Genomic DNA, 56470 nt, shown 5'->3' with positions numbered 1-56470 from the left:
TCACCATGGGGCTCGACCCCGGCTATCGCACCGGCGTCAAGGTTGCCGTCACCGATGCGACCGGCAAGGTCGTCGATACCGCCGTGATCTATCCGCACGAGCCGCAGCGGCAGTGGAACGAGTCGCTTGCGATCCTCGGCAAGCTTGCATTGAAGCATCGCGTCGAACTGATCGCGATCGGCAACGGCACCGCCTCGCGCGAGACCGACAAGCTCGCAGGCGATCTCGTCAAGGGGCTGGCCGAGCTGAAGATGACCAAGATCGTGGTGTCGGAAGCCGGCGCGTCGGTCTATTCGGCCTCGGCTTTCGCCTCGGAGGAATTGCCCGGTCTTGACGTCACCCTGCGCGGCGCGGTCTCGATCGCGCGGCGCCTGCAGGATCCGCTCGCCGAGCTCGTCAAGATCGAGCCCAAGGCGATCGGCGTCGGCCAGTATCAGCACGATCTCGGCCAGGCCAAGCTCGCAAAATCGCTCGATGCCGTGGTCGAGGACTGCGTGAACGCCGTCGGTGTCGACGTCAACACCGCGTCCGCACCGCTGCTTGCCCGCGTGTCGGGCGTCGGCTCAGGCCTGGCGCAGAGCATCGTGGCGCATCGTGACGCCAACGGCCCGTTCAAGTCGCGCAAGGCGCTCAAGGACGTGCCGCGGCTCGGGCCGAAGGCGTTCGAGCAGTGCGCCGGCTTCCTGCGCATTCTCGGCGGCGAGGACCCGCTCGACGCCTCCGGCGTGCATCCGGAAGCCTATCCGGTGGTGCGCCGGATCCTCAGCGCCACCAAGAGCGACATCAAGGCGCTGATCGGCAGCAGCGAGATCGTGCGCACCTTGAAGCCGAAGGATTTCGTCGACGAGACCTTTGGTCTGCCGACCGTCACCGACATCTTGAAGGAATTGGAGAAGCCCGGCCGCGATCCGCGTCCGGCGTTCAAGGCCGCCGTGTTCAAGGAGGGCGTCGAGGAGATCAAGCATCTCCAGAAGGGCATGATCCTCGAGGGCACCGTGACCAACGTCGCCGCCTTCGGCGCCTTCGTCGATATCGGCGTGCACCAGGACGGCCTCGTGCACATCTCCGCGATGTCCAAGACCTACATCAAGGACCCGCGCGAGGTGGTGAAGCCCGGCGACATCGTCAAGGTCAAGGTGCTGGACTTCGAGGTCGCGCGCAAGCGCATCTCGCTGACCTTGCGTCTCGACGACGAGGTCGGTGCCAAGAAGGACGCCCCCGGCATGCAGCGCGACAACAGCGCGCGCAACCCTTCCCGCATGACGTCGTCCGCCCCGCGAAAACAGGAATCCTCCGGCGGCGGCGCCCTCGCAGAAGCGCTGCGCCGCGCGGCGGAGAAGAACAACGGCAAGCGGGCGTGACATCTTGACCTCTCCCCGCCCTTTGCGGGGAGAGGTCGGAATTCGCGCGTAGCGCGGATTTCGGGTGAGGGGCGTGGCAACCTGCGCGCCGAATCGATGGTCCCCCCGGCTCCCACACACGCCCTCAATTCAAATCACATTCGCGGAAGCAGCCCCTCACCCCACCCTCTCCCCGTAAGAACGGGGAGAGGGAGTGATAGAGCGTCGCCTCCCTAACACTCGCGTCAGAATCTGGCGCGTTTGTAAGTTGAAGGCGCCGATCTCTTGCTCTCATCTGATCATCCTCGTGCGACGCGCTAACCGCCGCACTGCAAGGAGGATGCTTCGATGAACAACAGGCTTCTCAAAGGCCTCACCGCGGTGACGATCGCCGCGGCGATGGCGCTCGCTTCACCGGTGCTCGCCCGTGGCGGCGGCGGACATGGCGGCTTCGGCGGCGGCGGTCATTTCGGCGGCGGTGGACATTTCGGTGGCGGCATGCACGCAGGCGGCTTCGGCGGCATGCGCGCCGGCGGGATGGGCGGTGCGCGCTTCGCCCATGTCGGCGGTCCTGCCTTTGGCGGTGCACGCTTCGCCCATGCCGGCGGTCCCGCTTTTGGCGGCGCACGCTTCGCCCATGCGGCGATCGGGCCGCGTTTCGCCGGGGCCGGCTGGCACGGCCATCGCGGCTTCCACCATCATCACCATTTCCGTCGTTTCGCCGTCTTCGGCGCGCCCTTCATTTACGCCGGCTACAACGATGGCTGCTGGCGCAGGAGCTGGACGCCCTATGGATGGCAATGGGTCAATGTGTGCGGAGACTATTGGTAGTCGCATCGCCGTACCGCACCATTGTCGCGATCGCCACCGGGCGGTTCCGTCCAGCCCCGGAACGGGATAGTCTGGTGGCGATTGTCGCGCGGAGTTTTGCATGACCGGAGGTCACCGTCGCATCCTGGTCGTCGAGGACGATCCGGAAACAGCAGGCCAGCTCGTCGAGGAATTGACGACCTCCGGCTACGACGTCGATCTCGCAGCCAGCGGCCGTGAAGCTCTCAGCCACGGCGCCGCGCGCGACTATGCCGTGATCACGATCGACCGGATGCTGCCCGATATCGACGGCATCAGCGTGATGCGGCAATTGCGCGACGACGGCGTTGCCGCGCCGTTCCTGATCATCTCCGCGCTCGGCGAGGTCGATGATCGCGTGCGCGGCCTGCGCGCCGGCGGCGACGACTATCTCGTCAAGCCGTTCTCCTTCACCGAATTGCTGGCGCGGCTCGAGGCGCTGGGCCGCCGCAGCGAGACCATCGCCAAGGAGACGCTGCTGCGGGTCGGCGATCTCGCCATCGACCTGATCGCGCGCAACGCCAGCCGCCGCGGCCGCAAGATCCCGCTGCTGCCGCGCGAGTTCCAGCTGCTCGAATATCTCGTCCGCAACGAGGGGCGCGTCGTCTCCCGCGCGATGCTGCTCCAGCACGTCTGGGACCTGCATTTCGACCCCTCCACCAACATCATCGACGTCTATGTCGGGCGCGTCCGCCGCAAGGTCGACGATGCCCAGGCCTATCCGCTGATCCACACCATCCGCGGCATCGGATATTGCCTCCGTGCTCCTGGTTAAGACGCTCCGCTCCTCCACCTTCCGCCTGGCGCTGATCGCGATCGCGGCGTTCGGGCTGATCGTCGCGGCGATCATGGCCTATGTCTATTTCGGCACGCTGGCCTATGTGGAGAGCCGGGTCGGCGACGCCGGCGATCACCGCGGTTTCACCGCGATGATCGAGCTTGCAATGGCGGCGGTTGCCGTGCTGCTGCTGGTGCTCGCCGGGCTTGCCGCCGTGCTGGTGACGCGGCGCACGGTCGGGCGGATCGAGGAGATCAACGCCACCAGCCGCGCCATCATGCTCTCAGGCCTCGACCAGCGCATCCCCTTGCGCGGCAGTCATGACGAATGGGACCGCGTCGCCGAAAACCTCAACCAGATGCTCGACCGCATCGAGACGCTGATGGGTGAGGTCAAGCAGGTCAGCGACAACGTCGCCCATGATCTGCGCACGCCGCTGACGCGGATGCGCGGCCGGCTGGAGAAGGCCTATCACCACGAACGCAACAGCGAGGCGGATGCCGCGCTGATCGGCGACACCATCGCCGATCTCGACGCCGTGCTCGGCATGTTCGCCTCCATCACCCGGATCTCCGAGATCGAGACCCGCGCCCGCACCGGCGCCTTCCGCGCGCTCGACCTCGCCGAGATCGCCGGCGAGGTCGTCGAGCTCTACGACGCCGCCGCCGAGCAGGTCTCAACGCGCCTCAGCCTCGCCGGAGACCGCGAGGTGCCGATCACCGGCGATCGCGACCTGCTGTTCGATGCCATCGCCAATCTCGTCGACAATTCGATCAAGCACGGCTGCAAAGGCGGGCAGGTGACCGTGACGTGCCGCAGCGCCGATGGCGGTGCGGTGATCGCCATCGCCGACGATGGTCCGGGCATTCCCACTGAGGAGCGCGATCACGTCTTCAAGCGCTTCTACCGGCTCGAGCAGAGCCGCTACACGCCGGGCAACGGCCTTGGCCTCAGCCTCGTCGCCGCGGTCGCGCGCCTTCACGGCGCGGGCGTAGCGCTGCATGACAATGCGCCGGGCCTGACGGTCGAGCTCCGCTTCCCCGCGACATCATAGCTCAATCACGCCGCGGCGTGCCGCATGCGCCACCGCATCGGTGCGGCCGGTGGCGTCCAGCTTGTCGAGCAGCGAGCCGACATGGAATTTGACGGTGTGCACGGAGATGCCGAGCCGGCGGGCTATCATCTTGTTGGAGGCACCCTCGGCCATCAGCGCCAGCACGTCGAGCTCGCGCTGCGTCAGCGCGATGTCGGCGGGCATCACGCGCGGATCACGGGCGACAACGGTCGCCGTGGCAGCCTCGCCGGGCGCGGCAAGGCGAAGCCCGGCGACACTGCCGAGCAAGGCCGCCAGGCGATCGGCGAGGGCGGGATCGTCAATCTCCAGGGCAAGCACGATCTCCGGCGTCCGGTCCTCGCTCACGCCTCCGGCCTCTCGCCGACCGTGACCTTGAAGCTGATCGGCTCGCCGCCGCGGCGCGCCGCGACGTCGACCACCGCGCCGACGCTCGAAGGACCCAGCGTTCGCGACAGCGCGCGCACGCCTGACAGCTTCTGGTTGTTAACTGCCACAATGACGTCGCCCTGGCGGATGCCGGCCGCGGCCGAAGGGCCGGCCTTGTCGACATTCATCACCATGGCGCCGATGCCTTCGTCGAGCCGGACCGGCTGGAGCCCGAGGCCGAGATATCCGCGCGCGATGCGACCGCGCGTTTCAAGCTGGGCGGCGACGCGCTCGATCGTCGCCGTCGGGATCACCAGCACGCGCCGCGGCCCGAGCACGGCCATGCCAAAGGCTTCGCCCGATGCATCGAGCGCAAGGCCGCCCTGCTGGCTGCCGCGCAGGCGGACATCGAGCTCGATCCGCGCATCGATCTCGCCGCCGCGCAGAGAGCGCCAGCCACTGCCGGACGCCGATACCATCCCCAGCGCGGCACTCGGCGTCTCGCGGTTGGTGGCCACAACGATCGACAACGCGCCGAGGGGCGGGACCGTTGCTGCGAGCTTGACCGGCGTAGCAGCGGCCTCAGTGCGCAGCAGCGCGATGTCGGTGGTGTGGTCGCGGCCGGCGATCGTGGCAGCCACGCGGCTGCCGTCGGCAAGGCCGATCTCGACCTCGCCCTCGTCGGCCAGCGCCTCGTCGGCGGTGACGATCAGCCCCCCTTTCCAGACGAAGCCGGTCGCACGGGAGCGATGCGAGTGCACAGAGACGATTGCGGGCGCGGTGCGCGCCACCACATCCGCGAGGGCGGACGATAGTGAGGACAGGGGAGTTGGGTCAGTCATAGGCGGCTCCTATAAGCTGCCCTCAATCTGGGATGTCGCGGGGAATCGCGAAACTGGCCGGGTGGTCAGGACACCGCCTGTTACGGCCGACGAACATGTGATTGGGAGCCGCTCACGGGAACGTGTAGCAATCGGCCCGACATTGCGCCGCACGGCCTCAACCAGTTTCAGCGAGCCCTGACCGATGACCATCGACCTCACCCGCCGCACCCTGCTGCAACTCGCCGGCGCGACCTCGCTTGCCATGGCCGCCGCAGCTGCCGCACGGGCCGAGGGCACCCCGCAGGGCGGCGGGCCGACCTATGCCAGCCGAACGCCGATGCGGGTCGGCATGGTGACGCTGCGGGTGAAGAATCTCGACAAGGTCGCGGACTACTATCACGACGTGATCGGCCTCACGGTGATGGAGCGCTCGGCGACTGCGGCGAAGCTCGGTACGGCCGGCGTCACGCTGCTGGTGCTGGAGGCCCGCCCCAATGCGGAAATCGAGCCGCGCAATGCCGCCGGCCTTTACCACACCGCCTTCCTGATGCCGACCCGCAAGGACCTGGCGCGCTGGCTGGTGCACGCGGCCTCGCACCGCGTGAAGCTGTCGGGCTTTGCCGATCACCTCGTCAGCGAATCCGTCTATCTCGACGATCCCGAAGGCAACGGCATCGAGGTCTATGCCGACCGCGATCCCTCGCAATGGCAATGGAGCGAGGGCAGCGTGAAGATGGCGTCCGACGAACTCAACATCCCCGACCTGTTGTCGCTGACCAATACGCGCGTGCCTGATTACGCCAGGGCGCCGGACGGAATGCGCATCGGCCACATGCATCTGCGGGTCGGCGATCTCGCGCAGGCCGGAGGCTTCTATCATGGCGCGATTGGCCTCGATCCGACCCGCAGCCGCAGCGGCGCCGCGTTCCTGTCGTCGGGCCGCTATCATCATCACCTCGGCATCAACGTCTGGCAAAGCCAGGGCGCCGGCCAGCGCGACGACCAGATGACGGGTCTCGCCTGGTTCTCGCTGGTCATGGCCAAGCCGGAGCTGCTCGCCGCGCAGGAAGAGCGCCTGCGCAAAGGCGGTGCGAAGGTCACGGCGCTTGCCGACGGCGTGGAGGCGATTGATCCCTGGGGCACGCGGGTACGCTTGCTCAAGGTTTGATCGCGGGGGCGGGCATTGCTAAGACCCGTCGGGTGCCAGCTTCCGGAGCCCCCGACATGTCCGAATTCCACGGCGTCTTCCCCTATCTCGTCTCGCCCGTCGATGCCGACGGCACAGTGCGGACGAACGTGCTCGCAAAGCTCTGTGATGATCTGATCGGCGCCGGCGTGCACGGGCTGACGCCGCTGGGCTCGACCGGCGAGTTCGCCTATCTCAATGCCGCGCAGCGCACCGCGGTCGTGCAGACCACGATCGAAGCCGCGCAGGGCCGCGTGCCTGTTGTTGCGGGCGTCGCCTCGACCTCGACCGCGGATGCGGTGGCGCAAGCGAAAGCCTACCAGAAGCGTGGGGCCGACGGCATCCTCGCGATCCTGGAAGCGTATTTTCCGCTCACTGACGGCCAAATCGAATCCTACTTCCGGGCCATCGCTGACGCCGTCGACATTCCCGTCGTCATCTACACCAACCCGCAATTCCAGCGCTCCGACCTCACCCTCGACACCATCGCGCGCCTCGCCGAGCACCCGCGCATCGGCTACATCAAGGACGCCTCGACCAACACCGGCCGGCTGCTCTCGATCATGAACCGCTGCGGCGATGCCTTGCGGGTGTTCTCGGCCTCCGCCCACATCCCGGCCGCGGTGATGCTGATCGGCGGGCTTGGCTGGATGGCGGGACCGGCCTGCATCATCCCGCGCCAGAGTGTCGCGCTCTACGACCTCTGCAAGGCCGGCCGCTGGGACGATGCCATGGCGCTGCAGCGCAGGCTGTGGCGCATCAACGAAGCCTTCGCCCGCTTCAACCTCGCAGCCTGCATCAAGGCGGGGCTTTCGATCCAGGGCTACGACGTCGGCGACCCCGTCCCGCCGCAGGCGGCGCTGACGGCCGATGCGCGCAAGGTGGTGGAGGCGGCGCTGCGCGAGCTGACATAGCTCGTTGTCACGCGGCAATATGCCCCGGCGCTCGTGCGGGAGCCCCAAAAGTCCCAACCTGCGCAATCGAGAAACTTCCGAGCGTTTGCGACGTTGCCGCGTGAGCGATTTCTGTCCATGCAATGTGCATCTCAGAGCCCGCATTCAGCACAAGACACGGTGATCACCCATGAATCGTCGCTACGCGATTGCCGCGGCAGCCTTCGCCGCCCTGCTGCTCGCCGTCACGGCCGCGAAAATCCTGCATGTCCCGGTCTCCTATGCCCCATGGGCGGCGCCCTCCGCACGCGCCGTCGAGCAGCGCGGCCCGCTGTCCGATGGCGAAAAGGCGACCATCGACATCTTTGAACGCGTGTCGCCCTCGGTCGTTCAGGTGGCGGTGAAATCGGCGGCGAGTCCGCTCATGGGCGAGGAAGGCCAGGGCGGCGGCGCGTCCGGCACGGGATTCGTCTGGGACCGCGAGGGCCATCTCGTGACGAACAATCACGTCGTGGCCAATGGTGGCGAGATCGCGGTGCGCTTCGCCTCAGGTGAAGTCGCGCAGGTCGACCTCGTCGGCACGGCGCCCAATTACGACCTCGCGGTGCTGAGGATCCGCAGCGTGCGCGAGCTCCCGCAGCCGGTGGCGCTCGGCAGTTCGAACGACCTGAAGGTCGGCCAATCCGCCTTTGCGATCGGCAACCCCTTCGGGCTCGATCAATCGATGACCTCTGGCATCATCAGCGCGCTCAAGCGCCGGCTTCCAACCCATGGCGGCCGGGAGATCGCCAACGTCATCCAGACCGATGCTGCGATCAATCCGGGCAATTCAGGCGGGCCGCTGCTGGACTCCGCCGGCCGGCTGATCGGCGTGACTACGGCGATCATATCGCCGTCCGGGTCGAATGCCGGCATCGGCTTCGCCGTGCCGGTCGATGTCGTGAACCGGATTGTCCCCGAGCTCATCCGCAACGGCCGCGTGCCGACGCCCGGCATCGGCATCGTCGCCGCCGGCGAGGATGTGTCGACGCGGCTTGGCGTCGAAGGCGTCATCGTGGTGCGGACGGCCCCCGGCAGCCCCGCCGAGCGGGCGGGGATTCGCGGCGTCAACTTTTCGACGGGAGCGGTCGGAGACATCATCACCGCGGTGGAAGGGAAGCCGGTGCGGCGCCTCTCCGATTTGACCGATGCGCTCGAGCAGGCCGGAGCGGGCAAGACCGTTCGCCTCACGGTCAAACGCGGCTCGGACAGCCGCGACGTCAATGTAGGCATCATCGATATCGAGCGTTCCTGACGGCGAATTCCGCGCCCGCAAGGGGGGCAGACGCGCATTGCAGATGTGTCGCGGCTCGGTTGTCTGGCGCGCAAAATCGGTTAAAACCGCCGCGGTCGTTTTTGCGGATTTCGAGGACCCCACGGAATGAACATTCTTCCCGGCAATTTGCGTTTCGGAGCGGGGCAGCCCGTCAAGCGTTTGGAAGACCAGCGGCTGCTGACCGGGAAGGGGCAATTCATCGACGACAAGCCAGGCGACGGCGCCCTGTGGTTGTACGTGCTGCGCTCGCCGCATGCCCATGCGACGATCGTCTCGATCGACACCAGCGCGGCTGCCGCGATGCCGGGCGTTGCCGCGATCTACACCGGCGCCGACCTCGTCAAGGACGATGTCGGCAGCATCCCGACGCTGAGCATCTTCAAGCGCCCCGACGGCAAGCCGATGACGGTGCCGCCGCGCCGGCTGCTCGCCCATGAGGTCGTCCGCTACGCCGGCGAGGCCGTGGCTGCCGTTGTGGCGTCGTCCCGCGTCGAGGCGCAGAGCGCAGCCGAGGCGATCGTGGTCGAGTATGACGTGCAGCCTGCGGTGGTCGACCCTGTCGAGGCCGTCAAGCCCGGCGCGCCCGTGGTGTGGCCGGAGGCGCCGGACAACATCGTCGGCGCGATGGCTTACGGCGATGCCGCCAAGGTGGACGAAGCCTTCGCCAAGGCCGCGCACACCGTCGAGCTCGATCTCGTCAGCCAGCGCCTCGTGCCGTCGGCGATGGAGCCGCGCTCGACCATTGCCGAGATCGACAAGAAGACCGGCCGTCTGCTGCTGCATGTGCAGTCGCAGACCCCGGCCTCGACCCGCGACGTGCTCGCCGAGGCCGTGCTGAAGCGTCCCAAGGACAGTGTGCGTGTGCTGGTCGGCGATATCGGCGGCGGCTTTGGCCAGAAGACCAACCTCTATCCAGAGGACGGCATCGTCGCTTATGCCGCGACCAAGCTGAGCAAGAAGATCCGCTGGCGCGGCGATCGCACCGACGAATTCGTCGGTGGCACCCACGGCCGCGATCTCACCTCGACTGCCTCCTTTGCGCTGGACGAGAAGGGCAAGGTGCTGGCCTATCGCGTCAAGTCGATCGGCTGCACCGGCGCTTACTCCTCGGGTGCGGCGAACATCATTCCGCTGGTGCTCGGGCCGTTCGTGCAGACCGGCGTCTACGACCTGCCGCTGGTGCATTTCGAGGTGAAGTCAGTGATGACCCACACCGCGCCCGTCGGTGCCTATCGCGGCGCCGGCCGGCCCGAAGCGGTTTTCATCGTCGAGCGCCTGTTCGACGCCGCCGCGCGAAAGATCGGCATCGATCCGCGCGCGATCCGCAAAGCCAACTACATCAAGCCGGCGCAGCTGCCTTATACCAATGCGGCGGGCCAGGTTTACGATTCCGGCGCCTTCGCGCACATGCTCGACCGCGCCGTGAAGCTGGCCGATTGGGACGGCTTTGCCGCGCGCAAGAAGGCGGCGAAGAAGAAGGGCCTGCTCTACGGCCGCGGGCTCACCTCCTACATCGAATGGACCGGCGGCCGCGCTCATACCGAGAAGGTCAGCCTGCACGCGACCTCTCAAGGGCGCGTCGTGCTGCATTCCGGCACCATGGCGATGGGGCAGGGGCTGCAGACCACCTACACCCAGATGATCTCCGACACGCTCGGCATTGCCATGGACAAGATCGATGTCGTGCAAGGCGACACCGATCTCGCGATGGGCTTTGGCAGCGTCGGCTCGCGCTCGCTGTTCGTCGGCGGCACGGCGGTCGCGGTCTCCTCCAACGATCTGATCCAGAAGGCGCGCGAGAAGGCGGCGAACGTGCTGGAGACCTCGGTCGGGGACATCGAATATCAGGGCGGCATGCTGACCGTGGTCGGCACCGACCGCCGTATCAGCCTGTTCGACATCGCCGAAAAGGAGAGCGGCGCCAAGCTCAGCGTCGATTCCGAGGGCGAGGTCGATGGTCCGAGCTGGCCGAACGGCACGCATATCTGCGAGGTCGAGATCGATCCCGAAACCGGCGTCTCCAAGGTCGTGCGCTACACCACGGTCGACGATGTCGGGGTCGCCGTGAACCCGATGCTGGTGACGGGGCAGATCCATGGCGGCGTCGCGCAGGGCATCGGTCAGGCGCTGTATGAAGGCGTCTCGTATGATGCGGACGGCCAGCTCCTCACCGCGAGCTACCAGGACTATTGCATCCCGCGCGCCGACGACGTGCCGCCGATCGTGGTGACGCTGGATGATTCCGCGCCCTGCCGCACCAATCCGCTCGGGGCCAAGGGCTGCGGCGAGTCCGGCGCCATCGGCGGCCCGCCCTGCGTCACCAACGGCGTGATGGACGCGCTCGCCGAGCTCGGCGTCACCCAGCTGAATACGCCGCTGACGCCGCAGAAGATCTGGCAGGCGATCCGGGAGGCGAAGGCGGCGGGTTAGCGTCGAGTTATTGCGCTAGCTGCTGCCACACACTCCACTGTCGTCCCGGACAAGCGCGCCCAAGCGCGCGCCGATCCGGGACCCATCACCACAGGGAGGAGTTTGGCGCAAAACTGGTAATTCCGAGTCCCCGCAACCACATCTCCCTGTGGTTATGGGTCCCCGCCTTCGCGGGGACGACAGCGGAGGATGCCGCGCCAACTCGAGCTGAGCCCTAGACCTCAAATCCCCAGCATCATCTTCGCAATAATGTCGCGCTGGATCTCCGAGGTGCCGCCGAAGATGGTGTAGGCGCGGCCGTTGAGATATTCCGGCACCATTGTCAGCATCTCCTCCGGCGTCGGCGGCTCGTGGTTGAGCTTGTAGAGCGGGCGCATCGGCTCGACGGCGAGGGCGTCGTGGCCGATGACGTCGACGCCGAGCCGCGTCACGGCCTGGCGGATTTCGCTGTTGCGCAGCTTCAGGATCGACGACACCGCGCCGGGGTTTTGTCCGGTCTGCAGCGCGGAGAGCACGCGCAGCTCGGTCATTTCAAGCGCGTCGATATCGACTTCCACCTCCGAGATGCGCGCGGCGATATCGGGACTGTCGATGGCGCGGCCGGTCAGGTCGGACTCGGCGAGGTCGGCGATCGCCTTCAAGCCCTCGCGCAGCTTGGCCGAGGCAATGCCCGAGCCGCGCTCGAACTCGAGCAGATATTTGCCGTAGGTCCAACCCTTGCCTTCCTCGCCGACCCGGTTGGCCACGGGCACGCGGACGTCGTCGAAGAACACCTGGTTGACCTCGTGGTCGCCGCCGATGGTGAGGATGGGACGCGTGGTGATGCCAGGCGTCTTCATGTCGATCAGGATGAAGCTGATGCCGTCCTGCTGCCGCGGCCCGTCGCTGGTGCGCACCAGCGCGAACATGCGATTGGCGTGATGCGCATGCGTGGTCCAGATTTTTGTGCCGTTGATGATGTAGTCGTCGCCGTCGCGCACCGCGCGCGTCTTCAGCGAAGAGAGGTCGGAGCCGGAGCCCGGCTCGGAATAGCCCTGGCACCAATAATCCTCCCCGGAGAGAATCCGCGGCAGGTAGAAGTTCTTCTGCTCGGGCGAGCCGAAGCCGATGATGACGGGGCCAACCATCTTCACGCCCATGACATTCACATTGGGCACGCCGGCCCGCGCGGACTCCGTCTCGAAGATCCAGCGCTGCGCCGGCGTCCAGGCCGGTCCGCCATGTTCGACCGGCCAGCCCGGCGCGCCCCAGCCCTGCCTGTGTAGCGCGCGCTGCCAGGCCATGCCGATATCAGGGTCGGAGAACACCGAGGGCGTCAGCGCGGTCGCGCGCTTCATCTCCTCGGTGAGATTCTTGGCAATGAAGCTGCGTACCTCGTCCTGGAAGGCGCGCTCTTCGGCATTGAACGACAGGTCCATGAGGCTCTCCCGGTATCAGGCCTTGCGGCCAAGTTCGGCGTGACGGGCATAGTGGTGCGCGCTGCCGCCGAACAGCGTGTCGAAGGCGACGAGGCGCTTGAAATAGGCGCCGACCTCGAGCTCCTCGGTGACGCCCATGCCGCCGTGGAGCTGGATCGACTGCTCGCCGACGAAGCGCGCGCATTTGCCGATCTTGGCTTTGGCGCCGGACGCGGCCCGTGCCCGCTCGACTGGCGCGGCATCTGCCTTGAGCGCAGCGCGCAGTGCCATCGAGCGCGCCTCGTCGACCTGCATCGCCATGTCGGCGAGGCGATGGCGGATCACCTGGTTGGCCGACAGCGGCCGTCCGAACTGCTTTCGGATCTTGGTGTATTCGAGCGTGGTGTCCAGCAGCGTCTGCATGATGCCGACGGCTTCTGCGCCGAGCGCGGCCATGGCGCGATCGACCGCCCATTCGATCGCCGGCAGTGCGTCGCTGCCGTCGCCGAGCAGGGCGTCCTCGGGCAGATGCACGTCGCATAGCTCGAGGTTGCAGGCGCGCCCGCCGCCGAGGCGCGGAAAGTCGCTGACGACGAGGCCAGGCGTCGTCGCGGGGACGAGGAACAGGCCGGTCCGTCCCGAAGGCCTCTGATGATCATGAATGTGCGCGGAGACGATGATCTCATCGGCGGCATGGCCGTCGAGCACGGCGATCTTGCTGCCGGCAAGGCGCCAGCCCTGTGCGGTCCGGTCGGCGGCGGTTGCGACCTTGGCGAGATCGAACCTCGCCGTGCGCTCGGAATGCGCAAACGCAAGCTTCAAGGATCCATCCGCGATCTTCGGCAGGCTCTCCTGCTTCTGCTCATTGGTGCCGCATCTGGCGATCAGTGCGGCTCCCAGCACCACGGTCGCGACATAGGGCTCCGATACCAGCCCACGGCCGAACGCCTCCATCAGGATGCCGATCTCGACCGCGCCGCCGCCGAGCCCGCCGAACTCTTCTGCGATCGGCAGAGCCAGCCAGCCGAGCTCGGCGAACTGCTTCCACACCGCCGGGCTAAAGCCGAGCGGATCGTTCGCCATCTTGCGGCGGTGATCGGCATCGTAGCTTCCGGCCACGAAGCGCTCCGCGCTCTCGCGCAGCAGCCTTTGTTCGTCGCTGAGATTGAGATCCATCGCAATTACTCCGCGGCCGCCGGCGGCTTGCGCACGGAGGGATGCAGGCCCGAGGGATCGACGATCATGCCGAACTCCTGAAGGTTGTGGGCATGGCAGAGCTGATGCAGCGCAAAAGCCTGGTCGATTGCGGCAGGCTGGCCCATCACGTCGACCGAGCGGTTCACCGCTTCCTTGGTCATCTTCAGCGCGAAGGCCGGCTTTGCCGCAATCCTGCGCGCCAGCTCCAGCGTGCGCGCAGAAAGCTCCGCGCGCGGCACCACTTGGTTGACCATGCCGAGCTGATGCGCCACTTCGGCGCTCCAATTGTCGGCAGTGAACAGGAACTCCTTGGCCTTGCGCGCGCCGAGCTCCCAGGGATGCACGAACCATTCGACGCCGCAGACGCCCATGGTCACCACGGGATCGCAGAACTGCGCATCGTCGCTGGCGACGATGAGGTCGCAGGCCCAGGCCAGCATCAGCCCGCCGGCGATACACTTGCCGTGCACCTCGGCAATGGTCGGTTTTGCGAGATTGCGCCAGCGCCGGGTGATCTGGAGATAGATTTCCTGCTCGCGCGCGAAGCGGCCATGGGCATTCGGCTCGGCAAAGCCGCCCCAATTTCCGATCGGTGGAAAATCGACGCCGGCGGCATTCTTGCCGCCGGGACGCAGGTCATGGCCGGAGGAGAAGTGCGGACCGTTGCCGGCGAGGATGATCACCTTGACCGAATCGTCCTGCACCGCCGCGTCGAAGGCGGCATTGAGGTCGTAGGTCATTTGCAGGTTCTGCGCGTTGCGCGCCTCGGGCCGGTTCATCACGATCCGGGTGATCGCCGGATCCGGCCTCTCCACGAGGATGGTCTCGAACGAGGTCATCGCGTTTCCCCCGGTGTTCTGTCTTATTGTTTCGTCGAGTTGACTATGTCGGTCAGGGATAGGCAAGAGGCTTGCGTCAGTCGGCTGAGGTGCGCTCATCCGGCGCAGTCATTCCGGGATGGTCCGAAGGACCAGACCTGGAATCTCGAGATTTTCAGGTGCGCAAGGGCGCACCATAGCTCGCTTCGCGCCCCGGAATGAACCCGAAAAGCTGGTACCGCGTTATCGCTATCTGATATTGAGTTACAGGATTCCACCGGGAGAAATTTAATGCGCAAGATCCTGACCGTGCTGGCGGCGCTGGCCTCGCTGAGTCTCACCAATTGCGGCTACAACGCGATCCAGAGCGAGGACGAGCAGATCAAGTCCAACTGGTCCGAGGTCGTGAACCAGTATCAGCGCCGCGCCGATCTCGTGCCCAATCTCGTCAACTCGGTGAAGGGCTTCGCCCAGCAGGAGAAGGATGTGCTGCTGGGCGTCACCAATGCGCGCGCCAAGGTCGGCAGCATCCAGGCGACGCCCGAGGTGCTGAACGATCCAGCCGCCTTCCAGAAGTTCCAGGCCGCGCAGGGCGAGCTCTCCAGCGCGCTGTCGCGGCTGCTGGTCGTCACCGAGAACTACCCGCAGCTCAAGTCGGACGCACTGTTCAAGGATTTGATGTCGCAGCTCGAGGGCACCGAGAACCGCATCACCGTGGCGCGCAACCGCTACATCAAGGCGGTGCAGGATTATAACGTTACCATCCGCTCGTTCCCGAGCAACCTCACCGCGATGATGTTCGGCTACAAGGAGAAGCCGAACTTCTCGGTCGCAAACGAGAAGGAAATCTCGACCGCGCCGAAGGTGGACTTCAACCCGGCGCCGGCACCGTCGAAGTAAGCGCGCGCGATTCTGCGAATGGTCTTCACTCCACCCACCACTGTCATTCCCCGCGAAAGCGGGGAATCCAGTACGCCGCGGCCTCTCCGTAGGCCTCTGGCGTCTCTGGAATACTGGATCGCCCGGTCCCGGCTACGCCAAGGGCTTCGCCGGGCACAGCGGTATTGGGCCGGCGAAGCGTCAGCGAAGACGGCAAGCCGGGCGATGACACTGAGGGTGTGGCGCGCGGCTTTCGTTGCGGCGCTCGTCCTCGCCTTCGCGCTCCCCGCCTCAGCCGACGTCGCCATCCCCGAGCTCACCGGCCGCGTGGTCGACCAGACCGGGACGCTGTCCAGCAGCAACGTCGCCGCGTTGTCGCAAAGGTTGCGCGACTTCGAGACGCGCAAGGGCAGCCAGATCGCCGTCCTGATCGTGCCGACCACGCAGCCGGAGACGATCGAGCAATTCTCGATCCGCGTTGCGGAGGCCTGGAAGATCGGTCGCAAGAAGGTCGACGACGGCGCGATCCTCGTCGTCGCCAAGAATGACCGGCATTTGCGCATCGAGGTCGGCTATGGCCTCGAAGGCGCGCTCACCGACGTCACCTCGCGGCGGATCATCGATGAGATCATTACACCGAAATTCCGGGCAGGCGATTTCGGCGGCGGCATCTCGGATGGCGTCGATCGCATGATCCGGGTCATCGACGGCGAGCCGCTGCCGGTTCCGTCACCCACGGTGAGCTTCGGTCATCTGGACGACCTCGCGCCGGTATTCATCGTGACGCTGTTCGCCTCGATCGGGGTGGGCGGGTTCTTCCGGGCCATGCTGGGGCGGCTGCTCGGATCCCTGGTGACCGGCGGCATCATCGCAGGGCTGACCTGGCTCATTCTCGGCTCCTTCGCGCTCGCCATCGCTGTCGGAGTCCTCGGCTTCATCATCGGGTTCGTGGCCGATCTGTTTTCGGCGATCATGCCGGCCACTGGCCGTTCTCGCGGCGGCTCGTGGTCGAGCGGCTCTTCGTCGGGTGGCTGGAGCAGCGGGTCGTCTTCCAGTGACAGCGGCAGCTTCAGCGGCGGTGGCGGCAGTTTCGGCGGCGGCGGCGCCTCGGGGAGCTGGTAGCGGTCATGAGCATCAAGCGCATTGCCAGACATCTCGTGCAGCATCATTGGCACGCAAAGCAGATCTTTCCGCCGGCCGTGCTCGCCCGCATCGAGCAGGCGATCAAGCAGGGCGAGACCACCCATTCCGGTCAGGTCCGCTTCGTGGTCGAAGGCGCACTCGACGGCGCGCCGCTGTTCCGCAACCAGCCGGCCCGCGAGCGCGCGCTCGACGTGTTCGCGCATCAGCGCATCTGGGACACCGCGCATAACAACGGTGTCCTGATCTATCTCCTGCTCGCCGACCGTGACGTCGAGATCGTGGCCGACCGCGGCATCCACGCGAAGGTTGGTGCCGAAGGATGGGAAAGCATCTGCCGCGCGATGGAGGCCGAGTTCGGCTCCGGCCAGTTCGAGCGCGGCGTCATCGCCGGCATCACGGCGGTGTCGCGCGAACTGGCGCGGCATTTTCCGCCCGGCGCATCGCATGCGAACGAGCTGCCGGATGCGCCGGTCGTGATGTGACGAGGAGCTAAGTCAACTCTCGCACCGTCACCCTGAGGTGCTCGCCTCTTCGGCGAGCCTCGAAGGGCGACGGCCCGGCTGCTGCAGCTCGGCCGTTCATCCTTCGAGGCTCCACTTGCGATGCATCGCATCGCAAGCCTCGCACCTCAGGATGACGGTAGCGACAGAGGCGCTCATTCCGCAGCCGTTCATCTTCACCCGATTACGAATTGTTTGACGCCCGCCACACCGGTTCCACTTTCCCGGCCAAATTCGGCCCCGGATAACTTCCTAAAATTTCGGTAAGCGGGTCCGCAGGTAAGGATTTCGCAAGCAATGAAAGTTACCAAAAGGTCAACCCAGACTGGAGTATTTGAGCCGTGAGCGAACCAATGCCCGAGCAGGCTGCCCAGGACACCGGCGTCGTCGAGGCTGCTGCGACCGCGCCGCAGGCCGTCGAGGCCGCTGGGATCGAGGCTCCCTCGATTGCCCCGGACCATGAGGCGCCGCCCAAACCTGATCCGGTCAAGCCCGATCCGATCAAGGTCGAGCCGCCAAAGATCGAGGCATCCCGGATCGAGGTGCCGAAGCTCGAAGCCAAAGCCGAAGCCAAGCCTGAGCCGAAGCCCGGCAAGCTCATCGTCATGGCGCCGTCGGAACGCTCCTGGGACCGTGAGGATTTTGCCCCGCATGTGAAGGCGGAAGAGCCGCGTGAGACCGGCAGCAAGCGCCGCCTGTCGGCGATGGCCGCGGTGGTGGCGATCGCGGCGAGCGTCGGCGCCATCAGCGGCGCGCTCGCGACCGCGGGCATGATGCATTTCGCCGCCCCGGCCCAGGCGCCGGTGCAGGTCGCCGACACCAGCGCGCTCGATGCGTCGGTCGCCCGGATCGATGCCGACCTCGTCGCGCTCAAGGCCAATGTCGAGCACAGCTCGAAAACCGGTGTCACCCAGTTCAACCGCGCCAACGACCGCCTCGACAAGCTCGAGAAGGCGCAGGCCGAGCCGATGGCCAAAATCGCAAAGCTGTCCGAGACCGTCGACAAGCTCCGCGCCGCGCCGCCCGCCGCCCCTGCGCAGGCCGCAGCAGCGGTGCCGAAGGAGACCACCGGCTCGATCGCGCCGACCCAGGTTGCGACCGCCGCCGCCGCACCGGCCCCAGTGGCTGCCGCGCCCAAGACCGAGGTCGGCCGCCTGCCGACGGTCGAAGGCTGGCGGCTGCGCAACGCCGCCAATGGCGGTGCGCTGATCGAGGGCCGCGACGGGCTTTACGAGGTCTATCCCGGCGATCCCATTCCCGGCCTCGGCCGCGTCGATGCGATCCGCCGCCAGGACGGCCGCTGGGTGGTCGTCACCAGCAAGGGCCTGATCGTCGCGCGCTGAGCGGCCCAGATACGACTTTCGAAAGGCGCTTCACCACCATGTGAAGCGCCTTTTTGCTTGAATAGGCGGACCGCCGCGGTGTTACCTCAGGCATGAGCCGCGCGTTGCGAATTCTCCTTGCTGCCGCCGTCTTGTTTGGCGGTACCGCCGCGCTATCGGCCGCGGAGACCGCGCCGCTGACGCGCGGCACCGCCATCACCGATCCCGATCTCCTGCGCAGGCTCGATGAGGGTGACGCTCTCACGCTCCAGCGCCTGTTGGCGCCGGAGCGCAAGGCGGATGCGCCGCTGACGACCGACCGGCTGTTTTCAGAGCTGTCCCAGCTCAAGGACATTCCGTCGGCGATCGATGCGGAGGTCGACCGCTACGTCAAAGGGCAAAAGGCGGCCTATCCGAGCGAGACCATCGGCGTCGGCGAGGGCTTTGACGTGCAGCTGTTCGATCGGGCCGTGCTGAATTCTCGCGACACGCGCTTCGTGCTGGCCGGCATCGTCAACCGCATGGACCGCGCCTACGCCTCGGAGGAGTCCTGCGGCGAGATCCGGCTGCTCTATCGGCTGGCGCGTTTCGACGGCACTACCGCGACGCGGCTGCCGATGACGCTCAATCTGGTGATGAAGGCACGGGATGCGCGCCAGACGGACGCGAACGGCAAGCCGATCAGCTGCGCTGAACTCGCGCGGCGCTGGCTCGACAACGGCAATTGGCAGGAGCTGATCGGCAGCCGGGACGACGCCATGCTCGATCGCATCGAGACCAACATCCAGCTCTCGGTCGCGGCGAAGTCGGCGCTGCATGATTTCCGCTCCGACTATCTGCTCAAGGTGTTCAAGTACAATTCCGCCACGAAGGCCTTCGAGGAATCGACGCTGGAGAACCAGATCGACCGCGACCGGATCATGGCGGACGACGCGCTTCGGCGCGACTTCAAGGATTGGCTGCTCGCACCCGAGCATCTTCGCGAGTTCGATCGCGGCACCGTGCTGATCCCCGAGAAATTCCTGGCCAGGAGTGCGGTGGTGCCGACGCCGGCCGGCCTCGATGCATCAGTGCTGCAGCCGGAGTTCGGCATGATGCAGGCTGAAGGGGAGGGCAAAGCGGTCTTCACCGACAACGACGTGGTCGGTGCGCTGAAGCAGGCGGCCGCGCGCGGCGACCTGCAGAACATCCGCTCGGTCGCGGGCTTCCAGCGCCGTCTCAACGACGTCACCTGCTCGGGCTGCCACCAGACCCGCGGCATCGGCGGCTTTCACTTTCCGGGCGTCGATTGGCTGGCGGACAAGCCGTCGAATTCCGCCATCGTGCCGGCCTCGCCACACTTTCTCGGTGACCAGCCTCGCCGCCGCGACATCCTGACCGTATTCGCCGCGGGCAAACGCCCTGATTTCTCACGCGGATTTGCCAGCCGGCCGCAGACCCGCGGCAGCCGGGAGCTCGCCGGGAGCGAGTATCAGGACGGCTGGGGCGCGCATTGTTCCCTGCAGGAGGCGGGATCGGGAACGCGGGATGAGAGTTTTACGTCATGGAGCTGTGCTAACGGTCTCACCTGTCAGGCTGCCGCGGCCTCGCGCCGCATCGGCATGTGCTTCATCAAGACGCGTTAGCGCATGATCCGGAAAAGTGTGTAGCGGTTTTCCGACAAGATCATGCGCAAAACGACAAAGCGATTTGGATGATTCATGACGAATACTGGCGACGCCAACAAGGAGCGCAATCGCGAGATTGCGCGCAATGAGGAAGTCAAGCAGGTCACCGGCAGCGCCCGCGTCAGCATCTGGGCGATCGCGATGGCCGTGATCGTCGGCGGCATCCTGTTCACGCTCGGCTGGCTGTCGTTGAGGTAGTTTCCCTTCGCCTCTCCCCGCGTGCGGGGAGAGGGGAAAGAAGGAGTCTTCACTTCGCGTAATTCGTCATCCGCTTGCCCGGCAGCAGCTCATACGCCGGCTTCCAGCCAGGTAGCGCGGCCATGCGGCCGAGCCAGGCGTGGATGGCCGGATGGCTCGCCGCGAAATCGAAGCCGTGCTCGTCGCTCGGATAATGCAGATAGGCCATCATCGAGATATCAGCGACCGTCGGCTTTGCGCCGATCGCGAATTCGTTGTGCTGGAGATGTCCGTCGAGGATGCCAAGGAAGTCCTCGAGCCGGCGGCGAAAGTGCTTCAGCACCTGCGGATCGTTCTTCTCGGTGAAGGCGCGCATGAAGCGATAGGTCGCCATGTAGCCGGTGAGCTTGTGGTTGTCCCAGAACAGCCAGCGCAGCAGCTCGAACTTCTCGTCCTCCGTGTCGGCACCGAAACGCCCATATTGCTCGCCGAGCTTCAAGAGCAGCGGCGCGGTCTGCGTCATCTTCACGCCGTCGACTTCGAGCACCGGAATCTCGCCCATCTCGTTGACGGCCTTGCGCCATTCCGCCGTGCGCGTGACGCCGCCGCCGAAATCGGTCCAGACCGGCTCGAACCTCTCGCCGCAAAGCGTCAGCATCAGCGCAAGCTTGTAGCTGTTGCCGGATTCGGGGAAGTAGTGCAGGCGGTAGCTGGGCATGGGACCTCGCGGCGTTGTTTTGCCGGTAGCTTATAGCGAGATCGCCCGGCATCGCCATTGCGAGCGTAGCGAAGCAATCCAGCAATGCATCTTGCTCAGTGTCGTCCCGGGTTCGCGCTATGCGCGCCCCAGGACGACAGCGGAGTATGTAGCGCCAGCGCGCTCCTATCCCACCGCCCCCGATCCGCGCAGCTGCTTGATCGCCGCTTCGTCGTATCCCGCCTCGCGCAAAATCTCGTCACTGTGCTCGCCGACGGCGGGCGGCTTGCGCGGCTGGACCTTCTTGGTGCCGTCGATCCAGATCGGGCTGGAGATGGTGAGCATGGTGTCGTTCTCGAACGGCACCAGCACCTCGTTGTCGAGCATCTGCTTGTCGTTGGGGATGTCATCAAGAATGGCGACGACGCCGAACACGAGGCCATTGCCGTCGAGAATCTTGCGCCATTCGGCAAGATCCCTGGTCGCGAAGGTCTCGTCGAGGATCTTGATCAGCTCCACCGAGCGGGCGTGACGGTCGGGTTTGGTGGCGAAGCGCGGATCGGTGATGAGGTCCTCGCGTCCCAGGCACTTCGCCAGTGTCGGAAACTGCTTCTCCTCGCTCAGCAGCGACAGGATCAGCCAGCGGCCGTCCCTGCATTGATAGTGGTTGGCGACCGCGTTCAGCGCGCGCTCACGCGGACGCCGCTCGCCGAACTTGGCGCCGCAGAGTTTTGCCTGCGCCAGCACGCTCGCGGCCCACACGCCGTTCGCCATCAGATTGGAGGCGACGTGCGAGCCCTTGCCGGTCTTCTCGCGCTGATAGAGCGCAGTGACGATGGCGCCGTAGAACGCCATGGCGCAGGGGTGGTCGCCCATGCCGGCGACCGAGCGGGCCGGCGTGGTGTCGGTGTCGGCACGAACCAGGTCCATCAGGCCGGAGCGCGCCCAATAGGCGTTGCTGTCGAAGCCGGGCTTGTTGGCCTCCTCGCCCTTCTCGCCATAGCCGGTGAAGGAGGCGTAGATCAGCCGGTCGTTGAGATGGGCCAGGTGATCGTGGGTGATGCCGAGCTTGGCGCGCACCGGCGGCGGCATGTTGGTGATGAAGACGTCGGCCTCTGCGACCAGCTTGTAGAGCACGGCCTGCGCTTCCGGCTTGGCGAGGTCGAGTGCGATGCTCTTCTTGTTGCGGGCCTCCAGCAGCCAGGCGAAATTGTGCTCGCCGGTGGGATAGCCAGGCAGGTTCGGCAGATTGCGGTAGGGATCGCCGGCGCCGGGCGGCTCGATCTTGATGACATCGGCGCCGAAATCCGACAGCACGGTCGCGGCCGCGGGCGCTGCGATAAAGCTCGCGCAGTCCAAAACCTTCAGGCCCGCAAAAATGCCTTTTTCCATCGCGGCGTTGCTCCCTCGCTCTTGTCGTTTCCCGCGCGCTGGAATTGGCGCGGGCAGGTGATGGAGCAATTAGACTGATGTTTTGCCGGGATGCAACGGCGCCCGGCGCAGGGCCCATTGCGGCGGTCGGCGTGCGTCCGGTGGGCGCTAATTCCATCCCCGTCACCCTGAGGTGGCCGCTTCTTCAGCGGCCCTCGAAGGGCGACGGCCCGGCTGTATCGGGGCCGTTCATCCTTCGAGGCTCCCGGCGCGATGCCTGGCATCGCGCCACTTGCGCTTCAGGATGACGGAACTGCTATTGCGATACTGTGAGATCCGAATCCGGACTTGCCGCTCACTCCTCCCCCGCAAGCAACGCCGCGTTGCCGCCCGCCGCGGCCGTGTTGATCGTCACGGTCTGCTCGGTCGCGAAGCGGGCGAGGTAGTGCGGGCCGCCGGCCTTGGGGCCGGTTCCGGACAGGCCGTTGCCGCCGAACGGCTGCACTCCGACGACGGCGCCGATCATGTTGCGGTTGACGTAGATGTTGCCGACCTGCACGCGGTCGATGATGGCTTCGATGGTGTCGTCGATGCGGGAATGGACGCCGAGGGTGAGCCCGTAACCGGAGCGCTCGATCGCGTGCAGCACGCGTTCGAGGTTTTCGGCGCGGTACCGCACGACGTGGAGGATCGGGCCGAACACCTCCTCGGTGAGCTGGCCGGCGTCCCTGAGCTCGAAGATGTGCGGTGCCACGAAGCAGCCTCGCGGCGCCATGCCTGCAAAATGCAGCTTCGCCTCACTCTTCATCCGCGCGATATGCGCGTCCAGCCGCTGCTTGGCCTCCGCGTCGATCACCGGACCGACATGGGTCGCGGCGTCACGGGGATCGCCGATTTTCAACTCGCGCGCGGCGCCCGCGATCATCTCGATCATGCGGCCGGCGACGTCCTCCTGCACGAACAAGAGCCGCAGCGCCGAGCAACGCTGGCCGGCGGAGCGGAACGCCGAGGTGACGACGTCGTCGGCGACCTGCTCGGGCAGCGCGGTTGCATCCGCGATCATGGCATTGATGCCGCCGGTCTCCGCGATCAGCGGCACGATCGGCCCATCCTTGGCGGCGAGCGTCCGGTTGATGCTGCGGGCGACCTCGGTCGAGCCGGTGAAGACGACACCGGCAATATCAACGTGCGCGGTCAAGGCTGCACCGATCTTGCCGTCGCCGACAACGAGATGCAGCGCATCTTTCGGGATGCCAGCTTCGTGCAGCAGGGCGACAGCTTCGCGCGCGATGCGCGGGGTCTGCTCGGCGGGCTTTGCCACCACGCTGTTGCCGGCCATCAGCGCCGCCGTGACCTGGCCGAGGAAGATCGCCAGCGGAAAATTCCACGGCGAGATCGCGACGAAGACGCCGCGGCCGCGCATCGCGAGCGCGTTGCTCTCACCGGTCGGGCCCGGCATCGCGGCATCACCGCCAAACAGCTTGCGGCCTTGCGCAGCGTAATAGCGGCAGAAATCGGCGGCCTCGCGCAGCTCCGACAGCGAATCGTCGAGCGTCTTGCCGCCCTCGCTTTGCAGCAGCGCGATGAAGCGGGCGCTGCGGCTCTCCAGGAGATGCGCGGCTTGCTCCAGCGCCGCCGCGCGCGTGGCCGCCGGCGTCCGGCTCCAGGCGGCGAAGCCAGCGCGTACCGCGGCCACCGCCGCATTCGCCTGATCCGGAGTGGCGTCCGCAATCGGCTCGAGATCGGTCGCCTCGGCTTTGACGTCAGCGAGCAAATGATCGAGCGCGACGCGCGCACCGAATTCGACGCCGCGCGAATTGCGCCGCTCCGGCGCGAAAAGATCGGCCGGCAACGGGATTTTCGGATGCGCTGCCGCTTGCGGTCGGACGATGGCATCGGCCGGACGCTGCAATAGCGCCGTAACAGGCACGCGATAATCCGCGGCCTGCGCCACGAACGACGAGTTGGCGCCGTTCTCCAGCAGACGCCGCACCAGATAGGCGAGCAGGTCGCGATGGCTGCCGACCGGCGCGTAGGTGCGGTAAGCGATTTCGGGGTGATCCTTGGCAAGCTGCTCGTACAGCGCTTCGCCCATGCCGTGCAGGCGCTGGAATTCGAACCCGCCGCTCTTTCCGGCGAGTTCCAGCACGGTCGCGACTGTCAGCGCATTGTGGGTAGCGAATTGCGGGAAGATGCGCGGCCGCAAGCTCAAAAGCTTCGTCGCGCAGGCGACGTAGTTCAGATCCGTCATCGCCTTGCGCGTGAACACGGGATACCCGTCGAGCCCGCGTTCCTGCGCGCGCTTGATCTCGGTGTCCCAATAGGCGCCCTTGACCAGCCGCACCATCAGCCTGCGGTCATGCGCGCGGGCGAGCGCGTCGACATAGTCGATCACCGCGCTGGCGCGCTTCTGATAGGCTTGGATTGCGAGGCCAAATCCGTCCCAGCCGGCCAGCGAGGGATCGGCGAGCGTTGCCGCGATCACGTCGAGCGACAGCTCCAGCCGGTCGGCCTCCTCGGCATCGACGGTGAAGTTGAGGTCATGTGCCTTGGCGCGCTGCGCGAGATCGAGCAGCAGCGGCACCAGTTCGGCCATCACGCGCTCGTGGCTGATCGCCTCGAAGCGCGGATGCAGTGCCGAGAGCTTGACCGAGATGCCGGGCCTGTCGGGCAGGGGATGGGGACCCGCAGCCTTGCCGATCGTCTCGATCGCACTCGCATAGGCATCGAAGTAACGCTTGGCATCCGCCGCCGTGCGCGCGCCTTCGCCGAGCATGTCGAAGGAATAGCGCGGCTTCTGGCCGGAGCGCGGCTTGCCCCGCTCCAGCGCCTGCTCGATGGTCTCGCCCAGCACGAAATGATTGCCCATCAGCCGCATCGCCTGGCGCGTGGCGGTGCGCACCGCAGGCGCCCCCAGCCGCTTGACGAGGCGGCCGATGGTGCCGTCGGGCGTCTCGCCGGGCTGGATCACCCGCGCCGACAGGCCGAGCGCCCAGGCCGAGGCGTTGACCAGGAACGCGGTGGACTTGGTCTCGTGGTGGATGAAGTCGCCCTCGCCGAGCTTGTCCTCGATGAACTGGTCGGCAGTGCGCGCATCCGGCACGCGCAGCAGTGCCTCCGCCAGCACCATCAGCGCGAGCCCTTCCTTGGTCGAGAGCGCAAACTCCCGCAGCATGTCCTCGACCCCACCGAGCCGGTCGTCGCGCTTGCGGATCGCCTCGATCAGCCGCGTCGCAGTGCGGTCGATCCGGGCTTCCTGTGGCGGGGACAGATGCGACGCCGGCAACAGCCGCGCGGCGATCTCGGCATCATCGGGCGCGTAGGCGGCGGTGAAGGGCGGTGGGATGTTCGGCATGGCGTGTCCTGTGGCTCAATCCAGGATAAGGCTCGCATGACCGTAGTTCGATAGACAATCTAGCCGATTTGCCTTAGAAAATGAAGAGTAGAAGCGATCTGACCTGATAAACTATGGAACTCGATCGAATCGACCGGAAGATCCTCTCGATTTTGCAGGAGGATGGGCGCATCGCCAATGTCGAGCTTGCCGAGCGCATCGGGCTGTCGCCGACCTCGATCGGCGAGCGGCTGAAGCGCTTGCAGCGCGAGGGCTTTGTCGAAGGCTATGGCGCGCGGCTCAACCCGCACCGGCTCGGCCTCGGTTTGTTGGTGTTCGTCGAGGTGCTGCTCGACAAGACCACGCCGGACAATTTCGAACGTTTTGCGCGCGCGGTGAAACTCGCGCCCGAGGTGCTGGAGTGTCACATGGTTGCCGGGGGCTTCGACTATCTTGTGAAGGCGCGGCTGGCCGACATGGCGGCGTATCGACGCTTCCTCGGCGAGACCCTGCTGTCGATGCCGGGCGTGCGCGAGACGCGGACCTATGCGGTGATGGAGGAGATCAAGCGCGACGCACCGTTACCGGTGGGCTGACGAAGTGCCGTCGCGATTGTCATTGCTGAGGCGTTGAACGAGGATCCTCGCGGGAAATAGCTCTCCGTGTGCAGTCGCAACGCCTGTCGTCGAATGCACTGGCCGTCTTCTAAAATTTTCTTGGCCCGGCTCCCGGAAGGGTCCGGGAGGCAGCAAAAGCTGGCGGGCTTATACTTTGAGGTTCTCTGCGGAGGTCTTGCCCCGGTTTGCGATCTCTTCGTATTCCACCGTCTGTCCTTCGTTCAGGGACGACAGACCGGCTTTCTGCACTGCCGAGATATGCACGAACACATCCTTGCCGCCCGACGCAGGCTGGATAAATCCATAACCCTTCGTCGGGTTGAACCACTTGACCGTACCTTTAGCCATCACGACTTCTCCGCGGGTCTTCCTCCGAGATCTCGAACCGCCAGTCCCCGCCAACCGGCCGGTTCGGTCCTAACAGGATACGCGGAATGTGGCCGGCTTGGTAGCTCAAACCACATCGGCCTTTTGCCGAATTCCGCTCAACTTCGCGGCGTTTTTGCCGGTTTTGCCCGTTTCGCGGTCAAATGGCCGGAGCGCGGCGGATGTACTGTAGACAGAAGGAGCGAGCAGCCACTCTTCCTTACCCTCCCCCTCCAGGGGAGGGTAAAGAGAAAGCGCTCCGGTCCTTCAATACGTCGCGGCCAGGTAATCGACGATCTTGCCGACATCGGCATCGTCGATCGGCGCGCCATAGACCTTGATCATCTTGGTCACCTCGGCCTGCCAGAAGCCTTTCTTGTCCTTCATCGGCGGCTGCGTCTTGATGTAGTCGGCCGAGTGGCAGGCGCTGCAATTGCCCTGGACCACTTCGAGATTGGGCCCGGGCTTGAATGCGGCGACCTCGTCCGGAAGCTGGTAGTTGACGGGGGCCGCGGTCACGGCGCCGAGACCGGTGGCGAGGGCGAGCGTGATGGCGAGGAGAACGGTACGCTGCATGGTCATTCTCCCTCAGGCCACGGTGACGCGGACGGTTTCGACGACGTTGCGTAGATAACCCGCCGGGTTCCAGCGCGGCGTATCCGGCTGCGTCTCGCCGCCATTGCCGGTGGCACGCACCGTGAGCTCAACGCTGCCTGCTGCGAGCTTCACCGGCAGCTTCCATTCACGGAACGAATATTTGCCGAGATCCTTGCCGAGCTTGGCGCTCGTCCAGGTCTTGCCGCCGTCGATGGAGACCTGGACCTCCTTGATGCCCTTGCCGCCGTCGAAGGCGATGCCGCGCAGGGTCGTAGCTCCGGCCTTCAACCTGGCGCCATCAGGCACGCTGGTGATGAATGAGCGGATGGTGAAGCGGTTGATCGGGATCGTCGCCTTCGGCGTAGTGCCGGGCTCGATCGCGTTATCAGGCGTATCAGGAATGCGATAGGCCGACTTCATCCAGAAGCCGTCATAGACGTTGTCGATGACGGTGATCTCGTTGAGGTGCTTGACCCAATAGGTGCCGTAATAGCCGGGCACGATCAGGCGCAGCGGGAAGCCGTTGAGGAACGGCAAATCTTCGCCGTTCATGCCATAGGCCAGCATCACCTCGCCGTCTCTGGCGTGATCGATGTCGAGTGCCTTGACGAAGTCAGGCGTCTTGTCGCTGACCGGCCCGTCCATGCCGTTGAAGGTGACCTGCTTGGCGCCGCTCTGCACACCGGCCATCTCCAGCACCGCTTTCAGCGGCACGCCGCGCCAGCGCGCATTGCCCATCGCTCCGTTGGCGAGCTGGCCGCCGGCAACGCGCGGCTCGAAGAAGCCGCGGCTATTGCCGGAGCACTGGTTGACGGCGACGATCTCGGTCGCCTTCATCTTCCTGATGTCTTTCAGCGAAAGTTTCAGCGGCTTGTCGACCTTGCCCTTGACCTCGAGCGTGAACTTGTCGGGGTCGAGATTGTAGGGCAGGTCCGAGAGGTGATAGCGCACGAAGAACGCATTGTTTGGCGTGATCGGGCCGTCGTTGAAGATCGCGAACGGCGTCTCGAGCTGCGGCGGCCGGCTGGTGAGCCCAATCATCGCTCGCTTCTGCGGATATTTCACCAGCGGCCGTTCGCCATTGGCGAAGGGCAGGGTCACGGTATCGAGTGCCAGTGCCCTGGTGGAATTCAGTGTGGCGGCGAGTGTGGCAAGCCCCGCTCCTTTGAGCAGGTCGCGTCGATCGAACATCTGGTCCCCTCCCGGAGCTTTTCGTTGGCTTGTGGTCATCACCGCGAGCCGCGCTCATCTGTCGCAACGATTTGAACGAAGTCAATTCGTGCTTTCGCAGCAGGCCCATGCCGCTGCGTTGCAGCACGCCGGTGTTACGTGGACGATTTTGGTTGTCTCAATGTCGCCGCGCGCTCGCTGCACCTCTCCCGCTTGCGGGAGAGGTCGCGACCCGGGCGATGCGAAGCATCGTCGCGCGCGCGGGTGAGGGCTTTCTCCTGTAGGGGAGTGTCCCATTGCGGAGACACCCTCTCCCCAACCCTCCCTCGCAAGCGGGGGAGGGAGCTCACCGCCTGCGTCGCTCACAAATCACGCTGCGACGCGCTCGCTGCGATCGACCAGCGCCGCCAGCTCCCGCGCATCCGCGACGACCCGCACCGCCATCGGCTCGTCGCGGCCGCGGATCGCGACCTCCTGTTGCGGCAGCGTATCGTCGGTGAGGCCCGCCGTGCTGCGGATTTCGTCCGAGACGATCGCCTCGCAGGCCAGCGTCTTGGTCATGTCCTGCAGGCGGGCGGCGACGTTGACGGCATCGCCCAGCGCCGTGAAGACGATGTGATCGCGATAGCCGATGTCGCCGATGATGACCTCGCCGCCGTGAATGCCGATGCCGAAGCGGATCGGCTGGCGCAGATCATGGCTCAACAGCTGGTTCAGTTCGTCGATATGCGTGGCGATGCCGCTGGCAGCCTTCAGCGCCTGCCGGCAGGCGGTTTGCGGATCGGCCGTGAGCCCGAACAGCGCCAGCATGCCGTCGCCGACGAACTGGTTCGGCTGGCCGCCATTCTCGATCACGGCCTGCGACACCGCGCCGAGGAAGCGGTTGACGATGAAGACGGTGTCGAACGGCAGCCGCTTCTCGGCGAGCTGGGTCGAGCCGCGCATGTCCACGAACAGGCTGACGAGATAGCGCTCCTGGCCGACCCTCGCCGGCGCCGAGGCCTGCGCGTTGGCCGACGACGTTTGCGGGGTGAACAGCTGGAAGAAGGAGAGATCCGACGTCGGCCGCAGCTGGCAGGCCAGCCTGATCGAGGGGTCGTTGGTGCCGACGCGGGTCAGCACGAAGGCCTCGCGCTGCGACGGCTCGGGCAGGACGCCATGATCGCCGATGACACGGATGCGGCAGGTCGAGCAGCGGGCGCGGCCGCCGCAGACGCTGGCATGCGGCAGATTATGGCGCAGGCTCGCTTCCAGCACGGAGAGGCCCTTGGGAACCCGCACCGTCCTGCCGTTGCCGTAGGACAGCGCGATCATGCCGCCGCGCCGCTCGCGCCAGGCCCGCACGCCGCGTGCCGCCAGCGCCAGGCCAAGCAGCCCAAAATAGGTGATGGTGAAGGCGCCGGTGATGCGATCGAGCGTGTTGCCTTCCGCGACCGTGCCGACCTGGCGTCGGGTGAGATTATGCGTGCGCCATTCCCCGTCATCGGCCTCGATCGCGACGCTGCGGCCGCCCTGGTAGATGCCGAGGAGCGACAGCGTCGGGACCAGCACCGCGGCGGCAAGCAGATAGGGCGCGGCGCGCGTGAAGAACGGCTTGAGGCGGAGCCAGAAATAAATTCCGATGCAGCCGTGCACCCAGGCAATGAGCAGCAGGATCGTCATCTGCCAGAGCCGGCCGGGCGCTGCGACGAAGAACAGATAGAGCTCCTGCGGATAGAGCTTCTGGTGATCGTACAGCGTATAGCCGAGCCGCACCCCGACCACGTGCGCCATGACCAGTGCGGGGATGCTGAGGCCCAGCACGAGCTGCAGCGGCTCGACCGTCCGCCAGCGGAACTGCCGGCGCTGGTACAGCGCATAGATGCCGAGCCCCATATGCGTGAGCGCGGCGCCGTAGAACACGATCGAGACGGGGAGAAACTGCCAGAAGGCGGTGTGGTAGTAGACCCCAGCCTCCATGGCCTCGACCGAGATATTGCCGAGCGCGTGGTTGAGGAAATGGCTGATCACATAACAGAACAGGATCACGCCGCAGACGAGCCGCACCTGCCGCACGCTGGTCCCGCGGACGAGTTCGGAGATGGATGCAGCAGCGGTGGCCATGATTCGGTTGTATCAGTTCACCAAGGAGAACAGCCAGCGTAGCGTTTAATTCCCGATGTGGACAGGTTGCGGGATCACATGCGCGGTAAGGTTACGAAATCGTAGGGTGGGCAAAGGCGCGCCCTTGCGCGCCGTGCCCACCGTTTTTCTATCATATCCTGATGGTGGGCACGCTTCGCTTTGCGCACCCTAAGGCGTCCGCGTTGAGGCTGGATCGCCGCTTGCCCATCCCCCCCGCATTGACTCCCCCTCCCAGGTTGGCGAAAAGCGCGGCCGTGACGACAGCCCCTGACATCACCATGCCCTCCGGCGGCGCCTCGCGTCGTACCCTCGTCATGGCCGTAGCAATCATCGCCGCGATGACGCTGCTGCGCATCGTCTACGCCTCCGCGATCGAGCTGCGCACCGACGAGGCCTATTACTGGACCTGGTCGAAGGAGGGGGCGCTGAGCTTCCTCGATCACCCCCCGGGCATCGCCTGGCTGATCCGTTTCGGAACCACGATCTTCGGCGACACCGCGCTCGGCGTCCGCTTCGGCGGCATCGTCGCGATGCTCGTCACGCAGCTCCTGCTCGCCGACATTGTCCGCCGCCTCACCCATGATGTGCGCGCCGTATTGTTCGCGGTGCTGATGCCGGAAGCCGCGCTCTATTACGGCCTGCTGATGGCCAAGGTCGCGCCCGATGTCGCCATGATCCCGTTCGCGGTGGCGATGATGTGGTCGCTGGTGCGGCTGACGCAAAGCGGCGACGGACGCTGGTGGCTCGCGTCCGGTCTGTTCGCCGGCCTCTCGATGCTGTCGAAATTCACTGCGATCATGTTCGCTCCGGCGGTTGCCGCCTTCCTGCTGGTACCGGATTGGCGCTGGCGCTGGCTGCGCAGCCCCTATCCTTATTTCGCGGTGCTGGTCGCAATCGCCGTGTTCTCGCCGGTGCTGATCTGGAACGCGCAGCACGACTGGGCCTCGTTTCGTTTCCAGGGGGTACGCGCCACCGCCAATTACGGCATCTCGCTGCGGACCATCGGTGACTTCATCGGCCTGCAGTTCGGCCTGGTCGGCTTCGTCATGCTGCCGGTGGTGCTGACCGGCCTGGTGCTGACGGCATGGCGCGGCTATCGCACGCGCGAGCCCGTTGGAATTCTCTTGTCGACGGCGGTGCTGGTGCCGTTCGCCTATTTCCTCTTTAAGTCGACCACGCTTCGGGTCGGCGACACCTGGCCGATGTTCATGTGGCCGGTCGGTTTCGCGGCTGCGGCCGTGAACCTCACGGCGATGATGAAGGAGGATTGGTCGCCACGCATGCTGAGGTCGTCGCTGTTCTGGGCCAAGACCGCTGTCGTCTCCGGCATCGCCTTCGTCGTGATCGTGTTCCTCTATTACGTCGCCGCGCCCTGGAATCTGCTCGGCAAGATCGACCCGATCGGCGCGGAAGCCGGCTACGAGCAGGTCGCCGCGCGCGCGCAGGCCGCGCTCGACGAAACCGGCGCGACCTGGATCGCGACGACGGACTACCGCACCTACGCCATGATGCGCTGGCTGTTCCGGGGCCGCGTGCCCGTCATCGAGATCAACGAACGCGGCCGCTTCCAGGATTTCCGCGATCCCGGCATGGACCGGATCAAGGGCCATGCCGGCATCTATGTCGGGCGCGAGCCGGACAATCGGTCTTCGCTGTGGGAGAACATCCCGGCCAAGCGCGAGCATCTCGGCGAAGTCGAGCGCCGCTGGCGCGGTGTTCTCGCGGATACCTATGTGATCGAAAAGCTCACCGATTGGACGCCGGAGTTGTCACCGCCGAAGGATTCGCCGCTGTTTTGGTGGAAGGTGCTGGCGGGGGAGTTTGAAAAGCGAGTGCGCGCAGCGCGAGCGGTGTGGGGTGATTTCTCCACACGGGCAGTATCGTAGGGTGGGCAAAGCGAAGCGTGCCCACGCATCTTTGCGATCGAGAGAGATGGTGGGCACGGCGCAAGCGCGCCTTTGCCCACCCTACGATTCCGGTCTTGCGGAGAGAGCCCTCACCCGTCTTGCCGCTACTCTTCCTCGTCCTTCTTCCGCAGCAGATCCGTCGCGAGGTCCGACAGCTTCGGCGGCGGCAATGCCGCAAACGGCAGCGGCCTTGTGACGGCGATTGCCGCCAGTCCCAGCCGTGCCGTCAGCAATCCGTTCAGCACGCCTTCGCCCAAGCGCTGCGACAGCTTTGCCGCGATACCGTGGCCGAGCATCTGCTGCACCAGACTGTCGCTCGCGGCCATGCCGCCGGTGATGGCGAGATGGGCGATGACGTGGCGGAGCAGGCGGATCATGCCGAGCGCGCCGGGGCGGCCGCCGTAGAGATAAGCGAGCTGGCGGATCAGGCGCAGTGCGGCGACGAACACGAACAGCACGTCGATCGCGGCACGGGGCGAGACCGCAGTCACGATCGAAACCTTTTGCGCCGCCGATGATACCAGCCGCCGTGCCTCCGCATCCAGCGGCGACATCAGCTCGCGCTCGGCGAGGCGGATCATGTCGGCGCCGTCGATGATCTCGCCGGTGTGACTCTCCAGCGTCGCGCGGGCGCGTGCGAGCTGCGGATTCTGGTGCGCGAGCTTGAGCAGATCCTGGACGATGACGCGGCTTTCCTTGCGGTCGTCGCTGGCGAGCACCGCGGCGGCGCGCGCATGCAACTGCTCGATCGTCGCCAGCCGCGCCAGGCCGAGTGCCTCGCGGCCGATCACCACCGCAAGCGCCAGCGCGGTGACGAGCGCAAAGGCGAGACCGAAGTAGCCGAGCGTTTCGCTGCGCGCGAACAGGTCCTCGATCAGATGCACCACGCCGAGCCCGGTGCCGAGCAGCGTCAGCCCGGCGAGGCCTGACCAGAACAGCGTACCCCAGGGAAATCCGCGCCGCGTCGGCCGCGCGGCCTCGATCGGCACCGGCAGCGCCTGCGGATCGTGCTCCGGCGTGATCTGGATCGTGGCGCGGCCAAGCCGTGCCGTCTCGTCGGCTTCGGTGACGACGACGCCGGGATCGTCGAGCCGGAACGTCGCCGGCCGCCGTGGCTTCGATCGGTCGTTCATGCGAGCTTGTCTCCGATCAGGAACTGCAAGGTACGGTCGAGGCGAATGTGAGGCAGCGTCGGCGGCTCGGTGCCCTCGCGGTCGAGTGTGGGCGGACGGAAGCGCAGGAAGCGGAAATCGCTTGTCCCGGCGGTCTCGGTTGCGAGGCCGCGGAACGCGGCATTGCCGTTGAACAGCGGCTCGGGATCCAGCGGCAAATCGCCCGGAAAGGTCGCTACTTCCGTGTTGCCGTCGAAGAATTCACCGCCGGCGCTTTCGCCCGCGGCCGGTGTTCCCAGGATCGACGGCAATTTGTCGCGGCCGCGCGCGACTTGGGCTTCTCGTGTGGCACGCACCGCGGCGAGCGCCACCACGTCGATCGCCGCGCCGGTATTTTCCGCGCGCGCAACGGCGCCCGAGACGGCGCGGCGCAGCACGGCCTCGAGCCGGTCGTGGCTGGAATGGTGCAGATGGTCGGCCTTGGTCGCCGCAAACAGGATGCGGTCGATGCGCGGGCGGAACAGGCTGGAGAGAAACGTGCTGCGGCCGATGTTGAAGCAATCGAGAATGCCGGCGAGGGCGGCTTCGAGATCGTGCAGCGCCTCGGGTCCGGAGTTGAACGCGGACAGTGCGTCGGCCAGCACGATCTGGCGATCGAGCCGGGCAAAATGATCCCTAAAGAACGGCCGCACCACGACGTCCTTGTAGGCCTCGAAGCGGCGCACCATCATCGCCCACAGCGATCCCTCCGGCGCCTGCCCGCCGATCGGCACGTCGAGCGGCGCGAAGGTCAGTGCCGGGGAGCCTGCGAGATTGCCGGGCATCAGGAAGCGGCCGGGCGGCAACAGGCTCATCGCAAAGCGCTCGTCGCGGCAGGCGCGCAAATAGTCGGTGAAGAGACTTGCGGCCGTCAGCGTCGCCTGCTCGTCCTCGCGCGCGTCGGGCTTGAGCGTTGCCAGATGCGCGTGCCATTCGCTGGCGAGATGCGCGCGCGGCGCCTCGCGCGACAGCGCAAGGCTCTCCGCCGACCATTGCTCAAAGCTCTTCTGCAGCAGCGGCAGGTCGAGCAACCACTCGCCGGGATAGTCGACGATGTCGAGGGTCAGCGTGCGATCGGCGCCGTTCGGGCGCTGATAGTCGATGACGAGCCTGAGCTCGCTGATGTCGACGGTCGAGTTCGGCCAGCGTCGCTCCTCTACCAGCGCGCGCAGATGGCTCTCATATGCAAAACGCGGCACGGCGTCGTCGGGCTGCGGCGCCAGATGCGCGCGCGCGATCCGGCCCGAGGCGTAAGCGTCGAACACCGGAAACCGGCCGCCGCGGGTGAGGCCGTGGATCAGCGCGGTGATGAACACGGTCTTGCCGGCCCGCGACAGGCCGGTAACGCCTAACCGCACCGTCGGGTTGAAGAAGTGCTCGCCGTAGTCGATCAGCGCCTGCGCGGACAAGCGCGCTTCTTCGACCATATCCTGGAAACTGAATGCCATATGAACGTTAATGGATCGGGGGCGGCGGGACTGTGTGACCGATCACAAAAGTGGCAATTGCGTGAAGAAAATCAAGCTCCATACTTCCACCGTCTTTGTCGGAAAATCAGCCGTTTGAACGACGCGCCGATCCCGAAAGACCCATACAAGAGGACATTGCCTCATCTTGCGGATTGCCATGACCGTCTTCCAACTGAAAGAGTTCGCATCCACCTCCGTCCACGCCGCAGCGGACGTGATCGGCTGGAATTACGACCGCGCCGAGCTGATCGCCGACGGCGTCATCCACGCGATCGGCGTCCTCTTCGGCATCATCGCCGCGACCGTGCTGGTGGTGCTGACGGTGGTCTATGCCAATACGATCGACATCGTCGGCGTCTCGATCTATGTCGCCGGCCTGCTCTCGATGCTGGTGCTGTCGGCAACTTATAATCTCTGGCCGGTGTCGCCGGCCAAATGGCTGCTGCGGCGGTTCGACCACTCCGCGATCTATCTGCTGATCGCGGCGACCTATACGCCGTTCATCCTCGAGGTGAAGGACAGCGGATTCGCGCTGGTGCTGCTCGCCGGCGTCTGGTGCGTCGCCATCCTCGGCATCGTGCTGAAGCTCTTTTATCCCGGCCGGTTCGACCGCGTCTCGGTCGGCATCTATCTCGCGATGGGCTGGAGCGGCGTGATGCTCTACGACGCCGTGGTCCGGGCGCTGCCCGCGCTGGTGCTGGGCTTCATCCTTGCAGGCGGACTGCTCTACAGCTTTGGCGTGATCTTCCATGCCTGGCGGCGGCTGCGCTTTCAGAATGCGATCTGGCACGGCTTTGTGTTGGCCGGCGCGGCGTGCCATTATACTGCGGTGCTCGACCTCATGTTGAGCTGAGCAAGACCCAAAGGGGTCTTCCAGGAAGCGGTATAAGACAAGAGGAGACGTCGCATGCAGGTGACCGGCAAGGTCGTGGTCGTCACGGGCGGCGCAAACGGCATCGGCAAGGCGCTGTGCGAGGCGTTTTACAATGCGGGCGCAGCCAAGGTCGTCGTCGCGGATATGGACGCCGCCAATGCGAGGGCGGTCGCGGCCATGGTGGATGGCGCGGCCTTCAAATGCGATGTCGCGCAGGAGAAAGACATCTCGCACGTCATCGAGGAGACCGAGCGGCAGTTCGGCCCCATCGCCCTGTTCTGCTCCAACGCCGGCATCGGCGGCGGCTTCGATCCGATGTCGGTCAATGCCGGCGGCGCCTCGGATGAACCGTGGCAGCGCAGCTGGGCGATCCACGTCATGGCCCATGTCTATGCGGCGCGGCATCTGATCCCGCGCATGAAGGCGCGCGGTGGCGGCTATTTCCTCAACACCATCTCGGCCGCGGGCCTGCTGTCGCAGGTCGGCAGCCCCGCTTATTCCACCACCAAGCACGCCGCGGTCGGCTTTGCCGAGAATCTCGCGATCTCGCACAAGGCTGACAACATCAAGGTCTCGATCCTCTGCCCGCAGGGCGTCGACACCAACATGCTGCGCTCGATCCCGAAGGGCCCGCAATCCGGCGACGGCGATCTCACGCCGGAGCAGGTGGCGAAAGACGTGCTCGCCGGCCTCGAGCAGGAGACGTTCCTGATCCTGCCGCATCCGCAAGTGCTCGGCTATATGCGCAAGAAGACCGAGAATTACGATCGCTGGATCGGCGGCATGGCCAAGATCCAGGCGAAGATGCGGGAGGAGTTCGGGAAGTAGCCGTGATGTCGGTGCGATTGAGGCACACACGCGCCAAACACTCGCGGTCGTCCCTGCGAAAGCAGGGACCCATAACCACAGGGAGAAGTTTGGCGAAGACTGGTAGATGTTCTTGCGCGCGGTACTGACACCTGCGCTTTACGGATCAATCACGCGGTATGGGTCCCTGCGTTCGCAGGGACGACACCGGTGGTTACGGAGGCAACGCTTCATCCTCCCCCCGGCTTGCCCGCAACGCCCGCGCATAGAGCATCATGCCCTCGCGCACGGTGCGCTGTTCCGCCGCCGTCAGCACCGCCAGCGCGCCGCGGACCTGCTGCCGGCCGAACGCGTGCAGCGCCTCCAGCGTGCGCCGGCCCTTCACCGTCAGCGACAATAGCTTGCTGCGGGCATCATTCTCATCGGGCGTCTCCCTGAGCTCGCCGCAGTCGATCAGCTTGCGCACCAGGCGGCTGACGCTGGACTTCTCCAGCCGCAGGAAATCGCCGAGCTCGGCTGAGGTCATCGGACCGCGGATGCCGATCTCCAGGATGGTGTGCACGGCCGACGGCGGATAGTCCGAGGCCGCCACCGTCGCATCCATGAAGCCGAGCTCGCGCACCATCAACCGCGAGGCGGCGCGAATGTCGTCGATCAGCGCAAGCTCGGCCATCTTGACTCCCGGCATATAGTTGTATCATACAACTATATGCGCGCAGCGGCGCGCGCAAGCGTTTTGGAGTGAGCCATGAGCGGAGCTTTGCCGGCAGGTCAGCGGATGAATGGCAAGGTCTGCCTCGTCACGGGCGGCGGCAGCGGCATCGGCCGCGCCACAGCGTTGCGGATGGCGACCGAAGGCGCCGAGGCGATCATCGTGGCGGGACGGCGCGAGGCCGAGATCGAGGCCACCGCCGCTTCATGCCGCGAACTCGGCGCGGAGGCGATCCCGCTCAAGACCGACATCACGCGCGAGGACGACGTCGCGCGCCTCGTCGGCACCGCCATTGAACGTTGCGGCAGGCTCGACGTCGCCTTCAACAATGCCGGCTTCCAGGAGCGCCGCGCGCCGCTGGAAGAGCAGGGCACTGATATTTACGACAGCGTGTTCGACACCAATGTCCGCGCGCTGTTCCTGTGCCTGCGCCATCAGCTGCCGGCGATGCTGGCGCAGGGCCGCGGCAGCATCGTCGTCAACGCTTCTGTCAGCGGCGTGCGCAATCCCAACCCCGGCTTCTCGCTCTATTCGGCCTCGAAGGCCGCCGCGATCTCACTGACGCGCTCGGCCGCGCTGGAGAACGCCCCGCGCGGCATCCGCATCAACGCCATCGCGCCGGGCCGCGTCGTCACCGACATGATGCTGCGCGCCGGCGTCGGCGATGTCGCAACCGTCAGCGCCGGCCTGCCGTTGCGGCGGATGGGGAATCCGGAGGAGGTGGCGGAAGCCGTGGTGTGGTTGGCATCCGATGCGTCATCCTATGTGGTTGGGCACGTGCTCGCGGCGGACGGGGGGTTTTTGGCGTCGTAGTTTTTGGACGGTGGCGCAACAAGCTCAGTGTCGTCCCCGCCTAGTGCGCAATTGCGCACGGGGCGCGGGGACCCATAACCCCAGGGAGAAGTTTGGCGAAGACTGGTCGAGTTTTAGCCCGCGGTACTGACACCGCGCCTTACCGATAGGTCACGCGGCATGGGTTCCTGCGCCCCGTGCGCAATTGCGCACTAGCCAGGGACGACAAGATCAATGCTTCTGCCCGTACAGTACCGGCACCGCCGAATCCACGACGACCTCGACCAGGCTCGTGCCCTCAAACGCCATCCCTTGCCTCAGCGCCTCGCCGAGCTCTGCCGCCTTGCTCACCCGCACCGCATGGCAGCCCATGCCTTCGGCGAGCCGGACGAAATCGATGCCCGGCAGCTCCAGCCCGGGCACGTTGCGCACCTGCATCACCTGGCTGAACGAGCGCATCGCGCCGTAGCCGGAATTGTTGATGACGACGATGGTCAGCGGCAGCTTGCGCTGCGCGGCGGTCCACAGCGCCTGGATCGAGTACATCGCCGAACCATCGCCGATCAGGCACACGGTGCGCTGCTTCGGCTTGCCCAGCGCCATGCCGACGGCGGCGGGCAGGGAATAGCCGAGGCCGCCGCTCGCCATGGTGTAAAAACTGTCCTGGCCGCGCATCGGCATGAATTTCTGCATCGCCGGCCGGTGCGAGGGCACTTCCTCGACCAGCGACGTGCCGTCGGGCATCGCCTGCGACAGCGAATGCAGCAGGAACTCGACCGGCAGCGGATCGGCGGCCTGCGGCGCCGGCGACAGCGTGCGGCCCTTTGGCGCCGCGCGTTTGGTCTCCGGCAGCAGGTCGAGCAGCGTGCTCAGTGCCGGCTTCATCGTCGCGATGATGCTGGTGCCGACCGGCGTGACCGCCGCGGCATCCGCATCATCGGTGATCTGAAAAATCGTCGAGCCGCCATCGAAGATCGCGGCATGGCCCTCGACATGGAAGGTGAACACCGGCGCGCCGATGACGACGACGAGGTCGTGCTCGCGCAGCGCGTCGGAGAGCTGCGCCGGCGAGGCATGCAGGAAACCGGCGAACTGCGGGTGCCGCTCGGGGAACGAGCATCGCGCCGAGAACGGGCTGACCCAGACGCTGGCCTTGGCCTTCTCGGCCACGCGCACCATCAGGTCGACCGCGCCGGCGCGGTCGATGCCGGGGCCGACGACGAGGGCAGGGTGCTTGGCCGAACCGAGCGCGGCCGCCAGCGCCTTCATCGCCTCCGGCTCGGGGCCGGTCTCGCGGCTGACCTTGCGCGCCTCGACCGGCGCGCAGGCATGGGCCCAGTCGTCGATCGGGATCGAGACGAAGGTCGGCCCGCAGGGCGGCTGCATCGCGGTGTAATAGGCGCGCGCGATCGCGGCCGGCACGTCCTCGGGCCGCGCCGGTTCGACGCTGTATTTCACGTAAGGCCGCGGAAATTCCGATGCGCGCTCGGCATAAAGGAAGGCCTGCAGCGGCAGGATCGATCGCGCCTGCTGGCCCGCGGTGATCACGAGCGGCGTCTGGTTACGATGCGCGGTGTAGATGTTGCCGAGCGCATTGCCGACGCCGGCGGCCGAATGCAGATTGACGAAGGCGGCATTGCGGGTCGCTTGCGCGTAGCCGTCGGCCATGCCGACGGCGGAGGCTTCCTGCAGCGCCAGCACGTAGTCGATGTCATCGGGCCAGTCGCTGAGGAACGGCAGCTCGGTTGAACCAGGGTTGCCGAAAACCCTGTCGATGCCGAACGAGCGCAGCAGGTCGAGCGTCGCCTGCTTGACGGTGACGGACTTGCTGCCGGTCTTGCTGCCGGGCTTGCCGTTCTTGGCCATGGTTTCCGTCCCTTCTCAATTCCTCATCCTGAGGAGCGCGTCTTCGCGCGTCTCGAAGGATGAAGGCCCGGCTGGTGGCCTCGCCCTTCGAGACGCGCGCGAAGAGGCGCGCTCCTCAGGCTGAGGGTCTAACTTCCTACATCGTCATTACATTCGCAATGACGAGGAGAGGCCGTCACCACACCGCCGTCCCCTTCATCGTCGGCTGCCCCTCCGCATTCGCGGTCCACAGCTCCATGCCATCCGCGGTCTCGTTGGCGTTGACCGAAAACTCCGTGCCCTCGAACAGCGGCTGCAGGCCGCGATACGAAAACTTCTTCGGCGCCTTGCCGCCGTGCAGCTTCGCAGCCATCTCGATGATCAGCGCCGCCTGTAGCGGGCCGTGGAAGATCAGGCCCGGATAACCCTCGACCTTGGTGACGTAGTCGCGGTCGTAATGGATGCGGTGGCCGTTGAAGGTCAGCGCCGAATAACGAAACAGCAGCACGGGATCGGAGACATGGGTCTCGCGATGCTGCGCCGTCGGCGGCGGAGGCGGGGCCTTGGCGCCAGCGGGCGCGTTGCTCGTCATCTCGCGATAGACGATGTCCTGCCGCTCGCGGATGGCAACGCCGCGCGGCGAGGAGATACTGTGCTCGACCGAGACGAAGCACAGCGTGCCGGTCGAGCCCGTTTTCACCTGTACGTCGGCGATGCGCGAGGTCCGCGTCGATTCATCGCCGACCTGCAGCGGCTGCAGGAACTCGATCTCGCCGCCGGCCCACATCCGGCGCGGCAGCGGCACCGGCGGCAGGAAGCCGCCGCGGGTCGGGTGGCCGTCGGGCCCTAGCATCGACATCGGAAACACCGGCTGCGCCAGGCACCAATGCACCGTGAACGGCGCGGCGTCACCCTTTTTGGGCTCGCCGACGTCCTGGAACAGCGTCGCGCGCAGGCCCATGACGAGTTGCGCGGTGACGATGTCGGTAGCCTCGGTGCTGCGGCCGATCCATTGCCGCAAATGATCGATGTCGAGCTTCTCGGTCATGACGCCTCGCTCTTCTTACTTCCTGGACTTTGGATTTTCGCCGATGGCGGGCACAGCGCCGTAAGCGCGCGTCTCGCCGACGATGATCGGCGCCGGTGCGGGATAGCTGACGCGGCCGTTCGGCGTGTCGACCTCGATGCGGCGCAGATGCGGATGCTTGGCGAGATCGGCCATGGTGTTGACCTCGGCAAAGGCGATATCGGCGTCCGAGAGGCGCTTGAGCAGCTCGTCGCGCGTCATCCTGGCGAAGATATCCGCCACCGTCGTATCGGTGAAGTCGCGGTTGCGCACGCGCTCGACCATATTGGCGACGCGGGGATCGGCCGGCAGATCAGGCTGGTCCAGCACCTTCGCGCACAGCGTCTTCCACTCGCGCTCGCTCTGGATCGAGATCAGGATGTCCTTGCCGTCCTTCGAGGTGAACACGCCATAGGGCGCGATCGAGGGATGGCGCAGGCCCATGCGCTTGGGTGGATTCCCGGCCTCGGAGTTGAGCAGCGGCACTGTGCACCAATCCGCCATCACGTCGAACATGGAGATGCGGATGTCACAGCCCTTGCCGGTGCGCCCACGTCCGATCAGCGCTTCCAGGATCGCCGCATGCGCGGTGGCACCGGTCGCGACGTCGACGATCGACATGCCGACGCGCGAGGCGCCATCGGGATTGCCGGTAATCGAGGCGAGGCCGCTCTCGGCCTGGATCAGCAAATCATAGGCCTTGCGATGTGCATAGGGGCCCTCGTCGCCATAGCCGGTGATCGTGCAGGAGATCAGCCTTGGATAGTCCTTCAAGAGCCGCTCGCGCGAGAAGCCGAGCTTGTCCATCGAGCCCGGCTTCAGGTTCTGGATCAGAACGTCGGCGCTGGCGATCAGCTTCTCCAGCTCGGCGCAGCCTTCCTTCGTCGCGAGATCGACCACGGCCGATTGCTTGCCGCGGTTGAGCCAGACGAAATAGCTGCTCTGGCCTTTCGCCGCCGCGTCATAGCCGCGAGCGAAATCGCCCTCGGGCCGCTCGATCTTGATCACCTCCGCGCCGGCATCCGCCAGGCGCGAGGAGCAGAACGGCGCCGCCACCGCCTGCTCGACCGCAATCACCCTGATCCCGTCAAGTGCTCCCATGATGGTGGCCTCAGTACGAGCGCGGCATGCCGAGCACATGCTCGGCGACGAAGGAGAGCACGAGGTTGGTCGAGATCGGCGCCACCTGATAGAGCCGCGTCTCGCGGAATTTGCGCTCGACGTCGTATTCCTCGGCGAAGCCGAAGCCGCCATGGGTCTGGATACAGGCGTTCGCCGCTTCCCAGGACGCATCCGCCGCCAGCATTTTTGCCATGTTGGCCTCCGCGCCGCAGTCGAGCCCGGCCTCGTATTTGCGAGTGGCTTCCTTCACCATCAGTTCGGCCGCGCGCATCGAGGCATAGGCCTTGGCGATCGGGAACTGGATGCCCTGGTTCTGGCCGATTGGCCGGCCAAACACGCTGCGCTCCTTGGCGTAGTTCGTTGCCTTGGCGATGAACCATTTGGCGTCGCCGACGCATTCCGCCGCAATCAAAATGCGCTCGGCGTTCATGCCGGAGAGGATGTAGCGAAAGCCCTTGCCTTCCTCGCCGATCAGGTTCTCCGCCGGCACCTTCATGTCGGTAAAGAACACTTCGGTGGTGGCATGGTTCATCATGGTGCGGATCGGGCGGATCTCGAGGCCATTGTTCTTGGCCTCGCGCATGTCGACGATGAACACTGAAAGACCGTCGGTGCGCTTCTTGGCCTGCTCCTTCGGCGTGGTGCGCGCCAGCAGAACCATCAGGTCGGAATGCTCAGCGCGGCTGGTCCAGATCTTCTGGCCGTTGACGATGTAGCTGTCGTTGCCGTCCTTGCGCGCGAAGGTCTTCAGCGAGGAGGTGTCGGTGCCGCTGGTCGGCTCGGTGACGCCGAAGGCCTGAAGTCGCAGTTCGCCGCTCGCGATCTTCGGCAAATATTTCGCCTTCTGCTCCGCATTGCCGTGCCGCAGCACGGTGCCCATCGTGTACATCTGGGCATGGCAGCCGCCGCCGTTGCAGCCCGCGCGCTGGATCTCTTCCAGGATCGCCGCGGCCGCCGAGAGCTTCAGCCCCGCACCGCCATATTCCTCGGGGATCAGCACCGAGAGATAACCGGCCGCTGTCAGCGCGTCGACGAACGCCTTGGGATAGGCCATCTCGCGATCGAGCTTGCGCCAATATTCGCCGGGGAACTGGGCGCAGAGCTTTGCGACGGCTTCACGGATGTCGGCGTAGTCTTCGGTGTGGTGTTCTTCACTCATGGCGTTTCCAGTTCTTAGCGGCAGTTAAGATAACGCCGGCCGATCCTCAGGCGTTGTGAAAACAACGCCAGCCCCCTATGCTCATTTGTTATAGCGTATGGAGTAGCCTTCCAGGATTGGCAAGCATGGATTTCCGGCAGCTCAGGACCTTCAGTTGCGTGGCGGAGCTCGGCAGCCTCTCCAAGGCCTCCGACACGTTGCGCGTGGCGCAGCCGGCGCTCTCCCGGCAGATCAAGCTGCTGGAACACGAGCTGCGAACTGAACTCTTCACCCGCAACGGCCGCGGCATGGTGTTGACCGAAGCCGGCCGGCTGCTGCTGGCGCGCACCTCCGGCATCGTGCGGCAGATCGACCAGATCCGCGACGACATCCAGTCGTCCAAGGGGCCGCTGTCGGGCCAGGTCGTGCTTGGCCTCGTTCCAACCGTGAGCTGCGTGCTGTCGGCACGCTTTGCGCGGCGCTGCGTCGAAAAATTCCCCGGCATCTCGCTGCGCATCGTCGAGAGCTACAGCGGCCATCTCGTCGAATGGCTGCATCGCGGCGAGATGGATCTCGCCATCCTCTACGGCCGCTCCGCCGATCTGCATCTCAACGTGCAGAGTCTCGGCCGCGACAACATCGTCGCGGTCGGCCCGCGCGGCTGCGGCCTCGCGCGCAAGAAGAGCGTCGACATCGGCTGGCTGCTCCGGCAACGTTTGGTGCTGCCCAGTCATTCCCACGGCCTCCGCGCGCTGATCGAGCACGCGGCCGCCCAGCGCAAGATCAAGCTCGACGTCCAGCTCGAGGCGGATTCGTTTCGCGTGCTGACGAGCCTGGTCGGGGAGGGCCTCGGCTTCGCGCTGCTGCCGCCGTCGTCGGTCCATGGCGAGGTCGCGGACGGGCGGCTGGAAACCGCGCCGGTATCCAAGCCGATGACACGCGAGCTCATTTTCGCTTCTCCGATCGACCGCCCGGTCTCGACGGCTTCGCTCGCCGTCACGGCGCTGCTGCGCGAGGAAGTCGCGGCCTGCCGCAAGGAAGGCGTCTGGGACATCAAATTGAGTTAGATGCGCTGACGTCGTAGAACAGTCAGGCGCCGCCTTGCCTTCGCATCTGGCGCGAACTGTCATGCCGAAATTTTATAGCTGCGGTGCGAGCTCTAGGGGCGTTCGGAGCGCGCTCTTTATTCACACTCGGTGTCATTGCCCGCGAAGGCGGGCAATCCAGTATTCCAGAGGCCGCGCGGCTAGAATCGAGAAGCCGCGGCGTACTGGATGCCCCGCCTTCGCGGGGCATGACAGTGGAGATTGAGGAGATCGATTGCCCCAGGACAGTCGATTAGCAGCCTACCCCGGAATTCTGACCGGCAGCGTCTCGTATCCCTTGATGAAGCTCGAATAGATCCGCTTCGGCTCGCCGACCACCTCGATGCGGTCGAAGCGCTTCAGCATCTCTTCCCAGACGATGCGCAGCTGCAGCTCGGCGAGGCGCATGCCGACGCAGCGGTGGATGCCGAAGCCGAAGGAGAGATGGGTGCGCGGGCGCGGACGGTCGATGATGAAATCGTTCGGCTTGTCGAACATCTCCTCGTCGCGGTTGCCGGAGACGTACCACATCACCACGCGGTCGCCCTTCCTGATGTGCTTGCCGCCGACCTCGGTGTCTTGCAACGCGGTGCGGCGCATATGCGCCAGCGGCGTCTGCCAGCGGATCACTTCGGGCACCATGGAGTCGATCAGCTCCGGATTGGCGCGTAGCCTGTCGTATTGCTCCGGGTTCTCGTTCAGCGCCAGCACCGAGCCGGTCATGGTGTTGCGCGTGGTATCGTTGCCGCCGACGATGAGCAGGATGATATTGCCCATGAGGTTGTCGGGGTCCATGTGCCGCGTGGCGTCGTTGTGGGCCATCAGCGACAGCAGATCGTTGCGCGGCGCCGAGTTGACGCGCTCGTTCCACAGCTTGGACATGTAGGCGTAGCACTCGTCCATCTCGCGGCGGCGTTCCTCGGCGGAGGCGACGATGCCGCTCTTGGGCAGCGCGGTCGAAACATCCGACCAGCGCGTCAGCTTGCGCCGCTCCTCCCAGGGGAAGTCGAACAGGGTCGCCAGCATCTGCGTCGTCAGCTCGATCGAGACGCGCTCGACGAAATTGAAGGTCTCGTTGCGCGGCAGATTGTCGAGCACCGTCTGCGAGCGCTGGCGGATCAGCTTTGCCAGCTCGTCCAGATGTGTCGGCGTGAACATCGGCGACACCGTCTTGCGCTGCGACGAATGCCTGGGCTGGTCCATCGCGATGAAGCTCGGATAGTCGTAGCCTTCCGGCACGTCGCGGATCGAGATGCCGCCGAGCGTAGAGTCCGAGGAGAAGATGCCGTGATTGGTGTCGACATGCATGATGTCGTTGTACTTCACCACCGACCAGTACGGTTCGATCGGCGCGTTGGTGCAGTAATGCACCGGCTCTTCCTTGCGCAGTCGCTCGAACCATGGCCACAGCGTGTCGTCCTGGAACAGCCGGGGCGCGCCGGGGTGGAATTGGGACAACGGCGTCGCATAGGCCTCCTCGCGGGCCCTGCGCATGCGTTCGGCCTTGTCCACTTTAACCGGCGCTTGGATGTTCATCGTCGTGGCTCCAATTGGTTCTCGGACCTCTCCCGCTTGCGGGAGAGGTCGCGCGTAGCGCCGGGTGAGGGTTTTCTCCTCTAGGGGATTGTCCCGTTGCGGAGATACCCTCTCCCCAACCCTCTCCCGCAAGCGGGAGAGGGGGCGCAGCATTGTCGTGGCATAGTTCGCATTTCACGCCGCGATCTTCACCGGCAGCTCTTCCAGACCCTTCACGAAACTCGAATAGACCCGCTTGGGTTCGCCGACCACATCAATATGGTCGAACCGCCTAAGGATTTCTTCCCAAATAATCTTGAGCTGGAGTTCGGCAAGCCGCAATCCCACGCAGCGGTGGATGCCGAAGCCGAAGGACAGATGCGTGCGCGGGCGGGCGCGGTCAATGATGAAGTCGTAGGGTTTCTCGATCGCCTCCTCGTCGCGGTTACCCGAGACGTACCACATCACGACCTTGTCACCTTTCTTGATCTCTTTGCCGCGGAACTCGAAGTCCGTGAGCGCGGTGCGCCGCATGTGCGCCAGCGGCGTCTGCCAGCGGATCACTTCGGGGACGAAACTATCGAGCAGTGCGGGGTTCTCGCGCAGCTTGCGATACTGTTCCGGATGCTGGCTCAGCGCGAGCAGCGAGCCCGACATGGTGTTGCGCGTGGTGTCGTTGCCGCCGACGATCAAAAGCACGAGATTGCCGAGGAAGTTCTTGGCGTCCATGTCGCGCGTCGCGGCGCCATGCGCCATCATCGACAACAGATCGCTCTTCGGCGGCTGCGCGATGCGCTCCTTCCACAGCCGCGCGAAATAGCCGGCGCATTCGGTCAGCTCGGCCTGACGCTCGTCTTCGGTGGCGACGAGGCCGTCGGGGCCGGGGATGGTGGTGGCGATGTCGGACCAGCGCGTCAGCTTGCGGCGGTCCTCCCAGGGAAAGTCGAACAGCACCGCGAGCATCTGCGTGGTGAGCTCGATCGAGACGCGGTCGACCCAGTCGAACACCTCGCCGCGGGGCAGGTTGTCCAGGCACTCGGCCGAGCGCTTGCGGATGTTGAGGGCGAGATTGTCCAGATGCGTCGGCGTGAACATCGGCGCCACGGTCTTGCGCTGCGCCGCATGGCGCGGCGGATCCATCGAGATGAAGCTCTCGCGGCGCAGGTCCGGATCGATGTCGCGGATGGTGATGCCGCCGAGCGCGGAGGCCGAGGAGAACACCGAATGGTTGGTCTCGATCTCCATGATGTCGTTGTAGCGCGTCACCGACCAGTACGGCCCGAACATCGAGTCCTTGCAATAGTGCACGGGATCTTCCCGGCGCAGCCGATCGAAATACGGCCAGAACGTATCGGTCCTGAACAATTCCGGGTCGCCCGGATCGTACTGCTCCAGCGGCAGTGAGTTGGCGCGCTCGCGCAATGCGTCGAGCTTTGCCGCGCTCTCCATGGTCCCATGCATGACCGCTCTCCCTGGCATGAACCGCGCGTTCTCGTTGAATTCTGCGCTGCGGTATTTGATTTGCAATTACAGCCGGTTGTCTGCGCCGGAGCAAGGGAGAGTTTTGTCACATCCAACCTTTGGGCGTGGCCGGGCGCGTAGCCCGGATGGAGCCAACGGGTCGGCGCAAAGCGCCGCCCGATGACAGGCTCCGCGTAATCCGGGGCCGCCGTCACTTGGGGCAAGATCCCGGATTGCGCTGACGGGATCTCGATCAACGTGACCCGCCGCACACCATTTGTCGTGAAATCGTGCCAGAAACCGACTGGAATCAAGGTAAATCGAACCCCGCCATCTTGGGGACCGACCAAGCTCTGATCTATAGTTTGACCCGATCAAGACCGCATCCCGAGGTTGCCGCCGTGAACGACATGCAATGGACCCCGATCGGCTCCGAGCCCTTACCGCCGCCGCTGCCGCCCACGCGGGTCGATTTCAGCGGTGACCGCTCCGAGTTCCGGAAAATGGTCACCAAGGGGGCCATGCTGGAGCTCGTCACCTTCGGCTTCTACCGGTTCTGGCTCGTCACCGACATCCGTCGTCATCTGTGGGCGAACACCGCGATCGACGGCGATGCCGCCGAATATACCGGCCGTGCCAAGGAGCTGCTGGTCGGCTTCCTGTTCGCGCTCGCGATTCTGGTGCCGATCTATCTCGCCTACTTCCTGATCGGCATCGAGTTCGAGCGCTGGCAGGGTTTTGCCTCGACGCCGCTGTTCATCGGCTTCTACGCCTTCGGCCAGTTCGCGATTTTTCGCGCGCGACGTTACCGGTTGACGCGCACCGTTTGGCGCGGCGTCCGATTCTGGATGGACGGCTCGGGCTGGGCCTATTCGTTCCGCGCCATGGCGTGGGGCTTGCTCGTATTCCTGACGCTCGGCCTGGCGCTGCCCTGGCGCGAGGCCGCGCTCGAACGCTACAAGATGCAGCACACCCATTACGGCGATCTCCGCGGCGATTTCGAGGGCAACGGCTGGACCTTCTTCAAGCGCGGCTGGTGGCTGTGGCTGCTCAGCCCGATCGCGTTGGTGATCTTCCCGCTCGCGCCGTTCTTCTATGCGGAGTTCAAGGCGCGCGAATGGCGCTGGTGGCTCGACGGCATCCGCATCGGCGGCGTCAGCCTGTCCTCGGACCTGCCGCACGATGCCTTCTACGGCCTGTACTGGAAGGTGATCGGCTGGTGGACGCTGCTCTCGATGGTATTCTCCGCCTATCTCGGCGGCTCCGCCTTGCTGGTCGTCCAGCTGAGCGGCGTTCCGGCCGATCAGGTGTTCGGCTCCGACAATGCCGCCAGGAGCATCCCGATGGTGGTGATGATGGTAGCAGGCTATCTCGCGCTGGCGCTTGCGATCAACATCGTCATGCGGGTCTATCTTCAGCGTGATCTCTGGGCCAAGGTGTTGGAGACCGTCAAGGTGCACGACATCGGCGCGGCGTCGGATGTGCAGGGGCGCGGCGTACTTGCCAGTGCGCTCGGCGAAGGTTTTGCCGACGGGCTCGATGTCGCGGGATTCTGAGCTGTGAGTGACGTATTTGCCGAGGCGCCGGCGCAGGCCGCCAAGCCGACCATCTTCTTCGACGGCATGTCGAGCCGCCGGCGGCAGGTGACGCTGACGTTCGCTGATGCGCTAGAGATCCTCGAGGAGGGCGGAACGCCGGTTCGCTGGTCCTATGCCGACATTCGCCGCGCCGACAGTCCGCCGGGAATCCTGCGTCTTGCCTGCATCGCCGCGCCGCCATTGGCGCGGCTGGAAATCCGCGACGCTGTACTCGCGGCGGACGTGACCGTCCGCTGCGCCCATCTCGACGAGCACCGAACCTCGCGCCGTGGCGTCGCAAAGATCGTCGGCTGGTCGGTGGCTGCCACCGTCTCCATCGTCTGCGTCGTGCTGTTCGGCGTGCCGCTCGCCGCCGACCGGCTTGCACCGCTGGTGCCGAAACCGATCGAGCGGCGCATCGGTGACGCCTCCGAAGTCCAGGTGAAGACCATCTTCGGCCGCAGCGTTTGCGAAGACCCCGCGGGCAAGGCCGCGTTCACAAAGCTGGTCAACCGCCTGCGCGATGCCGCCGGCCTCGACGACGATTCCATGACAGCGGGCGTGCTGCCAACCGCGGTGCCGAACGCGTTCGCGCTGCCCGGCGGCAAGGTCTACGTGCTGAGGGGCCTGCTCGACAAGGCGCAGAACCCCGACGAGCTCGCCGGCATCCTCGCGCACGAGCTCGGCCATCTCAAGCATTACGACAACATGCGCGGCCTGATCTACAACGGCGGCACCTCATTCCTGATCGGCCTGTTGTTCGGCGACGTCACCGGCTCATCCGCCGTGATCTTTGCCTCGCGCACCGTCGTCGAAGCCTCCTATTCGCGCGAGGCCGAGACTGCTGCCGATACGTTCGCGATCGAGATCATGCACAAGCTCGGCCGCTCGCCGAAGCCTGCGGCCGAGCTGATGTTCCGCATCACCGGCAAGGAGGGCGGCTCCACGCTCACGTCGATCCTCGCCAGCCACCCCCTGACCGAGGACCGCCTCGCCCGCATGACCAGGGAAGATCGCCCGGCTAGCGGCCCGCCGCTGCTGACGGACAAGGAATGGCAGTCGCTGAAGGGAATTTGCGGCAGCGGGAAGATCTGAAGGTTGATCGCTGCCACGGCGGAGGTGCGCTCCCTCTCCCGCAAGCGGGAGAGGTGCTTTAGAGCGCGCCTACCGCGTCCCGTAGGCGCGGTCGCCGGCATCGCCGAGGCCCGGCAGGATGAACCCGTTCTCGTCGAGACCTTCGTCCACCGCCGCGGTCCAGATCGGCACGTCCGGATGCAAGCCGCGCAGCCGTTCGAGTCCTTCCGGCGCGGCGATCAGGCAGGCGAGGCGGATGTCCCTGGCGCCGCGCTCCTTCAGGCGGTCGATGGCGGCGACGGCCGTGTTGGCGGTGGCGACCACCGGGGTCACCACGATTGCCAGGCGCTCGCCGAGGTCGGACGGCGATTTGAAGAAATACTCCACCGCCGCAAAGCTGTGCGGCTCGCGGTAGAGCCCGATATGGGCGACGCGCGCAGTCGGCACCAGGTCCATCATGCCGTCGACGAAGGTGGTGCCGGCGCGCAGCATCGGCACGAACACCAGCTTCTTGCCGGCGATCTTGGCCGAGTGCATCGTCGCCAGCGGCGTCTCGATCACGGTATCCGCGAGCGGCAAATCGCGCGTCACCTCGTAGCAAAGCAGCATGCCGATCTCCTTGATCAGCTCGCGGAATGACTTTGTGGAGATCGATTTGTCCCGCACCAGCGTCAGCTTGTGCTGCACCAGCGGATGATCGACGATCGTGACGCCTTCCATGATGGGATGCTCTTCTTCTTCCCTTCTCCCCTTGTGGGAGAAGGTGGCGCGAAGCGCCGGATGAGGGGTATCTTTCCGCGTATTCCAATTGAGAGACCCCCGCGGAGAGAGACCCCTCACCCGGCTTCGCTTTTGCGAAGCCACCCTCTCCCGCAAGGGGAGAGGGTTTAGAAAACCGTGCCGTCGCTGATCACCTTCAGCGGCGGCGAACTGTCGGGCCGGCGCGCAAACGCAATGGCGCGGCCGGCGGCCCAGGTGCCGCCTTCCAGAATGCTGGCGAGCGGCAATGTCTCGGGCGTGCGGCCGAGCTTGGCGCGAACCAGCTCGGCAAGCTGGTCCAGCAGCGCGACCGTCAGCGCACGCCATTCCACGACAAGCAGCGAGTCCACCGCATGCGCGCGCGCGGCATCCGCGGCGTCGCGCAGGCGCAGCACCTCGTAGTCGACGAACAGTCCGCCGTTGCGGTATTCCGCAAGCCCCGTGAGGCCGTCGATGTCGGTGACGTCGAGGCCAGCGCGCTGCAGCGGTTCGATCAGGGAATAACTCAGCCATTGCGACAGCTTGTGCAGCGGCACGAGGCCCGCGGTCGCATCATCCGCCCTAAGCGCTGGATGGCGCCAGCAATCGCCGAGCGGAATCTTTGCAAGCTCCAGCCGCGACGGCCAGATCGGTCCGAGCTGGTTCAGCACCGCCGACAGGATCGCCGGTGCGGCAATGGCGCCGCCCTTCGCCTGCGCCGCGATGTGATCAAACAGCCCGCCCGGCCGCGGTGTATCTTGCAGGCCGAAAATCTCGGCGCGCTCCGCGACCAGCTTGCCCAGACGCCGCAACAGATCCGTGCGCCCCTCGAGCCCGAGCAGCGCATTGGTGTCGCTGACCTGAAAAGCGGAGGTGAGTGCGGCGAGCGGCAGCTGCGCGAGCACGTTCGCATCGGCCCTGAATGGCGAGCCGGCGTCGCGCGAAAAAAGACCGCTCGCGAACATGTCGAGGCTCGCGATCGCAAGCCCCTCGGACCGGCCGATGCCTTGTCCCGTCACTGCGTCGCGATAGCGCCACGCGGCGCCCGCGCCGGCATCGAGCAGCACGCTGACGATGGCAAGGTCGAACTCCGCGCGCGCCCGCGCGGCGCGGTCCGGCCACGAAGCCGCGTCGGCAAGCTTCGCCCAGCGGTCGACGCCGCCAAGCACAAAATGCCGCCAGCGCGCATGGAATGGAATGTCCAGCGCCGGATAGGCTTTGCGGGTCACCGCGAGCACGGCCTCCGCGACACCATCCATCCGGTCGAGATCGATCGTGAAGTGGCGGAGGCCGCCGGCAAGGCCGATCTCCAGCATCTGCGCGGCCCGCGCGCGCACCGCATCTGCGGTGAGCAGCGAGCGTGCTTGCAATTCCAAAGCCTCCGGCATCGCGCGATCAGTATTTTTCCAGCGAACGCCCGACCACGCCGTCCACGTCCTTCTCGGGCGCGATGTCGGTCGAGTAATAGCCGGCGGCTTTCTTCGCGGCGATCTCGACATAGGCGTCGGCGGGAATCAGCTCCGGCGGGATCGGCACGCGCTCGACGATGTCGATGCCCTGCGAGGTCAGCGCGTCGTATTTCATGTCGCTCATCGACAGGAAGCGGTCGATGCGCTTCAGGCCGAGCCAGTGGATCGTATCCGGCATCAATTGCTGGAAGCGGGCATCCTGCACGCCGGCGACGCATTCGGTGCGCTCGAAATAGGCGGCGGCCGCATCGCCGTCCTCCTGGCGCTTGCGCGCGTTGTAGACCAGGAATTTGGTGACCTCGCCGAGCGCGCGGCCTTCCTTGCGATTGTAGACGACGAGCCCGAGCCCGCCTTCCTGCGCGCCGCGCGCGGATTCCTCGATGCCGTGGATGAGATACGGACGGCAGGTGCAGATGTCGGAGCCGAACACATCGGACCCGTTGCACTCGTCATGCACGCGGCAGGTGATCTTGGTGCGATGGTCCGGCAGTTTCGTCACATCGCCGAACATGTAGACGGTGGTACCGCCGATCGGCGGCAAAAACACCTTCATGTCCGGCCGCGTCACCAGCTCGGGGAACATGCCGGCGGTCTGCTCGAACAGCGTGCGCCGCAGCTCGGTCTCAGCGGTGCCGAAGCGCGCCGCAAGCCCCGGCAGGTACCAGACCGGATCGATCGCGATTTTCACGACGGAGACGCTGCCATTGGCATGTACGACCTCGCCGTCGGCGCGTAGCCGTTTTGCGGCCAGCGCCTCGCGGATCTCCGGCAGGTCGAGCCGCGCTCGCGTCACGGCGATGCTCGGGCGGATGTCGGAGCCTTCTGCGATCTCCTTGCCGAAATTCTCCGCGACCAGATGCCCCCAGGGATCGAGCGCGACGATTTTTGCGGGATCGCGCCATTGCTCGAACGGTCCGATGGTCGCCGCCGGAAACGTATTGGTGAGGTCGGGCCTGCGAATCGGATCGAGCGCGCCGGCGGACACCGCGAGCGCACGGTACATCGCGTAGGACCCGCCATGGCTGCCGATCACGTTGCGATCCCCGGCGCGCGAGACCGTGCCGATGATCGGCCCGCGGGCGCGCGCGTCAGCGGCGCCCCAGTGGATCGGGAAGGCGGACTTCCGGCCCGGCTCCGGATGCGAAGTCAGGCGGATGTGGTCGGTACGGTTCGCGCGGCTCATGACCAAACTCCCAAAAAGCCAACGGCCCGCCGCTCGGACGGGCCTGGCTCGGTCGCGTTGCCGACGCGGAACATCGGCGACGCAAGCTCAATCCAACATATTGTAGCGGCAAGACGCGACAGACAAGTTAATCGTGCTGCGCGCGCAGGGCCTCCGCTGCCGATGCCGGTCACCAGCCATTGCCATGCCCAGCTGAATGGCGCACGGCACCGGTATACAGGCTATATCTATGTAGTTATTTGTGTTTTTGAAGGGGCCACCGGCCGGCGAGGCCGGCTAGACCAGCTGCCGGTCGCCTCCCGGCGTCCGGATCACCGCGCGAAACGAGGGCGCGGAATCGTGACTGAAGCGGATGCGCGGATCGTCCAGAAAGCCCGCCAGCGACGCGGCGATCGTGTCCGCCTCGGGGTGCCGTATCTCGAATTCCACCAGGGAGCAGCCGAGATCGGCCATGCGCGACGCTGGATGCGGTCCGGCCGGCCACTCGATCACGGTCGGAAACGCGCCGTCGAACGGCATCGAGCCGTCGGGCGGGACGGAGATCAGCCATTCGAGATGGCCGCGCGTCACCGTGATGGCTGGTTTTGCGACATGCGGGATCGTCGCGAGCGCGGACGTGATGTCGGACGTGCTCACGACCCAGGTCATGAGCCGCGGCGAAACCGCGAGCGCCGCGCGCGTCCGTGCATCGTCCAGCGCGAACCAGCGCGGCCGGGTGGGCGCGGGAGCCGACGGGTTCGGCGCGATGACTTCGAGGAACGCTGTCTCGCTCAGTCGCAGCAGATGATTGTGCGTGCCCATCAGCGGATGCGCGCCGCCGGCCGGCGGCGCAATGCCGAGCGCGGTCTCGACATAGGCAACGCCCTCGGCAAGGTCGTTCGCGGCGACGGTGATGTGGTCAAGACGAAGCATGGCTAGCGATCCGATTTCTTCTCGAGCTCTTCCAGGCTATGGCCATATCGTGCGACCAGGTTGAATCTGCGCACGGTCGAGCTCGCGCTGACTGTAACCTTTGGTCCATCGAACTGCCATCGCCTGTCCGCGCTCCCTGCAAGGAGACGGCGTATCGTGCACAAATCGGGCTGCGTCCACACCCTTGCAAACGCGTGACTGGATAAAGCCCATATATTCAGACATATCGACTGGATCGGTTGACCGCCCCGGAGACCCCCATGCCCGCCAGCTACATCGACCCCCGCAACGGAAAGCTCTATGCGCTCGACCAGCCGCGCTGGTGCTCGGACGAGCGCACGCCGCTTCTGGTGACGCCGGGCGCGGGGATCTCGCGTGAGGACATCGACGGCCGCACGCGCTCGCTCTGGCGCTACCGCGCGGCGCTGCCGGTCGAGATCAAGACTCCGATCACGCTCGGCGAAGGCTGCACGCCGCTGGTGGAGCAGGGCTGGGGCGATTTGCGGCCGTTGTTCAAGCTCGAATGGTTCAACCCGACCGGCAGCTTCAAGGACCGCGGCTCGGCCGTGATGCTGTCCTTCCTGCGCCAGATCGGCGTCGACGCCATCTTGGAAGACTCTTCCGGCAATGGCGGCTCGTCGATGGCGGGGCTGGGCGCCGCCGGCGCCATGCGCGTGAAGATCTTAGCGCCGGCCTCGACCTCGCCGGCGAAGATCGCGCAGGTGCGCGCCTACGGCGCCGAGGTGCAGCTCGTCGAGGGCCCGCGCGAGGAGTCAGAGGCCGAGGCGATCCGCCAGTCGCAACAGACCTTCTATGCCAGCCACAATTGGCAGCCGTTCTTCCTCGAAGGCACCAAGTCGCTCGCCTATGAAATCTGGGAAGATCTCGGCTTCCGCGCCCCCGATAACATCATCGTCCCCGTTGGCGCCGGCAGCTCTCTTCTCGGGTGCGCCTTCGGCTTCCGCGAGCTGTTGAGGGCCGGCCAGATCGCGAAGCTGCCGCGGCTGTTCGCGGCGCAGCCACTCAACTGTTCGCCGATCGATGCGAGCTTTCAGGCCGGCGTCGATACGCCTGTCGCGCGCGAGGTGAACAAGACCATCGCCGAAGGCACCGCCATCAAGCACCCGCTGCGCCTGCGCGAGATCATCGCGGCCTTGCGCGAGAGCGGCGGCGGCACCGTCGCGCTCACCGAGGACGAGATCGTCGCCGCCCTCCGCCGTCTTGCGCGGCAGGGCCTGTTCGCCGAGCCGACCAGCGCCAGCGCGGCTGCGGCGCTGGACAAACTCTCCGCCACCGGCGCCATCAAGGCGACCGACACCACGGTCGCCGTCCTCACCGGCACCGGCCTGAAGGCCGCAACCACCGTCGCCGATCTCGTCCAGTAGGGTCCGATCTGTTGGGCCGTGTTGCGGCGCGGCCGCCGCGGGACGAGGGCGTTGCAGAAGGCCCGGGCATCCGCGTTGCCGCGGAGCCATGCGGCCGCGTTGAACCTTCGGCGCCCGTCGCCAGCCTCATGAAGATCCAGCTCGCGCAAAGGGGAGAGTTCCATGACCGCGCAGGATCCGTTTGCAGGTTTCAAGGCAGTCCAGAAGGAAGCCTGGTCGCTGTTCACGCCGATGGAAGTTTTCACGATACCGACCGCCGCCAAGCTCGTCGGTTTTGCCGGCGTTGCCGCCGGCCAACGCCTGCTCGACGTCGGATGCGGCACCGGCGTTGTCGCGATCACGGCGGCGCGCCGCGGTGCGAAGGTCAGGGGTCTCGATCTGTCGCCGGTCCTGATCGAACGCGCCCGCGAGCATGCGCAATTGATGAACCTCGATGTCGACTTCAAGGACGGCGATGCCGAAAGCCTGCCCTATGGCGACAACGAGTTCGACGTGGTGCTCAGCCAGTTCGGCCACATGTTCGCGCCGCGCCCGGACGTCGCGATCGGCGAGATGCTGCGCGTGCTGAAGCCCGGCGGCACCATCGCCTTCTCCACCTGGCCGCCGCATCTGTATGTCGGGCGAATGTTCGCGCTGATCGGCCGCCATCTGCCGCCGCCCGAGGGCGTGGCATCGCCGGTGTTGTGGGGCGATCCGAAGATCGTCGCCGAGCGTCTCGCGGGGAAAGCGAAGGACCTCTCCTTCGAGATGGACATG

The 56470-nt window shown here is 65.8% G+C and carries 49 protein-coding genes (2 of these 49 only partly in view); 24 read left to right on the top strand and 25 right to left on the bottom strand.

Annotated features, from left to right (window positions below; all coding sequences use genetic code 11):
- From A3AS_RS0108955 to A3AS_RS0108940, 4 genes are all read left to right on the top strand, one after another.
- On the top strand, window positions 1–1361 hold the 3' portion of the coding sequence (locus A3AS_RS0108955; RefSeq protein ID WP_026201817.1) for a Tex family protein. Its footprint begins 976 nt before the window's first position; 1361 of the gene's 2337 nt are visible here — the last part of the coding sequence; its start codon lies beyond the left edge, outside the window; the stop codon is at window positions 1359–1361.
- Window positions 1362–1688: 327 nt separating this feature from the next.
- A complete protein-coding gene (locus tag A3AS_RS0108950; RefSeq protein ID WP_018317259.1) occupies window positions 1689–2171 on the top strand; it encodes a hypothetical protein in 483 nt (160 codons plus the stop codon).
- 100 nt (window positions 2172–2271) lie between these two features.
- Window positions 2272–2964 carry a response regulator transcription factor gene (locus tag A3AS_RS0108945; protein ID WP_018317258.1) on the top strand — a complete coding sequence of 231 codons (693 nt, stop codon included), beginning with the start codon at window positions 2272–2274 and terminating at the stop codon, window positions 2962–2964.
- Window positions 2951–4021: a HAMP domain-containing sensor histidine kinase gene (locus A3AS_RS0108940; protein WP_018317257.1), complete on the top strand. Its 1071-nt coding sequence runs from the start codon at window positions 2951–2953 to the stop codon at window positions 4019–4021. The genes A3AS_RS0108945 and A3AS_RS0108940 overlap by 14 nt, the downstream gene beginning before the upstream one ends.
- Here the strand turns inward: A3AS_RS0108940 and A3AS_RS0108935 are convergent.
- Both A3AS_RS0108935 and A3AS_RS0108930 read right to left on the bottom strand, forming a co-directional pair.
- Complete coding sequence (locus tag A3AS_RS0108935; protein WP_018317256.1) at window positions 4016–4387, bottom strand: response regulator transcription factor; 372 nt, start codon at window positions 4385–4387, stop codon at window positions 4016–4018. The two genes, A3AS_RS0108940 and A3AS_RS0108935, sit on opposite strands and share 6 nt — an antisense overlap.
- On the bottom strand, window positions 4384–5250 hold the full coding sequence (locus A3AS_RS0108930; protein ID WP_018317255.1) for a S1C family serine protease: 867 nt from the start codon (window positions 5248–5250) through the stop codon (window positions 4384–4386). The genes A3AS_RS0108935 and A3AS_RS0108930 overlap by 4 nt, the downstream gene beginning before the upstream one ends.
- 184 nt (window positions 5251–5434) lie before the next feature.
- On the opposite strand from A3AS_RS0108930, the gene A3AS_RS0108925 reads away from it, so the two are divergent.
- From A3AS_RS0108925 to A3AS_RS0108910, 4 genes are all read left to right on the top strand, one after another.
- Complete coding sequence (locus A3AS_RS0108925; protein WP_018317254.1) at window positions 5435–6400, top strand: VOC family protein; 966 nt, start codon at window positions 5435–5437, stop codon at window positions 6398–6400.
- Between the two features lie 56 nt (window positions 6401–6456).
- Entirely contained in the window at window positions 6457–7332 is an 876-nt protein-coding gene (locus A3AS_RS0108920) for a dihydrodipicolinate synthase family protein (RefSeq protein WP_018317253.1), read from the top strand.
- Window positions 7333–7501: 169 nt separating this feature from the next.
- Window positions 7502–8605 carry a S1C family serine protease gene (locus tag A3AS_RS0108915; RefSeq protein ID WP_018317252.1) on the top strand — a complete coding sequence of 368 codons (1104 nt, stop codon included), beginning with the start codon at window positions 7502–7504 and terminating at the stop codon, window positions 8603–8605.
- A gap of 126 nt (window positions 8606–8731) precedes the next feature.
- Window positions 8732–11056 carry a xanthine dehydrogenase family protein molybdopterin-binding subunit gene (locus tag A3AS_RS0108910; protein ID WP_018317251.1) on the top strand — a complete coding sequence of 775 codons (2325 nt, stop codon included), beginning with the start codon at window positions 8732–8734 and terminating at the stop codon, window positions 11054–11056.
- A gap of 221 nt (window positions 11057–11277) precedes the next feature.
- On the opposite strand, the gene A3AS_RS0108905 is transcribed toward A3AS_RS0108910, so the two are convergent.
- Genes A3AS_RS0108905 through A3AS_RS0108895 form a run of 3 tightly spaced genes read right to left on the bottom strand, consistent with a single transcriptional unit; the run spans window position 11278 to window position 14489 of the window.
- Entirely contained in the window at window positions 11278–12474 is a 1197-nt protein-coding gene (locus A3AS_RS0108905) for an acyl-CoA dehydrogenase family protein (RefSeq protein WP_018317250.1), read from the bottom strand.
- A gap of 15 nt (window positions 12475–12489) precedes the next feature.
- Entirely contained in the window at window positions 12490–13629 is a 1140-nt protein-coding gene (locus A3AS_RS0108900; protein ID WP_018317249.1) for an acyl-CoA dehydrogenase family protein, read from the bottom strand.
- A 5-nt stretch (window positions 13630–13634) separates the two neighbouring features.
- Window positions 13635–14489 (bottom strand): enoyl-CoA hydratase, encoded by an 855-nt coding sequence (locus tag A3AS_RS0108895; RefSeq protein ID WP_018317248.1) that lies wholly within the window; start codon window positions 14487–14489, stop codon window positions 13635–13637.
- 270 nt (window positions 14490–14759) lie between these two features.
- Between A3AS_RS0108895 and A3AS_RS0108890 the strand changes: the two genes are divergently transcribed.
- The 6 genes from A3AS_RS0108890 (at window position 14760) to A3AS_RS48205 (ending at window position 20177) form a co-directional block, all read left to right on the top strand.
- On the top strand, window positions 14760–15368 hold the full coding sequence (locus A3AS_RS0108890) for a LemA family protein (protein ID WP_018317247.1): 609 nt from the start codon (window positions 14760–14762) through the stop codon (window positions 15366–15368).
- A gap of 204 nt (window positions 15369–15572) precedes the next feature.
- Complete coding sequence (locus A3AS_RS0108885; RefSeq protein WP_026201816.1) at window positions 15573–16469, top strand: YgcG family protein; 897 nt, start codon at window positions 15573–15575, stop codon at window positions 16467–16469.
- A gap of 5 nt (window positions 16470–16474) precedes the next feature.
- Window positions 16475–16972, top strand: a complete 498-nt coding sequence (locus tag A3AS_RS0108880) for a TPM domain-containing protein (RefSeq protein ID WP_018317245.1) — start codon at window positions 16475–16477, stop codon at window positions 16970–16972.
- 371 nt (window positions 16973–17343) lie between these two features.
- Window positions 17344–18333, top strand: a complete 990-nt coding sequence (locus tag A3AS_RS0108875) for a hypothetical protein (protein WP_018317244.1) — start codon at window positions 17344–17346, stop codon at window positions 18331–18333.
- Window positions 18334–18425: 92 nt separating this feature from the next.
- Window positions 18426–19937, top strand: coding sequence for a hypothetical protein (locus A3AS_RS0108870; protein WP_018317243.1), 1512 nt, complete (start codon window positions 18426–18428; stop codon window positions 19935–19937).
- A gap of 75 nt (window positions 19938–20012) precedes the next feature.
- On the top strand, window positions 20013–20177 hold the full coding sequence (locus A3AS_RS48205; protein WP_018317242.1) for a hypothetical protein: 165 nt from the start codon (window positions 20013–20015) through the stop codon (window positions 20175–20177).
- A gap of 49 nt (window positions 20178–20226) precedes the next feature.
- Here A3AS_RS48205 and A3AS_RS0108855 read toward each other — a convergent pair whose 3' ends face one another.
- The 3 genes from A3AS_RS0108855 to putA all read right to left on the bottom strand — a co-directional run bounded on the left by A3AS_RS0108855 (window position 20227) and on the right by putA (window position 25579).
- Window positions 20227–20874, bottom strand: coding sequence for a glutathione S-transferase family protein (locus A3AS_RS0108855; RefSeq protein WP_018317241.1), 648 nt, complete (start codon window positions 20872–20874; stop codon window positions 20227–20229).
- 165 nt (window positions 20875–21039) lie between these two features.
- The gene (locus tag A3AS_RS0108850) at window positions 21040–22245 is read right to left on the bottom strand and encodes a CaiB/BaiF CoA-transferase family protein (RefSeq protein ID WP_018317240.1); all 1206 of its coding nucleotides are present in this window, start codon (window positions 22243–22245) and stop codon (window positions 21040–21042) included.
- A 334-nt stretch (window positions 22246–22579) separates the two neighbouring features.
- On the bottom strand, window positions 22580–25579 hold the full coding sequence (gene putA, locus A3AS_RS0108845; RefSeq protein ID WP_018317239.1) for a bifunctional proline dehydrogenase/L-glutamate gamma-semialdehyde dehydrogenase PutA: 3000 nt from the start codon (window positions 25577–25579) through the stop codon (window positions 22580–22582).
- 113 nt (window positions 25580–25692) lie between these two features.
- Here putA and A3AS_RS0108840 point away from each other — a divergent pair, with 113 nt between their 5' ends.
- Window positions 25693–26154 carry an Lrp/AsnC ligand binding domain-containing protein gene (locus tag A3AS_RS0108840; protein ID WP_018317238.1) on the top strand — a complete coding sequence of 154 codons (462 nt, stop codon included), beginning with the start codon at window positions 25693–25695 and terminating at the stop codon, window positions 26152–26154.
- A 168-nt stretch (window positions 26155–26322) separates the two neighbouring features.
- Here the strand turns inward: A3AS_RS0108840 and A3AS_RS0108835 are convergent, their stop codons facing one another.
- The 4 genes from A3AS_RS0108835 to A3AS_RS0108820 all read right to left on the bottom strand — a co-directional run bounded on the left by A3AS_RS0108835 (window position 26323) and on the right by A3AS_RS0108820 (window position 30411).
- Window positions 26323–26523: a cold-shock protein gene (locus A3AS_RS0108835; protein ID WP_008134691.1), complete on the bottom strand. Its 201-nt coding sequence runs from the start codon at window positions 26521–26523 to the stop codon at window positions 26323–26325.
- Window positions 26524–26808: 285 nt separating this feature from the next.
- Window positions 26809–27117: a sulfite:cytochrome C oxidoreductase subunit B gene (locus A3AS_RS0108830; RefSeq protein WP_026201815.1), complete on the bottom strand. Its 309-nt coding sequence runs from the start codon at window positions 27115–27117 to the stop codon at window positions 26809–26811.
- A gap of 12 nt (window positions 27118–27129) precedes the next feature.
- A complete protein-coding gene (locus A3AS_RS0108825; RefSeq protein ID WP_018317236.1) occupies window positions 27130–28329 on the bottom strand; it encodes a molybdopterin-dependent oxidoreductase in 1200 nt (399 codons plus the stop codon).
- 348 nt (window positions 28330–28677) lie between these two features.
- Entirely contained in the window at window positions 28678–30411 is a 1734-nt protein-coding gene (locus A3AS_RS0108820) for an adenylate/guanylate cyclase domain-containing protein (protein ID WP_018317235.1), read from the bottom strand.
- Between the two features lie 299 nt (window positions 30412–30710).
- Here A3AS_RS0108820 and A3AS_RS0108815 point away from each other — a divergent pair, with 299 nt between their 5' ends.
- Complete coding sequence (locus tag A3AS_RS0108815) at window positions 30711–32318, top strand: glycosyltransferase family 39 protein (RefSeq protein WP_049814831.1); 1608 nt, start codon at window positions 30711–30713, stop codon at window positions 32316–32318.
- A 125-nt stretch (window positions 32319–32443) separates the two neighbouring features.
- Here the strand turns inward: A3AS_RS0108815 and A3AS_RS0108810 are convergent, their stop codons facing one another.
- A complete protein-coding gene (locus tag A3AS_RS0108810; RefSeq protein ID WP_018317233.1) occupies window positions 32444–33472 on the bottom strand; it encodes a YcjF family protein in 1029 nt (342 codons plus the stop codon).
- Entirely contained in the window at window positions 33469–34938 is a 1470-nt protein-coding gene (locus A3AS_RS0108805; RefSeq protein ID WP_018317232.1) for a YcjX family protein, read from the bottom strand. The genes A3AS_RS0108810 and A3AS_RS0108805 overlap by 4 nt, the downstream gene beginning before the upstream one ends.
- Before the next feature lie 178 nt (window positions 34939–35116).
- On the opposite strand from A3AS_RS0108805, the gene A3AS_RS0108800 reads away from it, so the two are divergent.
- Together A3AS_RS0108800 and A3AS_RS0108795 are read left to right on the top strand one after the other, a co-directional pair.
- Window positions 35117–35812, top strand: a complete 696-nt coding sequence (locus A3AS_RS0108800; protein WP_018317231.1) for a hemolysin III family protein — start codon at window positions 35117–35119, stop codon at window positions 35810–35812.
- Window positions 35813–35866: 54 nt separating this feature from the next.
- Window positions 35867–36661 (top strand): SDR family oxidoreductase, encoded by a 795-nt coding sequence (locus tag A3AS_RS0108795; protein ID WP_018317230.1) that lies wholly within the window; start codon window positions 35867–35869, stop codon window positions 36659–36661.
- Between the two features lie 193 nt (window positions 36662–36854).
- On the opposite strand, the gene A3AS_RS43325 is transcribed toward A3AS_RS0108795, so the two are convergent.
- Window positions 36855–37313, bottom strand: coding sequence for a MarR family winged helix-turn-helix transcriptional regulator (locus A3AS_RS43325; RefSeq protein WP_084674807.1), 459 nt, complete (start codon window positions 37311–37313; stop codon window positions 36855–36857).
- Window positions 37314–37388: 75 nt separating this feature from the next.
- Between A3AS_RS43325 and A3AS_RS0108785 the strand changes: the two genes are divergently transcribed.
- Window positions 37389–38165 carry an SDR family NAD(P)-dependent oxidoreductase gene (locus A3AS_RS0108785; RefSeq protein ID WP_018317228.1) on the top strand — a complete coding sequence of 259 codons (777 nt, stop codon included), beginning with the start codon at window positions 37389–37391 and terminating at the stop codon, window positions 38163–38165.
- A 210-nt stretch (window positions 38166–38375) separates the two neighbouring features.
- Here the strand turns inward: A3AS_RS0108785 and mdlC are convergent, their stop codons facing one another.
- The 4 genes from mdlC to A3AS_RS0108765 all read right to left on the bottom strand — a co-directional run bounded on the left by mdlC (window position 38376) and on the right by A3AS_RS0108765 (window position 43336).
- Entirely contained in the window at window positions 38376–40010 is a 1635-nt protein-coding gene (gene mdlC / locus A3AS_RS0108780; RefSeq protein WP_018317227.1) for a benzoylformate decarboxylase, read from the bottom strand.
- Between the two features lie 175 nt (window positions 40011–40185).
- On the bottom strand, window positions 40186–41037 hold the full coding sequence (locus A3AS_RS0108775; protein ID WP_018317226.1) for a MaoC family dehydratase N-terminal domain-containing protein: 852 nt from the start codon (window positions 41035–41037) through the stop codon (window positions 40186–40188).
- A gap of 15 nt (window positions 41038–41052) precedes the next feature.
- Window positions 41053–42156 carry a CaiB/BaiF CoA-transferase family protein gene (locus A3AS_RS0108770; RefSeq protein WP_020508645.1) on the bottom strand — a complete coding sequence of 368 codons (1104 nt, stop codon included), beginning with the start codon at window positions 42154–42156 and terminating at the stop codon, window positions 41053–41055.
- A gap of 10 nt (window positions 42157–42166) precedes the next feature.
- Complete coding sequence (locus A3AS_RS0108765; protein ID WP_018317224.1) at window positions 42167–43336, bottom strand: acyl-CoA dehydrogenase family protein; 1170 nt, start codon at window positions 43334–43336, stop codon at window positions 42167–42169.
- A gap of 125 nt (window positions 43337–43461) precedes the next feature.
- Between A3AS_RS0108765 and A3AS_RS0108760 the strand changes: the two genes are divergently transcribed.
- Complete coding sequence (locus tag A3AS_RS0108760; protein ID WP_018317223.1) at window positions 43462–44382, top strand: LysR substrate-binding domain-containing protein; 921 nt, start codon at window positions 43462–43464, stop codon at window positions 44380–44382.
- A gap of 279 nt (window positions 44383–44661) precedes the next feature.
- On the opposite strand, the gene A3AS_RS0108755 is transcribed toward A3AS_RS0108760, so the two are convergent.
- Together A3AS_RS0108755 and A3AS_RS0108750 are read right to left on the bottom strand one after the other, a co-directional pair.
- Window positions 44662–45936 carry a cytochrome P450 gene (locus A3AS_RS0108755; protein WP_018317222.1) on the bottom strand — a complete coding sequence of 425 codons (1275 nt, stop codon included), beginning with the start codon at window positions 45934–45936 and terminating at the stop codon, window positions 44662–44664.
- A gap of 174 nt (window positions 45937–46110) precedes the next feature.
- A complete protein-coding gene (locus tag A3AS_RS0108750; protein ID WP_026201814.1) occupies window positions 46111–47376 on the bottom strand; it encodes a cytochrome P450 in 1266 nt (421 codons plus the stop codon).
- A gap of 401 nt (window positions 47377–47777) precedes the next feature.
- On the opposite strand from A3AS_RS0108750, the gene A3AS_RS0108745 reads away from it, so the two are divergent.
- Together A3AS_RS0108745 and A3AS_RS0108740 are read left to right on the top strand one after the other, a co-directional pair.
- Window positions 47778–48932 (top strand): YjgN family protein, encoded by a 1155-nt coding sequence (locus tag A3AS_RS0108745; RefSeq protein WP_049814824.1) that lies wholly within the window; start codon window positions 47778–47780, stop codon window positions 48930–48932.
- Window positions 48933–48935: 3 nt separating this feature from the next.
- Window positions 48936–50048 (top strand): M48 family metallopeptidase, encoded by a 1113-nt coding sequence (locus A3AS_RS0108740; protein WP_018317219.1) that lies wholly within the window; start codon window positions 48936–48938, stop codon window positions 50046–50048.
- Window positions 50049–50117: 69 nt separating this feature from the next.
- Here A3AS_RS0108740 and upp read toward each other — a convergent pair whose 3' ends face one another.
- From upp to A3AS_RS0108720, 4 genes are all read right to left on the bottom strand, one after another.
- Window positions 50118–50747 (bottom strand): uracil phosphoribosyltransferase, encoded by a 630-nt coding sequence (gene upp / locus A3AS_RS0108735; RefSeq protein ID WP_018317218.1) that lies wholly within the window; start codon window positions 50745–50747, stop codon window positions 50118–50120.
- 167 nt (window positions 50748–50914) lie between these two features.
- Window positions 50915–52153 (bottom strand): URC4/urg3 family protein, encoded by a 1239-nt coding sequence (locus tag A3AS_RS0108730; RefSeq protein WP_018317217.1) that lies wholly within the window; start codon window positions 52151–52153, stop codon window positions 50915–50917.
- Between the two features lie 7 nt (window positions 52154–52160).
- Complete coding sequence (locus tag A3AS_RS0108725; protein ID WP_018317216.1) at window positions 52161–53417, bottom strand: GTP cyclohydrolase II; 1257 nt, start codon at window positions 53415–53417, stop codon at window positions 52161–52163.
- A 276-nt stretch (window positions 53418–53693) separates the two neighbouring features.
- Window positions 53694–54329: a VOC family protein gene (locus A3AS_RS0108720; protein ID WP_018317215.1), complete on the bottom strand. Its 636-nt coding sequence runs from the start codon at window positions 54327–54329 to the stop codon at window positions 53694–53696.
- 260 nt (window positions 54330–54589) lie between these two features.
- On the opposite strand from A3AS_RS0108720, the gene A3AS_RS0108715 reads away from it, so the two are divergent.
- On the top strand, window positions 54590–55714 hold the full coding sequence (locus A3AS_RS0108715) for a threonine synthase (RefSeq protein WP_018317214.1): 1125 nt from the start codon (window positions 54590–54592) through the stop codon (window positions 55712–55714).
- 162 nt (window positions 55715–55876) lie between these two features.
- Window positions 55877–56470: the 5' portion of a class I SAM-dependent methyltransferase gene (locus A3AS_RS0108710; protein ID WP_026201812.1), read on the top strand. It continues 213 nt past the right edge of the window; only the first 594 of its 807 coding nucleotides appear in the window; its start codon is at window positions 55877–55879; its stop codon lies off the right edge, out of view.

It is taken from the genome of Bradyrhizobium sp. WSM2793 (assembly GCF_000379585.1).
GTDB lineage: Bacteria > Pseudomonadota > Alphaproteobacteria > Rhizobiales > Xanthobacteraceae > Bradyrhizobium.
This window is presented reverse-complemented; position numbering and strand designations above follow the sequence as displayed.

Excerpts from the sequence above, each read along its gene's own strand:
- A3AS_RS0108950 (WP_018317259.1), top strand. The coding sequence starts at position 1,689 with ATGAACAACAGGCTTCTCAAAGGCCTCACCGCGGTGACGATCGCCGCG.
- A3AS_RS0108945 (WP_018317258.1), top strand. The coding sequence starts at position 2,272 with ATGACCGGAGGTCACCGTCGCATCCTGGTCGTCGAGGACGATCCGGAA.
- A3AS_RS0108930 (WP_018317255.1), bottom strand. The coding sequence starts at position 5,250 with ATGACTGACCCAACTCCCCTGTCCTCACTATCGTCCGCCCTCGCGGAT.
- A3AS_RS0108925 (WP_018317254.1), top strand. The coding sequence starts at position 5,435 with ATGACCATCGACCTCACCCGCCGCACCCTGCTGCAACTCGCCGGCGCG.
- A3AS_RS0108920 (WP_018317253.1), top strand. The coding sequence starts at position 6,457 with ATGTCCGAATTCCACGGCGTCTTCCCCTATCTCGTCTCGCCCGTCGAT.
- A3AS_RS0108915 (WP_018317252.1), top strand. The coding sequence starts at position 7,502 with ATGAATCGTCGCTACGCGATTGCCGCGGCAGCCTTCGCCGCCCTGCTG.
- A3AS_RS0108910 (WP_018317251.1), top strand. The coding sequence starts at position 8,732 with ATGAACATTCTTCCCGGCAATTTGCGTTTCGGAGCGGGGCAGCCCGTC.
- A3AS_RS0108905 (WP_018317250.1), bottom strand. The coding sequence starts at position 12,474 with ATGGACCTGTCGTTCAATGCCGAAGAGCGCGCCTTCCAGGACGAGGTA.
- A3AS_RS0108900 (WP_018317249.1), bottom strand. The coding sequence starts at position 13,629 with ATGGATCTCAATCTCAGCGACGAACAAAGGCTGCTGCGCGAGAGCGCG.
- A3AS_RS0108895 (WP_018317248.1), bottom strand. The coding sequence starts at position 14,489 with ATGACCTCGTTCGAGACCATCCTCGTGGAGAGGCCGGATCCGGCGATC.
- A3AS_RS0108890 (WP_018317247.1), top strand. The coding sequence starts at position 14,760 with ATGCGCAAGATCCTGACCGTGCTGGCGGCGCTGGCCTCGCTGAGTCTC.
- A3AS_RS0108885 (WP_026201816.1), top strand. The coding sequence starts at position 15,573 with ATGACACTGAGGGTGTGGCGCGCGGCTTTCGTTGCGGCGCTCGTCCTC.
- A3AS_RS0108880 (WP_018317245.1), top strand. The coding sequence starts at position 16,475 with ATGAGCATCAAGCGCATTGCCAGACATCTCGTGCAGCATCATTGGCAC.
- A3AS_RS0108875 (WP_018317244.1), top strand. The coding sequence starts at position 17,344 with ATGCCCGAGCAGGCTGCCCAGGACACCGGCGTCGTCGAGGCTGCTGCG.
- A3AS_RS0108870 (WP_018317243.1), top strand. The coding sequence starts at position 18,426 with ATGAGCCGCGCGTTGCGAATTCTCCTTGCTGCCGCCGTCTTGTTTGGC.
- A3AS_RS48205 (WP_018317242.1), top strand. The coding sequence starts at position 20,013 with ATGACGAATACTGGCGACGCCAACAAGGAGCGCAATCGCGAGATTGCG.
- A3AS_RS0108855 (WP_018317241.1), bottom strand. The coding sequence starts at position 20,874 with ATGCCCAGCTACCGCCTGCACTACTTCCCCGAATCCGGCAACAGCTAC.
- A3AS_RS0108850 (WP_018317240.1), bottom strand. The coding sequence starts at position 22,245 with ATGGAAAAAGGCATTTTTGCGGGCCTGAAGGTTTTGGACTGCGCGAGC.
- putA (WP_018317239.1), bottom strand. The coding sequence starts at position 25,579 with ATGCCGAACATCCCACCGCCCTTCACCGCCGCCTACGCGCCCGATGAT.
- A3AS_RS0108840 (WP_018317238.1), top strand. The coding sequence starts at position 25,693 with ATGGAACTCGATCGAATCGACCGGAAGATCCTCTCGATTTTGCAGGAG.
- A3AS_RS0108835 (WP_008134691.1), bottom strand. The coding sequence starts at position 26,523 with ATGGCTAAAGGTACGGTCAAGTGGTTCAACCCGACGAAGGGTTATGGA.
- A3AS_RS0108830 (WP_026201815.1), bottom strand. The coding sequence starts at position 27,117 with ATGCAGCGTACCGTTCTCCTCGCCATCACGCTCGCCCTCGCCACCGGT.
- A3AS_RS0108825 (WP_018317236.1), bottom strand. The coding sequence starts at position 28,329 with ATGTTCGATCGACGCGACCTGCTCAAAGGAGCGGGGCTTGCCACACTC.
- A3AS_RS0108820 (WP_018317235.1), bottom strand. The coding sequence starts at position 30,411 with ATGGCCACCGCTGCTGCATCCATCTCCGAACTCGTCCGCGGGACCAGC.
- A3AS_RS0108815 (WP_049814831.1), top strand. The coding sequence starts at position 30,711 with ATGCCCTCCGGCGGCGCCTCGCGTCGTACCCTCGTCATGGCCGTAGCA.
- A3AS_RS0108810 (WP_018317233.1), bottom strand. The coding sequence starts at position 33,472 with ATGAACGACCGATCGAAGCCACGGCGGCCGGCGACGTTCCGGCTCGAC.
- A3AS_RS0108805 (WP_018317232.1), bottom strand. The coding sequence starts at position 34,938 with ATGGCATTCAGTTTCCAGGATATGGTCGAAGAAGCGCGCTTGTCCGCG.
- A3AS_RS0108800 (WP_018317231.1), top strand. The coding sequence starts at position 35,117 with ATGACCGTCTTCCAACTGAAAGAGTTCGCATCCACCTCCGTCCACGCC.
- A3AS_RS0108795 (WP_018317230.1), top strand. The coding sequence starts at position 35,867 with ATGCAGGTGACCGGCAAGGTCGTGGTCGTCACGGGCGGCGCAAACGGC.
- A3AS_RS43325 (WP_084674807.1), bottom strand. The coding sequence starts at position 37,313 with ATGGCCGAGCTTGCGCTGATCGACGACATTCGCGCCGCCTCGCGGTTG.
- A3AS_RS0108785 (WP_018317228.1), top strand. The coding sequence starts at position 37,389 with ATGAGCGGAGCTTTGCCGGCAGGTCAGCGGATGAATGGCAAGGTCTGC.
- mdlC (WP_018317227.1), bottom strand. The coding sequence starts at position 40,010 with ATGGCCAAGAACGGCAAGCCCGGCAGCAAGACCGGCAGCAAGTCCGTC.
- A3AS_RS0108775 (WP_018317226.1), bottom strand. The coding sequence starts at position 41,037 with ATGACCGAGAAGCTCGACATCGATCATTTGCGGCAATGGATCGGCCGC.
- A3AS_RS0108770 (WP_020508645.1), bottom strand. The coding sequence starts at position 42,156 with ATGGGAGCACTTGACGGGATCAGGGTGATTGCGGTCGAGCAGGCGGTG.
- A3AS_RS0108765 (WP_018317224.1), bottom strand. The coding sequence starts at position 43,336 with ATGAGTGAAGAACACCACACCGAAGACTACGCCGACATCCGTGAAGCC.
- A3AS_RS0108760 (WP_018317223.1), top strand. The coding sequence starts at position 43,462 with ATGGATTTCCGGCAGCTCAGGACCTTCAGTTGCGTGGCGGAGCTCGGC.
- A3AS_RS0108755 (WP_018317222.1), bottom strand. The coding sequence starts at position 45,936 with ATGAACATCCAAGCGCCGGTTAAAGTGGACAAGGCCGAACGCATGCGC.
- A3AS_RS0108750 (WP_026201814.1), bottom strand. The coding sequence starts at position 47,376 with ATGCATGGGACCATGGAGAGCGCGGCAAAGCTCGACGCATTGCGCGAG.
- upp (WP_018317218.1), bottom strand. The coding sequence starts at position 50,747 with ATGGAAGGCGTCACGATCGTCGATCATCCGCTGGTGCAGCACAAGCTG.
- A3AS_RS0108730 (WP_018317217.1), bottom strand. The coding sequence starts at position 52,153 with ATGCCGGAGGCTTTGGAATTGCAAGCACGCTCGCTGCTCACCGCAGAT.
- A3AS_RS0108725 (WP_018317216.1), bottom strand. The coding sequence starts at position 53,417 with ATGAGCCGCGCGAACCGTACCGACCACATCCGCCTGACTTCGCATCCG.
- A3AS_RS0108720 (WP_018317215.1), bottom strand. The coding sequence starts at position 54,329 with ATGCTTCGTCTTGACCACATCACCGTCGCCGCGAACGACCTTGCCGAG.
- A3AS_RS0108715 (WP_018317214.1), top strand. The coding sequence starts at position 54,590 with ATGCCCGCCAGCTACATCGACCCCCGCAACGGAAAGCTCTATGCGCTC.